Origin of the sequence: Alistipes sp. An54 (genome assembly GCF_002159375.1) — a bacterium.
In the GTDB taxonomy this organism is placed as follows: Bacteria; Bacteroidota; Bacteroidia; order Bacteroidales; family Rikenellaceae; genus Alistipes; species Alistipes megaguti.
This window is the reverse complement of the sequence record NZ_NFIA01000001.1, coordinates 1-57,671: the sequence shown is the minus strand read 5'-3', so window position 1 is coordinate 57,671 and position 57,671 is coordinate 1. Positions and strand designations below refer to the sequence as shown.

General features: G+C 62.5%; 40 protein-coding genes and 1 tRNA gene (1 of these 41 running past the window's edge). 33 read left to right on the top strand and 8 right to left on the bottom strand.

Features of this window, described 5'->3' with window-relative positions; genetic code table 11:
• The 3 genes from B5G09_RS00200 to B5G09_RS00190 form a co-directional block, all read left to right on the top strand.
• Positions 1-967, top strand: partial view of an MATE family efflux transporter gene (locus tag B5G09_RS00200; protein ID WP_087403548.1) — the 3' portion only. It extends 452 nt beyond the left edge of the window; 967 of the gene's 1,419 nt are visible here — the last part of the coding sequence; its start codon lies off the left edge, out of view; it ends in the stop codon at positions 965-967.
• 115 nt (positions 968-1,082) lie between these two features.
• On the top strand, positions 1,083-1,967 hold the full coding sequence (locus B5G09_RS00195; protein WP_087403547.1) for a DUF3737 family protein: 885 nt from the start codon (positions 1,083-1,085) through the stop codon (positions 1,965-1,967).
• Positions 1,964-3,139 carry a MalY/PatB family protein gene (locus B5G09_RS00190; RefSeq protein ID WP_087403546.1) on the top strand — a complete coding sequence of 392 codons (1,176 nt, stop codon included), beginning with the start codon at positions 1,964-1,966 and terminating at the stop codon, positions 3,137-3,139. The genes B5G09_RS00195 and B5G09_RS00190 overlap by 4 nt, the downstream gene beginning before the upstream one ends.
• Positions 3,140-3,216: 77 nt before the next feature.
• Here the strand turns inward: B5G09_RS00190 and B5G09_RS00185 are convergent.
• A tRNA-Ser gene (locus B5G09_RS00185) sits at positions 3,217-3,308 on the bottom strand.
• A gap of 129 nt (positions 3,309-3,437) precedes the next feature.
• On the opposite strand from B5G09_RS00185, the gene B5G09_RS00180 reads away from it, so the two are divergent.
• The 19 genes from B5G09_RS00180 to B5G09_RS00090 all read left to right on the top strand — a co-directional run bounded on the left by B5G09_RS00180 (position 3,438) and on the right by B5G09_RS00090 (position 38,230).
• On the top strand, positions 3,438-4,820 hold the full coding sequence (locus B5G09_RS00180) for a hypothetical protein (RefSeq protein ID WP_087403545.1): 1,383 nt from the start codon (positions 3,438-3,440) through the stop codon (positions 4,818-4,820).
• A gap of 18 nt (positions 4,821-4,838) precedes the next feature.
• On the top strand, positions 4,839-6,014 hold the full coding sequence (locus tag B5G09_RS00175; RefSeq protein ID WP_087403544.1) for a DUF4861 family protein: 1,176 nt from the start codon (positions 4,839-4,841) through the stop codon (positions 6,012-6,014).
• A gap of 139 nt (positions 6,015-6,153) precedes the next feature.
• Positions 6,154-7,836 carry a glycoside hydrolase family 28 protein gene (locus tag B5G09_RS00170; protein ID WP_087403543.1) on the top strand — a complete coding sequence of 561 codons (1,683 nt, stop codon included), beginning with the start codon at positions 6,154-6,156 and terminating at the stop codon, positions 7,834-7,836.
• A 28-nt stretch (positions 7,837-7,864) separates the two neighbouring features.
• Positions 7,865-9,790 (top strand): pectate lyase, encoded by a 1,926-nt coding sequence (locus B5G09_RS00165; RefSeq protein ID WP_241147510.1) that lies wholly within the window; start codon positions 7,865-7,867, stop codon positions 9,788-9,790.
• A gap of 85 nt (positions 9,791-9,875) precedes the next feature.
• The gene (locus B5G09_RS00160) at positions 9,876-11,495 is read left to right on the top strand and encodes a pectinesterase family protein (protein WP_087403542.1); all 1,620 of its coding nucleotides are present in this window, start codon (positions 9,876-9,878) and stop codon (positions 11,493-11,495) included.
• Positions 11,496-11,621: 126 nt separating this feature from the next.
• Positions 11,622-16,040, top strand: a complete 4,419-nt coding sequence (locus tag B5G09_RS00155) for a two-component regulator propeller domain-containing protein (protein ID WP_087403541.1) — start codon at positions 11,622-11,624, stop codon at positions 16,038-16,040.
• On the top strand, positions 16,037-17,248 hold the full coding sequence (locus tag B5G09_RS00150; RefSeq protein ID WP_087403540.1) for a glycoside hydrolase family 88 protein: 1,212 nt from the start codon (positions 16,037-16,039) through the stop codon (positions 17,246-17,248). Before B5G09_RS00155 ends, B5G09_RS00150 begins: the two co-directional genes overlap by 4 nt.
• 299 nt (positions 17,249-17,547) lie before the next feature.
• Positions 17,548-20,784 (top strand): TonB-dependent receptor, encoded by a 3,237-nt coding sequence (locus B5G09_RS00145; protein WP_087403539.1) that lies wholly within the window; start codon positions 17,548-17,550, stop codon positions 20,782-20,784.
• A 31-nt stretch (positions 20,785-20,815) separates the two neighbouring features.
• Positions 20,816-22,735, top strand: a complete 1,920-nt coding sequence (locus tag B5G09_RS00140; protein ID WP_087403538.1) for a RagB/SusD family nutrient uptake outer membrane protein — start codon at positions 20,816-20,818, stop codon at positions 22,733-22,735.
• Positions 22,736-22,768: 33 nt separating this feature from the next.
• Entirely contained in the window at positions 22,769-26,164 is a 3,396-nt protein-coding gene (locus B5G09_RS00135) for a DUF4957 domain-containing protein (RefSeq protein WP_087403537.1), read from the top strand.
• A gap of 150 nt (positions 26,165-26,314) precedes the next feature.
• Entirely contained in the window at positions 26,315-27,760 is a 1,446-nt protein-coding gene (sufB, locus tag B5G09_RS00130; protein ID WP_087311343.1) for a Fe-S cluster assembly protein SufB, read from the top strand.
• A 47-nt stretch (positions 27,761-27,807) separates the two neighbouring features.
• The gene (gene sufC, locus B5G09_RS00125) at positions 27,808-28,560 is read left to right on the top strand and encodes a Fe-S cluster assembly ATPase SufC (RefSeq protein ID WP_087311341.1); all 753 of its coding nucleotides are present in this window, start codon (positions 27,808-27,810) and stop codon (positions 28,558-28,560) included.
• A complete protein-coding gene (locus B5G09_RS00120) occupies positions 28,560-29,378 on the top strand; it encodes a SufD family Fe-S cluster assembly protein (protein ID WP_087403536.1) in 819 nt (272 codons plus the stop codon). The genes sufC and B5G09_RS00120 overlap by 1 nt, the downstream gene beginning before the upstream one ends.
• A 70-nt stretch (positions 29,379-29,448) precedes the next feature.
• Positions 29,449-30,684: a SufS family cysteine desulfurase gene (locus tag B5G09_RS00115; RefSeq protein WP_087403535.1), complete on the top strand. Its 1,236-nt coding sequence runs from the start codon at positions 29,449-29,451 to the stop codon at positions 30,682-30,684.
• Between the two features lie 254 nt (positions 30,685-30,938).
• Complete coding sequence (locus B5G09_RS00110) at positions 30,939-31,625, top strand: thymidylate kinase (RefSeq protein ID WP_087403534.1); 687 nt, start codon at positions 30,939-30,941, stop codon at positions 31,623-31,625.
• Positions 31,622-32,731, top strand: a complete 1,110-nt coding sequence (locus B5G09_RS00105) for a BT_3928 family protein (protein ID WP_087403533.1) — start codon at positions 31,622-31,624, stop codon at positions 32,729-32,731. Before B5G09_RS00110 ends, B5G09_RS00105 begins: the two co-directional genes overlap by 4 nt.
• 183 nt (positions 32,732-32,914) lie before the next feature.
• A complete protein-coding gene (locus B5G09_RS00100; RefSeq protein WP_087403532.1) occupies positions 32,915-33,949 on the top strand; it encodes an efflux RND transporter periplasmic adaptor subunit in 1,035 nt (344 codons plus the stop codon).
• A 7-nt stretch (positions 33,950-33,956) separates the two neighbouring features.
• Complete coding sequence (locus B5G09_RS00095) at positions 33,957-36,983, top strand: efflux RND transporter permease subunit (protein WP_087403531.1); 3,027 nt, start codon at positions 33,957-33,959, stop codon at positions 36,981-36,983.
• A 14-nt stretch (positions 36,984-36,997) separates the two neighbouring features.
• On the top strand, positions 36,998-38,230 hold the full coding sequence (locus B5G09_RS00090; protein ID WP_241147509.1) for a TolC family protein: 1,233 nt from the start codon (positions 36,998-37,000) through the stop codon (positions 38,228-38,230).
• Positions 38,231-38,336: 106 nt separating this feature from the next.
• Here B5G09_RS00090 and B5G09_RS00085 read toward each other — a convergent pair whose 3' ends face one another.
• Entirely contained in the window at positions 38,337-38,744 is a 408-nt protein-coding gene (locus B5G09_RS00085; protein WP_087403530.1) for an OsmC family protein, read from the bottom strand.
• Positions 38,745-38,887: 143 nt separating this feature from the next.
• Between B5G09_RS00085 and B5G09_RS00080 the strand changes: the two genes are divergently transcribed.
• The 3 genes from B5G09_RS00080 (at position 38,888) to rd (ending at position 44,725) form a co-directional block, all read left to right on the top strand.
• Positions 38,888-41,866, top strand: a complete 2,979-nt coding sequence (locus B5G09_RS00080) for a tetratricopeptide repeat protein (protein WP_087403529.1) — start codon at positions 38,888-38,890, stop codon at positions 41,864-41,866.
• Between the two features lie 2 nt (positions 41,867-41,868).
• Positions 41,869-43,707 carry a TonB-dependent receptor gene (locus tag B5G09_RS00075; RefSeq protein ID WP_087403850.1) on the top strand — a complete coding sequence of 613 codons (1,839 nt, stop codon included), beginning with the start codon at positions 41,869-41,871 and terminating at the stop codon, positions 43,705-43,707.
• A gap of 280 nt (positions 43,708-43,987) precedes the next feature.
• A complete protein-coding gene (gene rd / locus B5G09_RS00070) occupies positions 43,988-44,725 on the top strand; it encodes a rubredoxin (RefSeq protein ID WP_087403528.1) in 738 nt (245 codons plus the stop codon).
• A 202-nt stretch (positions 44,726-44,927) separates the two neighbouring features.
• Here the strand turns inward: rd and B5G09_RS00065 are convergent, their stop codons facing one another.
• On the bottom strand, positions 44,928-45,203 hold the full coding sequence (locus B5G09_RS00065) for a putative quinol monooxygenase (RefSeq protein ID WP_087311330.1): 276 nt from the start codon (positions 45,201-45,203) through the stop codon (positions 44,928-44,930).
• 208 nt (positions 45,204-45,411) lie between these two features.
• On the opposite strand from B5G09_RS00065, the gene B5G09_RS00060 reads away from it, so the two are divergent.
• Complete coding sequence (locus B5G09_RS00060; protein WP_087403527.1) at positions 45,412-46,479, top strand: choloylglycine hydrolase family protein; 1,068 nt, start codon at positions 45,412-45,414, stop codon at positions 46,477-46,479.
• A 33-nt stretch (positions 46,480-46,512) separates the two neighbouring features.
• On the opposite strand, the gene B5G09_RS00055 is transcribed toward B5G09_RS00060, so the two are convergent.
• The 3 genes from B5G09_RS00055 to B5G09_RS00045 all read right to left on the bottom strand — a co-directional run bounded on the left by B5G09_RS00055 (position 46,513) and on the right by B5G09_RS00045 (position 48,383).
• Complete coding sequence (locus B5G09_RS00055) at positions 46,513-46,878, bottom strand: DMT family protein (RefSeq protein ID WP_087311329.1); 366 nt, start codon at positions 46,876-46,878, stop codon at positions 46,513-46,515.
• Between the two features lie 204 nt (positions 46,879-47,082).
• Entirely contained in the window at positions 47,083-47,742 is a 660-nt protein-coding gene (locus B5G09_RS00050; protein WP_087403526.1) for an HAD family phosphatase, read from the bottom strand.
• On the bottom strand, positions 47,739-48,383 hold the full coding sequence (locus B5G09_RS00045; protein WP_143256440.1) for a carboxypeptidase-like regulatory domain-containing protein: 645 nt from the start codon (positions 48,381-48,383) through the stop codon (positions 47,739-47,741). Before B5G09_RS00045 ends, B5G09_RS00050 begins: the two co-directional genes overlap by 4 nt.
• 95 nt (positions 48,384-48,478) lie before the next feature.
• Between B5G09_RS00045 and ybaK the strand changes: the two genes are divergently transcribed.
• Positions 48,479-48,973, top strand: coding sequence for a Cys-tRNA(Pro) deacylase (gene ybaK, locus B5G09_RS00040; protein ID WP_087403525.1), 495 nt, complete (start codon positions 48,479-48,481; stop codon positions 48,971-48,973).
• 268 nt (positions 48,974-49,241) lie between these two features.
• Here ybaK and cdaA read toward each other — a convergent pair whose 3' ends face one another.
• Both cdaA and B5G09_RS00030 read right to left on the bottom strand, forming a co-directional pair.
• The gene (cdaA, locus tag B5G09_RS00035; protein ID WP_087403524.1) at positions 49,242-50,045 is read right to left on the bottom strand and encodes a diadenylate cyclase CdaA; all 804 of its coding nucleotides are present in this window, start codon (positions 50,043-50,045) and stop codon (positions 49,242-49,244) included.
• A 105-nt stretch (positions 50,046-50,150) separates the two neighbouring features.
• Complete coding sequence (locus tag B5G09_RS00030) at positions 50,151-50,738, bottom strand: OmpH family outer membrane protein (protein WP_087403523.1); 588 nt, start codon at positions 50,736-50,738, stop codon at positions 50,151-50,153.
• A gap of 244 nt (positions 50,739-50,982) precedes the next feature.
• On the opposite strand from B5G09_RS00030, the gene ruvA reads away from it, so the two are divergent.
• The 6 genes from ruvA (at position 50,983) to dnaK (ending at position 57,515) form a co-directional block, all read left to right on the top strand.
• Positions 50,983-51,570, top strand: coding sequence for a Holliday junction branch migration protein RuvA (gene ruvA, locus B5G09_RS00025; RefSeq protein ID WP_087403522.1), 588 nt, complete (start codon positions 50,983-50,985; stop codon positions 51,568-51,570).
• A gap of 321 nt (positions 51,571-51,891) precedes the next feature.
• Positions 51,892-52,050 carry a hypothetical protein gene (locus B5G09_RS14140; protein WP_162992919.1) on the top strand — a complete coding sequence of 53 codons (159 nt, stop codon included), beginning with the start codon at positions 51,892-51,894 and terminating at the stop codon, positions 52,048-52,050.
• 109 nt (positions 52,051-52,159) lie between these two features.
• Positions 52,160-52,759 carry a hypothetical protein gene (locus tag B5G09_RS00020; protein ID WP_087403849.1) on the top strand — a complete coding sequence of 200 codons (600 nt, stop codon included), beginning with the start codon at positions 52,160-52,162 and terminating at the stop codon, positions 52,757-52,759.
• Between the two features lie 32 nt (positions 52,760-52,791).
• Positions 52,792-54,381, top strand: coding sequence for a hypothetical protein (locus B5G09_RS00015; RefSeq protein WP_087403521.1), 1,590 nt, complete (start codon positions 52,792-52,794; stop codon positions 54,379-54,381).
• A gap of 257 nt (positions 54,382-54,638) precedes the next feature.
• A complete protein-coding gene (locus tag B5G09_RS00010) occupies positions 54,639-54,884 on the top strand; it encodes a DNA-binding protein (protein ID WP_087311322.1) in 246 nt (81 codons plus the stop codon).
• A gap of 711 nt (positions 54,885-55,595) precedes the next feature.
• The gene (dnaK, locus tag B5G09_RS00005; protein ID WP_087311321.1) at positions 55,596-57,515 is read left to right on the top strand and encodes a molecular chaperone DnaK; all 1,920 of its coding nucleotides are present in this window, start codon (positions 55,596-55,598) and stop codon (positions 57,513-57,515) included.
• The last annotated feature ends 156 nt before the right edge of the window (positions 57,516-57,671 follow it).

Genomic DNA, 57,671 nt, shown 5'->3' with positions numbered 1-57,671 from the left:
CTTTTCGCTCTTCCTGCCGGCCCTGCAGATGAACTTTCTGGCGGGCGGCATGCTGCGTTGCAGCGGCAACATGCACATCCCGAGCATCATGGGGGTGGCGATGTGTGCGCTGGACGTCGTCTTCAACTTCTTCCTGATCTTCCCCACGCGCGAATGGGACCTGGCGGGGCTGACGCTGACCGTGCCGGGAGCCGGACTGGGCGTATGCGGCGCCGCATTGGGAACGGCGGCCGCCGAGGTGGTGGCTGCGGCTGCGCTGCTCCGCTATCTGTGGACCCGCTCCGAGACGTTGCGGCTGAGCGGCGAGCGGGGCAGTTTCCGCCCGCGGCCCGAAACGTTGAAGCGGGCCTTCCGCATCGGTTTCCCGATGTGCATGGAGCATGCGGTCATCTGTGGCGCGCAGATCATGACCACGGTCATCGTGGCGCCGCTGGGGGTCTTCTCCATTGCGGCCAACTCGTTTGCCGTGACGGCCGAGAGCCTCTGCTACATGCCCGGTTACGGCATTGCCGAGGCGGCTACCACGCTCGTCGGGCAGAGCATCGGGGCCGGACGGCTGAAACTCACGCGCAGCTTTGCCCGGATCACCGTTCTGACGGGCATGGGGATCATGGGGGTGATGGGTGTGCTGATGTATCTGTTCGCCCCGCAGATCATCGGTCTGATGACGCCCGTGGAGGAGATCCGCCGGCTGGGCGTCATGGCCCTGCGCATCGAGGCCTTTGCCGAACCGATGTTTGCGGCCTCGATCGTCGCCTACGGCGTCTTTGTCGGGGCGGCCGACACGATGGTGCCGTGTCTGATGAACTTCTTCAGCATCTGGGCCGTGCGGCTTTCGCTGGCGGCGTGGCTGGCCCCGACGCTGGGGCTCAAGGGCGTGTGGATCGCCATGTGTGTCGAGTTGTGTTTCCGGGGGGTGATCTTCCTGGTCCGGCTGGCGGGCAAACGGTGGCTCAAGCGGCGATGAGCGGCTTCAGTAATCGTGGTTATATTATCCGTAATTCGTCTACAGCGATTCGGCGCAATCTCCCGTAACTTTGCGGAAGCAAGGACGTAAAACCGACAAATTCAAATCAAGAGATATGGAAGTGATTAAAAATCGGGAGTTCGGGGGCGAGCGACCCCTGTTCGGTTCCCAAGACCTGCGCTTGGAGCAGGTGATTGTCCGGGCCGGGGAGTCGGCCATCAAGGAGTGCCGCAACATCGAGGCGGTCGATTGCCGTTTCGAGGGCAACTACCCCTTCTGGCACGTGCACGGCTTCCGGATCGACCGTTGCTATTTCGACGTCGGAGGGCGTTCGGCGCTGTGGTATTCCGACCATCTGAAGATGACCGATACGGTGATCGACGCCCCGAAGATGTTCCGCGAAATGCAGGAGATCGACCTTGAGGACGTCACGATGAACGATGCCGACGAGGTCTTCTGGCACTGCCGGGGCATCCGCGCCCGCAACCTGAAGCTGCACGAGGGGACCTATCCCTTCATGTTCAGCCGGGATATCTACGTCGACGGGCTGGAGAGCGACAGCCGGTATGTCTTCCAGTATGTGAAGGACGCCGAGATCCACCACGCGCGGATCACGACCAAGGATGCCTTCTGGGAGGTGGAGAACGTGACGATCTACGACTCGGAGCTCAACGGCGAGTACCTGGGCTGGCACTCGCGGAACCTGCGGCTGGTGAACTGCCACATCACGGGCGAGCAGCCGCTCTGCTATGCGGAGAATCTGGTGCTGGAGAACTGCACGTTCGGCGAGGATTGCGACCGGGCCTTCGAGTACAGCACGCTGCAGGCCGATATCCGCGGCGCGATCACCAACATCAAGAACCCGACGTCGGGGCGGATCGTGGCCGACGCGATCGGTTCGGTGACGATCGACCGGAACATCCTGCCTCCGGCCGATTGTGAGATCCGCCTGCGCGACGGCGGTACGTATGAGATCACCGATAAAACCCTCCTTCGATGAAATACGATTTCGATACGCCGGTCTTGCGACGCGGTACCGACTCCTATAAATGGGACAGTGCCGACCGAGACGACGTGCTGCCCATGTGGGTGGCCGATATGGATTTCCGGACGGCTCCGGCGATTGTCGAGGCGCTGCGGCGACGGGTCGAACACGGGATTTTCGGCTATACGCGGGTTCCGGAGAGTTATTACGAGGCCGTTACGGGGTGGTTCGCCCGGCGTCACGGCTGGACGTTCGACCGCCGGTGGATGATCTACACGTCGGGGGTGGTGCCGGCCCTCTCGGCGATCATCAAGGCCGCGACGCGTCCGGGCGACAAGGTGTTGGTGCAGACGCCGGTCTACAACTGCTTCTTCTCGTCGATCCGCAACAACGGCTGCGAGACGGTCACGTCGCCGCTGCGGCCCGTTGGCGATACCTATGAGATGGACTTCGGGGATCTGGAGTGCAGGGCGGCCGATCCGCAGGTGAAGGTGATGCTGTTGTGCAATCCGCACAATCCGGTCGGGCGGGTCTGGCGGCGCGACGAACTGCAGCGCCTGGGCGAGATCTGCCTCCGTCACGGAGTGCTGGTCGTCGCCGATGAGATCCATTGCGAACTGGTCTATGAGGGGCATCGCTATACGCCTTTTGCCTCGATGTCGGAGGAGTTCCTGCGCCACAGCGTGACGTGTGTCTCTCCGAGCAAGGGGTTCAATATCGCCGGGCTGCAGATTGCGAACATCGTCTGTGCGGATGACCGGCAGCGTGCACGGATCGACCGGGCCATCAACGACAACGAGGTTTGCGACGTCAATCCGTTCGGGGTCATTGCCACGCGTGCGGCCTACAACGAGGGTGGGGAGTGGCTCGACGAACTGGTCGGCTATCTTCATGCGAATTACCGGTACATGCGGGCTTTCTGCCGGGAGCAGCTGCCCGACTTCCCGATTGCGGAGCTCGAAGGGACCTATCTGGTCTGGATGGATTGCCGGGTGCTGGGACTTGCATCGGAGGAGCTCGAACGGCGGTTGGTCGACGAGGCCGGGCTGTGGCTGAATGCCGGAACGATGTACGGAGCCGAAGGGGAGGGTTTCATGCGCTGGAACATCGCCTGCCCGCGGACGCGACTCGACGAGGGTCTGCAGCGTTTCGCGGCGTTTGTCCGCTCGACCGGTCGTAGACGGTGAACCGGGGCGGAAGATATGAAAAAAACGCTGCAAATCACCTGATTTGCAGCGTTTTTTGTCTGGTCGATCCGCGGACCTGGCGGAGAGAACGAGATTCGAACTCGTGGTACGGGTTGCCCCGTACGTCGGTTTAGCAAACCGGTGGTTTCAGCCACTCACCCATCTCTCCGGGCAACGCTCACGGAGCTTTTGCTCCGAAAGGGTGTGCAAATATAGAATCTTTTTGTGGAAATACAAAATAAAGTGGGCGAAAATTCCTAATTTTGCCTTGCAACCAACCCCGAAACCCATTCTTCCGATGCTGCGAATCCTCCTTTTTTGTCTGTGCATGACGTTCGCTGTACCGGCCGTGCAGGCCTCCGAACCCGATCCGTTCGCACCGCAGCCGCTCACACAACTGCTTCCGATGCTCGAATCCCGCTTCGGAGCCCGTATCTCCTGCAAACGCTTCGATCCCGATACGGTGCGGATTTCGTATGCGGCATTCCGCTGTCGCCCCTATTCGTTGGACGAAAGTCTGGACAATCTGTTCCGCGCGACCGATCTGGTGTGGCGCCGTGCCGAGCCGGACGACGCCTCGCCCCGCATCACGATCCAACCCTACGAATACTACCGCCGTACGCTTGCCGACGGCGAGAAGCTGCTCGCCTGGCTTTCATCGCTCTGCGACGACCGCGCATCGTGGGAGCGGCGCCGCGGACAGCTGCTGACCGAGGCCCGCGCGGCGCTCGGACTCGAACCTTTCCGGCGGGCGCTGACGGCCGATCCCGACATCCGCCTCGGGCGCCGCATCCGCCACGACGGCTACGCGACGCGCAACTACGCCCTCGAGACGCTGCCGGGGCTCTACGTCTGCGGCACGATCTACGAGCCCCTCACCGGGGGACGCCACCCGCTCATCGTCTCGCCGGCCGGCCACTGGGAGGGCGGCCGCTACCGCCGCGACCAGCAGATGCGCATGGCCACCTTTGCCCGCATGGGAGCCGTAGCCGTCGACATGGACATCTTTGGCTGGGGCGATTCCGAACGGCAGGTGGGGCGCGAGGCCCACACGGCAGACTATGCCATGCAGATCCAGGTGCTGTGGTCGGTGGCGGTCACCGAGTGGATGATCGCTTCGCGCCGCGATATCGACACGACGCGCCTGGCCTCGACGGGCGGTTCGGGCGGGGCGACCCACGCGCTGCTGCTGGCGCTGTGCGACGGCCGCTTTGTGGTGCTGGCGCCGGTTGTGCACCTGGTGTCGCACTTCGACGGCGGCTGTCCGTGCGAGAGCCGTCGCCCGGTGACGCTGGCCGGCGGTGGGAGTTGTATGCCCGAACTGCTGGCTGCGGTGATGGCTCCGCGCCCGACGCTTGTGGTGAGCGACGGCGGCGACTGGACGGCGACCTATCCCCGGCTCGAATATCCCTTCCTGCAGCGCATCTGGAGCTTCTACGGTGCGGAGGCGAAGATCCGCAACGTCCATCTTCCCGACGAGCGGCACGACTACGGCGTCAACAAACGCCGGGCGGTCTACGCCTTTCTGGCCGAGACGCTGGGGCTTGACCTCACGGCCGTGGACGAGAGCCGCGTGGAGCTGCTCCCCGAGCGGGCGCTGCAGCGTTTTGCCGACGGACTTCCCGCGGGAGCGCTGCGCAGTCGCGGGGAGCTGGAACGGCTGCTCAAAACCTTGGAATAATCCGAAAACTGAAATGATATGAGACGAATTCTGCTGTTGATGCTTCTGCTGGGCTGCGTGTCCGGCCCCCTGACCGCCCGAACGCTGAAAGCCCACTATCGGGTGACGACCTCCGACCAGCGGCGCGACTGTCCGGTGGTCATCCGCGACATCCCGGACTGGGCCGTGAGCGCCACGGTCACCTCCGACGGGGAGACCATCCCCGTGCAGCTGGACCGGCCGCTGGGCGAACTGGCCTTCGTGGCGGATATCTCCGGCAGCCGGGAGTTCCGCGTGACCTATTCGTCGCGACCCGCGCGGCACGGCTACCCGAGCCGTATCCACGCCCAGATGTGGTTGAAGCAGCCCGACAAGACGCTGCAGGCCGCCGATACGGTCAGCTCGGCGCGTGACGACATGTATCACAAGCTGCACCACCACGGCCCGGCCTTTGAGTCGGAGTATGCCGCCTACCGCATCTACTTCGACAAGAAGCAGACGATCGACACCTATGGCAAGAAACACCCGCGGCTCGAACTGGCCGAGACGATGTGGTATCCGACTGCGGAGCAGATGGCCGCCGGATCGGGTTACGACAATCTGCGGGTCTTCGGCTCGGTGGGGGTCGGGACGCTCAAGGGGTGGGACGCCTCGAAGCGGAAGATGATCCACATTACGGATTTCGCCCGGCGCGAGGCGCGGATCCTGGCCCGGGGCCCCGTGCGCACGGTCGTGGAGATGCGCGTCGAGGGGTGGCGCTACTGCGGCCGCGAGATCGCCATGACGTCGCGCTATATCCTCTATGCGGGCCACGGTGAGGTGCAGGTCGAGAACCGCATCGAGGGCGACTTCAGGGGGCTGCTCTTCACGACAGGCGTGATGAAGATGGCCGAGCACCGTGTCGAGCGCGGCGAGGATTGGGTGGCCGCCTGGGGATGCGACTTCCCGGAGAACGACACGCTCAAGTGGGAGCGTGAGAGCGTCGGGCTGGCCGTGGCGTTGCCGGCCGCGCAGATTGTCTCGCGGCAGGACGACCGGACGAGCTGCCTCTTCCAGCTGACGCCCGACGCGCAGGGGCGGATCGACTATGCCATGGGGATGTGCTGGCGGCGGAGCGAGTGGTTCGACGGGCTGAGCGACGAGGAGTGCCTCCGCCGGCTGGAGTCCTCGGTTGCCGAGGCGCGCAAACCCGTCGCGGTGGAACGTGTGCGGTGATTTTGCCGCAGATTTGAATAAAAGTACATCGTTTACGTCAAAAATTCCCGGTTCGATCGGCGGTGTATGTGTACTTTTGTATACCTGAAAAGGATTGATTTGCAAATTTTCAAGTATACGGAATAAAACTACCTGCTTTATGAACTTCAAGGATGTAACGATCTGTCTGCTCGCCGCGGCGATGTCGGCGGGTGCGGGATGCTCGTCGCCACGGGCGTCGGCCGAGAGTCCGGAGGCGCTGCCCTTCGAGATGCCGGCAGTCCCCCGGCCGCAGATTCCGGCGCGTGCGGTCAGTATCGTTGATTTCGGGGCGGTGGGCGACGGCCACACCCTCAACACGACGGCCTTTGCCGCGGCCATCGATTCGCTGGCGGCGCAGGGCGGCGGCCGCGTAACGGTCCCCGAGGGGGTCTGGTACACGGGCCCCATCGTCCTGAAGGATCATATCGAACTGCATCTCGAACGGAATGCCCTGATCGTCTTCGACAACGATCCCGCGCACTATCCGCTCGTGGAGACCACCTTCGAGGGGCTCAATACGCTGCGGTGCCAGTCGCCGCTCTCGGCGTGCGGGGCGAAGGATGTCGCCATCACGGGCCGCGGGGTGATCGACGGCAACGGCGATGCCTGGCGGGCCGTCAAGCGCGACAAGCTCACCGACCGCGAATGGAAGGCCAAACTGGCCTCGGGAGGCGTTCTCTCCGACGACGGCAGGACGTGGTATCCCTCCGAGAGTTACAAGTTCGGCGCCACGTCGGGGGCCGACCAGAACGTCTCGACGTGGGCCACCACGCGCGAGGATTTCGAGCGGATGCACGACTTCCTGCGTCCGGTGATGGTCTCGCTGCACCACTGCGAAAACGTGCTGCTTGAGGGGGTTACGTTCCAGAACTCCCCCTGCTGGAACATCCATCCGGCCATGTGCACCAACCTGACGGTCCACAATATCACGGTTCGCTGCCCGGACTACGCGCAGAACAGCGACGGCATCGACATCGAGTCGTGCCGCAACGTTGTGGTGACCTCCTCGCGTTTCGACGTGGGTGACGACGGTATCTGCATCAAGAGCGGCAAGGACGAGGCGGGACGTCGGCGCGGCATTCCGTGCGAGAACATCCTGGTCTCGGACTGCATTGTCTTCCACGGCCACGGCGGCTTTGTCGTCGGGAGCGAGATGTCGGGCGGCGTGCGTAACGTGCTGGTTTCCGACTGCATCTTCTCGGGTACGGATGTCGGATTGCGCTTCAAGTCGACGCGCGGCCGCGGCGGGGTGGTCGAGAACATCTGGATCGAGGATATCACGATGAACAACATCTTGCAGGAGCCGCTGCTGTTCGACCTCTTCTACGGGGGCAAGTCGGCCTCGGAGGCTTTAGCCGAGGGCGGATCGGCCGCAGCCGCGGATCTCGAGCCGAAACCCGTCGACGAGACGACGCCGGCCTTCCGCAACATCCACATCCGGAACGTCTGGTGCCGCGGGGCGCGCCGTGCGATGTACTTCAACGGCCTTCCGGAGATGAACGTCGAACACGTGACGGTCGAGAATACGCATATCTACGCCCGGACGGGCGCCCGGATCAACGAGTCGACGGACGTTGTGCTGCGCGACGTGCAGATCATCCCCGAGGAGGGCCCGGCGCTGATGCTCAACAACGTGAAGAGCCTCCGCGTCGAGAATTTCACCTGCCCCGATGATCTTCCGACGGCGCTGCAGGTCACGGGCAGCCGCAACCGCGACGTGGAGATCCGTTCGCCGCACATTACGGCGTCCAACGCCTCCCTTTCGGAGACTTCCGCCGGGCAGGTGGCCATTAACCGATAAAACGTAAAACAAAACCGATAATCGAACTATGAATCGTTTCTTTTCCTATTTGGGACTGAGTGTCCTGTTCTGCGTGGGGGCCTGCAGCAGCAACTCCGCCGAAGAGACGCTCGATGGCGGGGGCCGGGTATTGCCGGTCCCGACGGTGAGCGTAACGGTGAAGGAGCTGACGGCCAACGTGCAGTGGAGCCTCTCCGAGCAGGTCAACAACGTGCGCTATACCTACGAATTCTACCGCGGCGAGGCGGCGTCGCCTGCAGAGACGGCCACGACGCGTTACACGTCGCATGATTTCGAACTGACCGAGGGCGAAAGCTACCGGGTGCGTGTGCGGGCGACATCGCCCGTCGGGACCAGCGAGTGGCAGGATTCGCCCTTCTCGGAGTTCGTCTCCTTCACGAGTGAGGGACTGGAGCCCGATCCCGACGAACCGGACGATCCGCAGCCGGGCGACGGTTCGATGTTCGGCCTTCCGCTGGCCAACGAGAACGACGGTGTGGTGCGCGCCTTCCCGGGAGCCGAGGGAGGCGGCATGTACGCGACGGGCGGCCGCGGCGGCGAGGTCTACCACGTGACGAACCTCAACGACAGCGGTGCGGGGTCGTTCCGCGACGCGGTGAGCAAGTCGAACCGCACGATCGTCTTCGACGTGGCCGGCACCATCGCCCTGAACTCGAAGCTCAAGATCACGAGCAGTAATCTGACCATCGCCGGGCAGACGGCCCCGGGCGACGGCATCTGCATCCGCAACTATACGGTCGAACTGCAGGGCGACAACATCATCATCCGCTACCTGCGCTTCCGCATGGGCGATACGACCAAGACCGAGGACGATGCGCTGGGCGGCCGCTACCACGCCAACATCGTGATCGACCACTGCTCGATGTCGTGGTGCACGGACGAGTGTGCGTCGCTCTACGCCAACCGCAACTTCACGATGCAGTGGTGCATCATCTCCGAAAGCCTCTGCAACTCGGTTCACGCGAAGGGCGAACATGGCTACGGCGGCATCTGGGGCGGCAAGGACGCCTCGTTCCACCACAATCTGCTGGCCCACCACGTGAGCCGCAACCCGCGTTTCGACCACCCGTACGTCTACGACAAGAACAACGCCTCGATCCTCGAGCAGTACCACGGTCACGTCGACTTCCGCAACAACGCAATCTACAACTGGGGCCAGAACGAGAACTGCTACGGCGGCGAGCTGTGCTGGCTCAACATGGTGAACAACTACTACAAGGAGGGTCCCGCGTCGAAGAGCAACAAGTACTTCTTCGTGGCCTACGGCAACAGCTGCAGCAGCTGCGCTTCGTACGGCTACAGCTACGAGGAGATCATGCCGCGGATCTACGCCGACGGCAACCTCTACCTGAAGCGTGACGGTTCGCAGGCCGCCTTCTCGACGGACAACTACACGGGCATCTACGACAAGGACAAGAAGTCGTTTGACACCTACGCAAAGGATGCCACCGGGACGTTCCGCCAGCCGGCTGCACTTTCCATTACGTCGGACGGCCGCTCCTGCTATACGACCACGCACAGTGCCCGGGAAGCGTTCGATGCCATTCTCTCCTACGGCGGCGCTTCGCTGAGCCGCGATGCGGTGGATCAGCGTGCGGTGAACGATGCGCGGTCGGGCGGTGCGACGATCAACGACGGCGGCAACGGCTCGACGGGCGGTATCATCGACACGCAGTCGGCCGTGGACGGATGGCCCGAGCTGACGGCTACCGACGAGCAGATCGCCCGTGCCGCCACGGACAGCGACGGCGACGGCATCCCCGACTACTACGAGGAGCTCTTCGGTCTGGACAAGAACAACGCTGCGGACGGCAAGGCGAAGACGCTCGATCCGCAGGGACTCTATACCAATCTGGAGGTCTATCTCCACTACCTGGTGCGCGACATCACCAAGGCCCAGGTCGAGGGTGGCAGCTATACGGTGCTCAATTGATTGGATACGATGACGGTCGTACGGGATTCGGGTGCGGAGGTCCGCACCCGAATCTTGTCCCCCGGGACCGAAAACGGACGAACGGATGAAACGACTTTTGATGTTGATAGGGGTGCTGGCGGCTTTGACGACGTCGGCGGCGCCGTTGCGCATCCACCTGATCGGCGACTCGACCTGTGCGACGAAGGATCTCGCCGGGGAGAATCCCGAACGGGGCTGGGGGCAGATGTTCGAGCCGCTCTTCGACGAGGGGGTCGAGGTGCTGAACCATGCGCTGAACGGCCGCTCGACCAAGTCGTTTCGCGATGAGGGACACTGGACCGAGGTGCTGTCCGATCTGCGCGAGGGGGACTACCTCTTCATCCAGTTCGGCCACAACGATCAGAAACTGAACGACTCGACCCGTTATGCCCTGCCCGAGGCGTATGCGGAGAATCTGCGGCGCTACATTCGCGAGGCGCGCGAACGGGGAGCCCGGCCGGTGGTGCTGACCTCGGTGGTGCGGCGCCACTTCACCGACGGACGGCTCGACGATACGCACGGCGCCTACCTCGATGCCGCACGCCGCACAGCGGCCGAAGAGCACACGCCGCTGATCGACGCCGAGCGGCTGACCCGCACGTGGATCGAGGGGCTGGGCGACGCGGCTTCGCGGAACTTTTTCGTGTGGGTCGAGGCGGGCACCTGTCCGCGGTGGCCCGACGGTCGTGAGGACAATACGCATCTCAACATCCGCGGGGCGCGGACCGTGGCGCGGCTGATTGCCGCACAGCTGCCCGCCACGCTTCCGGAGCTGGGCCGGCACCTTGTCGGGTCGGATTTTACGGTGGCCCGGGATGGTTCGGGGGACTTTTTCACCCTGACGGAGGCCGTGGCCGCCGTTCCGGACTTCGGCCGCGACACGACGCGTATCGTCGTCTGTGAAGGGGTCTATCGGGAGAAGATCTCCATTCCGGCCACCAAACGATTGGTGGCCCTTACGGGACGCGGCGCCGTGACGGTCTCGTGGGACGACCATGCCTCCGAAACGGGCCCGACGGGCCATCGGCTCGGGACGTCGGGCTCCTCGACCGTCTACTTTGGCGGTGAGGGGTGGACGGTGCGCCACATGACCTTCGAGAACACGGCCGGACGCGTCGGGCAGGCCGTGGCGGTGCAGTGCCTGGCCACGAACCTCCGCTTCATCGACTGCCGGTTCCTGGGCAATCAGGATACGCTCTACCTCTACGGCGTGGGTAACCGCGACGGCAAACGCGTGGCGGAGAATGCCCGCATCCGCTTCGAGGGGTGCTACATCGAGGGGACGACCGACTTCATCTTCGGCTCGGCGGCGGCGCTGTTCCGGCGGTGCGAGATCCGTTCGAAGGCCGACTCCTACGTGACGGCCGCCTCGACCTGCCGCGGGCAGCGTTGCGGGATGATCTTCGAGGAGTGCCGCCTGACGGCCGACGAGGGGGTGACCTCCTGCTGGCTGGGGCGTCCGTGGCGCGACTATGCGCAGACGCTCTTCCTCCGATGCTGGCTCGGCGGGCACATCCGCCCCGAAGGGTGGCACGACTGGGACAAACCCCGCGCCCGCCGTACGGTCCGTTACGGCGAGTATGCCTGCGAGGGGCCCGGTGCCGCCCCGAAGGCGCGCGTCGGATGGTCGCGGCAGCTCTCCGCACGCGAAGCCCGGCAGGCCATCGCCGATTTTGACCGCTGAGGTTGGAAAAGACCGGATTTTTTTGTACATTTAGCTTCGGATTCGCGGGCAAAGTGGCCCGTGAACCCTCTGAAACCGATATTCCCGACCGGGGCGACACCTCCCCGAAGGGGCTGACTACCGACCATGAAACGACTTCTTGTTACTCTGTTGCTGGCGGTTGCCGCTGCCATCCCGTCTCTTTTTGCGGCGGCGCCACCGCAGAGTCTTTTCCGTACCTACTCGACGCTTGACGGCATGACCCACGACCGCATCGCCGACATCTATACCGATTCGCGGGGCTTCGTATGGATCTGCACGTGGTACGGCGTGAGCCGTTTCGACGGTTATACGTTCAAGAACTTCAGCACCACGCCGGGCGACTTCTCGCCGCTGGCCCACCATCGCTTCATTTCGGTGAGCGAGGATGCGAACGGCCACCTCTGGTTCACGACCTACAACCTGCACGTCTACCGCCTGAACCGCTATACGGAGCAGTTCGAGGATGTGGTGTCGCTGATCGACGGCCTCGATTCGAACCACTACCGGACGCTCTTCTGCCGTCACGACCGGCGGGGCGGCACGTGGGTGGCCGTGGCCGGCGTCGGGGCGATCCGCTTCGAGGATGCGGCCGACGAGTCGCCGGTTCGCGTGACGGCCTTCCATACGTGCGACGAGCTGGGCGGCGACGTCACGGCACTCTATCTCGATGCCCGGGGCGGTACGTGGCTGGCCTCTTCCGGGGGCGGGCTGCATTATCTCCCAGCCGATGCGGATACGCTGCGGCTCCTCTGCCAGTCCGAGACTCCGGGATTCGACTTTGCGGCCGATTCGACGCACGTCTACTGCCTGATGCCCTCGGAGATCGTCCGCTGCGGGATCGACGGTACGGGGATCGAACGTCTCGGCGGCGGCAGTTCGCCGCTGACGGCCATCACGGCCGACACGGTGCGCCAGCGCATCTACGCCGGCAGCCGCACGGGTGAACTCTACCGCGTGGGCGGCGACCGTCTCGAGCGGCTCGATCCGAAGGGCCATCGCCCGCGACGGATCCGGGCCCTGGCCACCGATTCGCACGGTATCGTCTGGGTGACCACCCCCGAGACGGGCATCACGCGCTACAACCCCGCATCGGACGACTACAAACACTTCGAGCAGAAGCCCTATACGGTCTCCTACTACCTGGATACGATTCCGAAGATCGCCGAGAGCGGCGGCCGGCTGTGGATCAAGATGAACAATTGGGGCTTCGGCTACTACGACCGCAAGAACGACCGCATCGAACCCTTCTACAACGATCCGGAGCAGCCCGACTGCCGGATGACCAATGCCGTGGTGCGTTTCGACGTGCACGACAACGTGCTGTGGCTGTCGACCTACAACGAACGGGGGCTTCGCAAGGCGGTGCTGCTGCAGCAGCCGGCCGATGTACTGACGCTCGACGCCAAGTCGTCGAATCCGTTGTCGGGGGAGATCCGCGCGCTGATGACCGACCGCCGGGGACGGATGTGGGTCGGGACGCGCGACGGCGAACTGACGGCCTTCGACGCCTCGAACCGCCCGGTTTACACGCTGCCGCAGCAGGGAGCCGGCACGGGCATGATCTATGCGCTCCGGGAGGATGCCGAAGGGCGTATCTGGGTGGGTACCAAGGGCGAAGGCCTCTACCGGCTGACGCCGAAGGGAACGGATGACTATGCGGTGACGCACTTCACCCACTCCGACGCGGAGGCCTATTCGCTGAGCGATGACCAGATCTACTGCGTCGAGATCGATACGCGGGGGCGGATCTGGGTGGCCACCTACGGCGGCGGCATCAACCTGCTGGAGGATCCTGCCGGGAGCCGCTTCATCCACGCCGGGAACCAGCTGTCGCACTATCCGCTCGACGAGGCGGGGCGCGTGCGGTGGCTGCTGTGCGACGGTGCGGAGCGGATGTTCGCCGCGACGGTCGACGGACTGCTGCTCTTCGATCCGAGTCTGCCGCCGCGCGAGATGCGCTTCCGCCTGATGCAGAAGATCCCGGGCGACACGACCTCGCTGGGCAACAACGACATCATCCACATGCTCAAGGATTCGAAGGGGCGGATCTGGCTGGCGACCTTCGGCGGCGGACTGAACCTCATCACGGGTTACGACAGCGTGGGGCTTCCGCACTTCCACTGCTACGACCGTTCGTACGGTCTGGCCAGCAACATCTGCATGGCGCTGACCGAGGACCGGCGGGGTGACATCTGGGTCTCGACCCACAACGCCGTCTCGCGCTTCGACCCCTCGCGCCACCTCTTCTCGAACTACTACGTCTACGACGAACACCGCAACGAGATCTTCAGCGAGGCTACGGCGCTCACCTCGCCGCTGGGCGACGTCTACTTCGCCGGCGGGCGTCAGCTCTACCGCTTCAGCCCCGGGGAGATGCTCTCCGAGAAGATCGACTACCGGCTGCGCTTCACGGGTTTCGACGTGCGCAACAAACCGGCGCGGGTCGGCAAGGACGCTCCGCTCGAAGTGGCCGTCCCGGAGGCTGGCCGGGTGGTTTTGCCCTACAACTTCTCGAATTTCCGCGTGGAGTTCGCCACGCTGAACTTCTCGATCCAGCACGAGGTGGGCTACATGTACCGCCTCGAGGGGTACGACCAGGACTGGAACATCTCGGGAACGATCAACCGTGCGTCGTACTCCAACGTGCCGATCGGCAAATACCGTTTCCATGTCAAGGCCTTCGTCGGCAACGCCGATACGGCCGACGAGGGGATCTCGATCGAGATCGAGGTGCTGCCTCCGTTGTGGCTGACGTGGTGGGCCAAGACGCTCTACGTGCTGGCGGTGCTGGCGGTGCTGGTCATCGCCTTCCGCATCGCCGCCTCCGTGATGCGGATCCGCCGCGAGGCGAGCGTCGAACAGAACATGACGGATCTGAAGCTGCGCTTCTTCACGAACATCTCGCACGAGCTGCGCACGCCGCTGACGCTCATTCTGGGCGGCATCGAGGATGTGCGCAAGCACGACCAGCTCTCGCCGCGCGGCGAGACGAGCCTCACGCTGGCCCACCGCAACGCCAAACGCATGCTGACGCTGATCAACCAGCTGCTGGATTTCCGCAAGATCGTCAAGAACAAGATGGAGTTGAAGATCTCGCGCGTGGATCTGGTGCCGCTCGTGGAGGATGCGCTGGACGACTTCCGCGAGATGGCCTCCGAGCGGCGGATCGAGCTGCTGTTCACGGTCTCGAGCCGCTCGGTGCTGGTGTGGGTCGACCCGGAACGCATGGAGAGCGTCGTCTACAACCTGCTGTCCAACGCCATGAAGTTCACGCCCGACGGCGGTCGCATCGAGGTGATTCTCTCGCTGCGCGAGGCCGAGGAGCGGGTGCTGCTGACCGTGCGCGACACGGGCATCGGCATCCCGAAGGACAAGCAGGAGCAGATCTTCGAACGCTTTGCGCAGGCATCGCGGGCCGTCGACCGATCGATGAAGGGGTCGGGCATCGGCCTGTCGCTGTGCCGCGACATCGTCGAACTGCACCACGGCGAGATCTCGGTGGAGAGCCGTCCGGGCGAAGGTGCGGCCTTCACCGTGCGGCTGCGGCTGGGCAACGCCCACTTCGGTATGGAGCAGATCGACTTCTCGCAGGCGGGCAGCGAGGCCGACGGCCACGGACACAGCCATCGCAACAATTACATGGTGAGCGACTACACGTCGGCCGACAGCCAGCGCCGTACGGACGTACGGCCGCCGAAGGATGCACAGAAGATCCTGCTCGTGGAGGACAACCGCGAGCTGCGGATCTTCATGTACAACAGCCTGATCGACACGTACCACGTCGTGGAGGCCGACGACGGCGTCGAGGCGCTCGAGAAGATCCGCAGCGAACAGCCCGACATCATCGTCACGGACCTGATGATGCCCCGCATGGACGGCATCGAACTGATCGACAAGGTGCGCCACGACTTCACGATGAGCCACCTGCCGATCATCATGCTCACGGCGCGCCACTCGCCCGACGACCGGGTGAAGGCCATGGAGTTCGGCGCCGACGGCTACATCACCAAGCCGTTCAGCATCGAGCTGCTGCTGGCACGCATCGACAACCTGCTCACGCAGCGGCGGACGCTGTTCGAACGCTTCTCGACGCAGTCGGCCCGCAACAAGGTGGTCGAGCTGGCGGTTGAGGATGTGGTCGTTACGGACCGCGACGAGGAGTTCCTGCGGGAGGTGATGTCGTGGCTCGGGGAGAACATCGAGAATTCCGAACTGACGATCGACCAGCTGGCCTCGCACCTGGGCGTGGGGCGCACGACGATGTACAACAAGCTGAAGAGCCTCACGGGCAAGTCGCCCGTCGAACTGATCAAGGAGTACCGCATCACCAAGGCACAGATGCTGCTGCGCACGGGGCAGTTCTCCGTATCGGAGGTGGCCTACAAGGTGGGCTTCTCGGATCCGGGCTACTTCAGCCGCTGCTTCCGCGAACAGTACCACATGTCGCCGGCCGAGTTCCTCAAGACGAACCATTTGAAGCAGAATCAGGATAAAGAGACCAAAAAAGAGACCAGAAAATCATGAAACGACTGTTGATTGCCGTGGCTGTCCTGGGGATGGCCGCCTGCTCCTCGGGATCGGGAGCGCTGTACGATTCGCCGATGTCGCTGGCCGTCCGGATGGCCGAGAGCGAGATTGCGCGCAACCCTTCGCCCGCGATGCTCGACGGCATTCCGGCCGGCAAGGTGAAGTGGAACTATACGACGGGGCTCGAACTGCTGGCCATCCGCGATGCGGGCGAGGCGTGGAACCGTCCGGACTTCATCGCCTATGCCGACCGCTACTACGACACGATCGTGCAGGCCGACGGCAGCGTGCTGACCTACAGCCGTGCGAAGTACAATCTCGACCACATCTGCCCGGGCCGTGCGCTGTTCAGTCTCTACAACCGCACCGGAGAGCAGCGTTACGCGCAGGTGCTCGACACGCTCTACGCCCAGCTGCGCGCGCAACCGCGCAATTTCGACGGCGGCTTCTGGCACAAGGCGGTCTATCCGCACCAGATGTGGCTCGACGGCCTCTACATGGCCGAACCCTTCTATGCCGAGTATGCGATGACGCACCTGACCGGTGCGGCGCTCGACGATGCCGTGGCCGACATCGTGAACCAGTTCGTCACGGTGGGCAAGCACACGTGGGACCCCGCGACGGGGCTCTACCGCCACGCCTACGACGATTCGCGCGAGATGTTCTGGTGCGATTCGATTTCGGGGCAGTCGGCCCACGCCTGGTGCCGGGCCATGGGGTGGTATGCCATGGCGATCGTCGAGACGATGCAGTATCTGGGCAAGAGCGATGCCACGCGTCCGATGCAGGCCATCCTGGAGCGGATCTACGATGTGCTGCCGAAGTATGCCGACCCCCGGACGGGGATGTGGTACCAGGTGCTGGACCAGCCGGGGCGCGAGGGCAACTACCTCGAGTCGACCGGATCGGTGATGTTCGTCTATGCGCAGCTGAAGGCCGTGCGTTTGGGCTACCTGCCCGAGGAGATGCGCGAGGAAGCGCTGCACCGCTACGAACAGTTCGTCGACCGCTTCATCCGTGAGAATGCCGACGGCACGATCTCGATGACGGACTGCTGTGCGGTGGCCGGACTGGGCGGCAAGCAGCGGCGCAGCGGCACGTTCGAATACTACATCTCGGAGCCGGTCATCGAGAACGACTGCAAGGGCGTGGGGCCCTTCATCTGGGCCTCGCTCGAGTACGACCGTGCCAAGGGGCGGCTGTAGCTCCGGACCGGAGGTGTGAGGGGTGGTCGTGAGGTCGGATCTCCGGCGAAAATCCTTTGTGGAATCCCGTCACCGAATACGGAAAATCCTCCCTGCGGGGAGGATTTTTTGTTCGGAGAGGTGCTTCCGGGGCCATTTGGAGGCCGATCGGGACTATTTGATAAAATCTCCATGAGAAGTGATAAATTTTACCATTTGAATCTGGGTATGGATTCTATTTTTGTATAGGGAAAAGCGGGTAATTCCATAAAAAAATTAAAAAAAGAATAGGAACCTAATTATTAACCAAAACCTTTTTTATGAAAAACTTTACGCTAAAGTTTGCCCTGACGCTCCTGTTGGGACTGGGGATGGCTGCCGCGGCCATGGCCCAGAAGATCGGAGGAGTGGTCAAGGATTCGGCAGGCAATCCGGTAATCGGAGCCTCGGTGGTCGTAGAAGGCACGACTTTGGGAGCAAGTTCGGGAGTCGACGGTTCGTGGACCCTGCAGGTCCCCGACGCGTCGAAGAAGACACTGGTGGTCTCCTATATAGGAATGAAGACGCAGCGCGTGGCCATCGGCACGAAGACGCAGATCGACGTGACGCTCGAGGTCGAGTCGACGGCGCTGGACGATGTGGTGGTCGTGGGTTATGCGGCCGTCAAGCGTCGTGACGTGGTCGGATCGGTGGCCTCGGTGAGTGCCGACGCACTGACGCAGATGCCGGTCAACTCGGTGACCGAGGCGCTGTCGGGCCGCATGGCCGGTGTGACGGTGACGGCTACCGAAGGTGATCCCGATGCGGAGATCAAGATCCGCGTGCGCGGCGGCGGTTCGATCACGCAGGACAACTCGCCGCTCTACATCGTCGACGGCTTCCCGGTGGAGAGCATCTCGGACATCCCGGCTTCGGAGATCGCCTCGATCGACGTGCTGAAGGATGCCTTCTCGACGGCCATCTACGGTGCGCGAGGCGCCAACGGCGTTGTGATCGTGACGACCAAGAGCGGTGAATCGGGCCGCATCACGGTCAACTACAACGCCTACTACGGCATCAAGAAGTTTGCCAACCAGGATGCGCTGACGCCGATGACGCCCTACGAGTTCGTGCAGTACCAGTACGAGGCGGCCATGGTGGAGGGCAAGCTCGCCACCAACTACGAGCCCTATTTCGGCGGATTTGCCGACATGGACCTCTACAGGAACCTGCAGGGCATCGACTGGCTCGACCAGACCTTCGGCCGTACGGGTACGACCTTCAACCACAACCTTTCGATCTCGGGCGGCGGCGACAAGTTCAAGTGGACGGCCGGCTATGCCCACATCGACGAGCGGGCCATCATGGTGGGGTCGACCTTCAAGCGCAACAACCTCAACTTCAAGGCCAGCTACAAGCCGACGAAGAAGGTTTCGTTCGACTTTTCGATCCGTTATTCGGATACGAACGTGCGCGGAGCGGGTTCGAACTCCTACAACGATTCGGGTTCGACGTCGGGCAACGGCCGTGTGAAGCACGCCATCCAGTACCGACCGTTCCCCTTCACGACGGCCGTGTCGGGTGACGAAGATGAGACGTCGGCCGGCGACAACGTCAACCCGCTGATCGCCACGGCCGACAACGACAGCCGTTACGAGCGCAAGAACTGGAACGGCAATGCGGCCTTCCAGTGGGAGATCGTCGACAATCTGAAGCTGCGCGTCGAGGCGGGTCTGGATACCTACGACCAGACGAAGGACCGCTTCTACGGCATGACGACCTATCTGATCTACAACTCGAACCGTCCGGGTCCCGCCACGCAGTATACCGACTATACGCGCAACAAGATCCGCAGCACCAATACGCTGAGCTACGATTTCAAGAACGTGATCGGCAACAAGGACCACTCGCTCAACCTGCTGCTGGGTCAGGAGTACATCGTGACACGTTCGAACACGCTGACGGCCTGGGCCTATGATTTCCCGGAGTTTTACGACTCGATGATGGCCTGGCAGATGATGAGCTCGGCCACGGGAACGCGTTCGGTGAACAACTTCTACGATCCGGACGACCGTCTCTTCTCGTTCTTCGGTCGTCTGAACTACGACTACAAGGGCAAGTACATGTTCTCGGCGACGATGCGGGCCGACGGTTCGTCGAAGTTCGCCAAGGGCAACCAGTGGGGCTATTTCCCGTCGGCGGCCGTGTCGTGGCGTCTGTCGGGCGAGGAGTGGATGAAGGACATCACCTGGATCGACAACCTGAAGCTGCGTTACAGCTACGGTACGGCCGGTAACAACAACATCCCCTCGGGCCTGATGCTGCAGGAGTATGCCGGAAACGACAATGCCAGCAACTGGTATCTGTACGACAACTGGTGGGGCGTGGCCAAGGACGACGACGCCAAGATCGTCATGGCCAATCCCGATCTGACGTGGGAGACGACCTACTCGCACAACCTGGGTCTGGACTTCAGCTTCCTGCGCGGCCGGATCAACGGTTCGGTGGACGTCTACCAGAACAACACGAAGGACCTGCTGATCAAATACCCGTTGACGGGCAGCGGCTACGAGTATCAGTACCGCAACCTGGGCGAGACGCGCAACCGCGGTGTCGAGCTTGCTGCGACGTTCGTGCTGTTGGAGAAGCCGGACTACGGTCTGACCTTCACGGCCAACGCCAGCTACAACGAGAATACGGTGATGGATCTGGGCGGTCTGGACTTCCTCGATGGCCTGCAGTCGGGCTGGGTATCGGCCAATGAGGTCGGTACGGACTACCGCGTGACGGTAGGCAGCGCCCTGGGCCAGATGTACGGCTACGTTTCGGACGGCCGCTACGAGGTCGACGACTTCAACTACGTCGACGGCAAGTGGGTGCTCAAGGAGGGTGTCGTGGACTGCTCGGCCGTGATCGGTACGGCCTATCTGCGTCCGGGAGCCATGAAGCTCAGGAATGTCGACGGCAGCGCGGACAACAAGGTGACGACGGCCGACCGTACGATCATCGGCAATGCACAGCCCAAGTGGACCGGAGGTTTCTCGCTGACGGGCTATGCCTACGGCTTCGACTTTGCAGCCAACTTCAACTGGGTCTACGGCAACCAGATCTACAATGCCAACAAGATCGAGTTCACCACGGAGCGCGGTACGAATAACAAATTCCGCAACCTGATCGACATGATGGCCACGCAGAACCGCTGGACGAACATCGACTGGTCGACGGGCGAGCTGATCACCGATCCGACGCAGCTGGCCGAGGCGAATGCCGGGACGACGATGTGGTCGCCGCTGATGTCGACGGCCGTCTTCTCGGACTGGGCCGTCGAGGACGGGTCGTTCCTGCGTCTGTCGTCCGTGACGCTGGGCTACACGCTTCCCGATCGGTGGATGCAGAAACTGCACATCAAGAAGTTCCGCCTCTACGTGACGGGCGCCAATCTCTTCTGCTGGACGGGGTATTCGGGCTACGATCCCGAGGTGGATACCCGCCGTGCCACGCCGCTGACTCCGGGAGTCGACTATTCGGCCTACCCGCGCAGCCGTTCGGTTGTCTTCGGTGCGAATCTGACCTTCTAAAGACCTTCAAAAGCAAATTTTCCAAACGAGTATGAAAACACTGATCAAATATATGTTCGTATTGTCGGGAGCGGGTGCACTGACGGCCTGCGCCGACCTGTTGGAGACGGAGACCAAATCGTCGTTCGATACCGAGACCGTCTTCTCGAACTACGAGTTGGCCGAAGGTTGCAACTTCGGTATCACGCAGGCCTTGCTGGAGAAGGCGAACCACCGCGGACGTTACCATCCCTACGTGGGTCTGAACTCCGACATCGAGTGGGCCAACAACTGGAGCAACGATACCGAGAAGGTGACCAACGACAACCGTCAGGCCATCTACGGCTACAACCTGCTGCCGACCAACGGCGAGATGAACACTTCGGGCTCGAGTGCCGACGCCTATTCGCCCTACTATACGGCCATCGAGCGGGCGAACCTCAACATCAAGAACCTGCGCCAGTACGGCGACGTGGCCAACAACCCCGACATGGCCTACCTGCTGGGTGAGGCGCTGACGCTGCGTGCGGTGATGTACTACGACCTGATCCGTGCGTGGGGCGACGTTCCCTTCCGTACGGAGCCCATCAGCGACGACATCTACATTCCGAAGACGAGCCGCGACGTGATCTTCAAGCAGATCCTGGGCGACCTGCAGGAGGCGTGGGACTACCTGCCGTGGCCGGGTCAGGGCCATGCCACGACGACCGACCGTGTAAGCCGGGCCTTTGCCAAGGGACTCTACGCGCGTCTGGCGCTGATGGCTTCGGGCTATGCGCTTCGTCCGGCCGACGGAGCCGTCGGAACGGGTGATCCGGGTTCGATCCGCCTCTCGTCGGATCCCGAACTGCAGAAGGAGGTCCTCTACCCGAAGGCGCTGGCCGCCTGCGTGGATGTGATCCGCAACAGCGGCATGTCGCTCTATCCGAACTACGAGCAGCTGTGGCGCGACCTGAACAACTTCGACCGCACGTCGGCCGGTACGGGCCGCGAGGTGCTGTGGATCTTCCCCTACGGCAACAACCGCGGACGCTGGAACTACTCGTTCGCCATTCCGCACCCGGGTACGGACCAGTATCTCGGAGCATCGGCCGGAATGTCGAGCCGTGGCGGCAATGTCGGTCCGGTACCCACCTTCTGGTTCGAGTATGAGAAGCAGGATACGCGCCGCGACGTGAGCTGCGTGAACTTCGAGTGGGAGTACGTCTCGGGGTCGACCGCCGCGCCGCAGCTGGCCGGCATCGACCAGTGGTTCTTCGGCAAGTACCGCTACGAGTGGATGGAGAACTATCCCTACAGCGGCGGTAACGACGACGGCTTCAAACCGCCCTACATGCGTCTTTCGGACGTCTATCTGATGGCGGCCGAGTGTGCGATCCACGAGTCGTGCTCGGATGTCGACGGCGGCGGTCTGAACAACGCGAAGAATTACCTGCTGGAGGTCCGCAAGCGTGCCTATGCCGGCAACGAGCAGATGGCCCAGGTGTATGTCAATGCGATCGGCTCGGCCGACGCGATGTTCGAAGCCCTTGTCAGGGAGCGTGCGCTGGAGTTCGTGGGCGAGATGCTGCGCAAGACGGACCTGATCCGCTGGAACCTGCTCAAGACGAAGATGGACGAGACGAAGCAGAAGATCAGCGACCTGAACAACTGGTCGGGTGATTTCAGCTACCTCTCGCAGGGTGACGGCTATATCTACTACAAGGTGGACGGCACGAAGCTGGAGATGTACGGCCTGCTGCCCGACGAGCAGACGGCGCCGACCGACAACACGTGGATTCCCTACACCGATTCGAAGGGTGCCGTAGCGCGCTACATGCCGTGTGCCTCGAAGACCGACAGTCCGAAGTTTACGCAGGCGGAGATCGACCGCCTCTACGACCGGGATCCCAATACGCGTCAGTACTGGCCCATCTTCCAGAGTGTGGTCGACAACTCGCAGGGTCAGATCCGCAACGACTACGGATATTAACAGGTTGACCGCATCAAAACAGAACAAACGATTATGAAAAGCATATTTCGCAAATGGATGTCCGGCCTGCTGCTGATCGCCACGGCAGGACTGGGCGGCTGTTCGGACGATCCGGACGGCATTAATGACGAACTGGTGCTCGATCGGGCGCTGATGCCGTTGAATGTCATGGGATCGGTCCTGACGACGGGCAACCAGATCCGTCTGACGTGGGATGTCCGCACGACGGACACCTACGAGGTAGTGGTCTATTCGGACGAAGGACTGACGCAGAAGGTCACGACGCGGAGTGATATCCAGCCGACGGATCTTCCGGTGACGCTCGATCTGGAGGTCGAGAAGGAATACTACGCAACGGTCCAGGCCTTCAGTTCGAACGAGCGCACGGCGCCGTCAAAGGTGGCCATCGTGGGCCCGATGACGACCTACGCCATCATGTCGCCGCTGAATCCGGTGGTTACGGCGCGCACCTCCGAGTCGGTGACGCTGACGTGGGATCAGGACGACTTCGTGTCGCACCTGCTGGCTACGCCGGTAGCCGCGACGGCCGAGGAGCCTGTCCGGCTGGATCTGTCGGAGGATCAGATCGCACAGGCCGAGGCGACGATCTCGGGGCTGAAACCCTCGACGGAGTACTTCATTACGGTTTGCTACAACAGTGCGGTTCGCGGCGGACAGGATGTCTGGACGCGTCCCGATACGGAGGGCGCCTCCGAGGCTGCAACGGCCGAGGAGCTGCTGCGTCTGGTAACCGACGGCGCCACCCGGATCCTGCTGACCGACACGGAAACCCCCTACGACGTGACGCCTCCGAGCGAGCCGGCCGGTTCGACCAATGCCCTGAGCACGGCGCTCACGCAGGATCTGGCCATCTACGGTCAGACCTCCACCGAGGGTAAGAAGCCGACCGTAATCGGCCTTGCCGCCAAACTGGGAGTCGGCACGGCGGCCTATTCGTTCCACCTGGAGGATCTCGTGCTCAACGGCAACGGCGGCGGATCGGTTGTTGCGATCGAGTCGGCCAATGTCAAGATCGAGAACCTGACGGTCAAGAACTGCGAGGTATATAACTACACGAAGGGTGTGATTGCCGAGACGCTCGATCAGGCGGACAACGGCATCGATGTCCAGAAGATGACCTTCGACGGACTCTACATGCACGACATTGCGGGAGACGGCGGTGATGCGATCGACTTCCGGTTCGGTACCTACCATGAGGTTTCGGTTGTCAATTCGACGTTCTACAACGGCGGCCGCGGCTTCCTCTTCATGCAGCGCGGTACGATCCTGGGCAAGGTGACCGTCAGCAACAACACGATTTCGAACTTCTCGCTGGCGACCAACCGCAAGGGTCTGATCTGCCTGCGTGCCACGGGGCTGACCACGGAGAACTTCACGGTTTCGAACAACCTGATCCTGAATGAATATCTGGCCTCCAAGGATTTCTCGTTCATTTCGAACTATTCGGATGCCGTCGTTCCGACCCTGTCGGCAAACTACTTCTTCAACTACTACGACAATGCGGATAAGAAGGAGGGCTTCTTCTATGCGTCGAATCTGGACCTGACTCCGGAGTTGATCCTGGTCAACGGCAGCAAGGTGCTTTCGGAGGATCCGTGCGAGGCTTCGGAGCGGGGCAAGTTCTATCTGGTGAACGGCGAGATCGCGTCGGTACGCGTGGGAGACCCGCGCTGGTGGAATGCCGTGGCGCCGGTCATCCCGGAGCAGACGGAGCTCAACGCCATCACCGAGGCTACGGTCTGGAACTTCGCCGATCCGGAGACCTTCGAGGCACAGACGATCGACCGCAACCGGATTCTGGGCAACCTGCAGTTCCTGGTCAACGACGCGGAGGCTCCGATGGCCATTACGGGGAACGGAACGATTTCGTTCTCGGCCGCCTCGACCTTCTCGCCCGTGGACGAGCCGACGAACAATGCGCTGGCCTTCAAGGTGAGCGTACCGGGGTCGGTGCTCATCACGCCGTCGGATGCCGGCTACAACAAACACATGGAGCTGATCGTCAACGGTTCGCGCTATGCGCTTCCGGCCGACGGTTCGCAGAGCAAGTTCGGCTTCGGCGACATCCAGGGCGAGACGATGATCTACATCTGCAGCTGCTCGCCCGTTGAGCTCGAGGCGCTGGAGTGGTCGCTCGAGGTGGTATCGGGCGGCGAGCCGAAGGTGCTCGAGACGCCGGTCTTCACGACCACGGAGCTTCCTTCGCTGGATCAGGGCACGTCGCAGGTCGTGACCGTCAGCTGGAATGCCGTCCCGAATGCCGCCGCCTATGAGGTGACCTTCAACGGCAAGACGCAGACCGTAGAGACGCCGACGTATGAGATTTCGGCCTCGACGGTAGCGGCTCTGAAGGCGGGCAACTATACGGTGACGGTGGTAGCCAAGGCGGCCGAGGGCTCGCTCAATTGGACGGATTCGGAGGCAGCCAGCCTGACGATGCGTATCAACGAGGTGCTGACGACCATCACGACGGCCCATACGTGGGACTTCTCCGATGCTGCGACCTTCCCGGCCGGTGTGCTTTCGGAATCGGTAGTCTACGGCAATCTGCAGTTCCTGGCCCGCTCCGGAAAGGAGATGGAGATCGAGCATTCCGTGGATGGAGAGGGCAAAAAGACCGACCGTATCAAGTTCAATGGCGGCAGCGATCCTAAGGGTCCGACTCCGACGGCCCGTGCCGTGGCTCTGCGTGTGAACGGCAACGGTGTGCTGACGCTGAAGGCCATTTCGAGCAGCAGTTCGGATGCCACGCGTGAGGTAGGTGTGAGCGCCAACGGCACAGAGTATCTGCGCGAGGCCTGTCCGACGTCATCATCGGGCGAGTCCAAGAAGGTGACCTTCACGGATCTGACGGGCGAGACGATGATCTATATCTATGCCTACGCCAACATCAACCTCTACGCGCTTTCGTGGGAGCCGGATCCCTCGACGGTACCCTCCACGAAGGAGTATACGATGACCCTTACGGGTACGGCCGGCGTGCTGTCGACAAATATCTCGGGGCTGCCGACGAGCTGGAAGGAGGAGGATTCGACCTGGACGGCCACCGACGATTCGGGCGCCTCGACGATCACCTTCACGGGCAACGTCTATTACAGCACCGATGCCGCGAAGAACATTGTCTGGTACTTCAACAAGGGCAAGGCCGAGACGCACGTGGCCGGTTCGGGCATGGGCAAGATCAAGTCGATCACGGTTTATCCCAATTCGACGCGCGATCCGGCGATGCTGAAGTGTACATACGACGGAACGACGCTGGCCGCCGTTGAGCCTGCCGGCGAGAAGTCGAAGACGATCACGTTCGATTTCGCTGCGGCGGGAGTGGCGACCGACAACTTCCGCATCGACTTCACCGACAAATCGACCAACGTCGAGGTAGGCAAGGTGGTGATTGTTTACGAGAAATAGCCGATCCCTGCCGGGAGAACGGGGCGTGGAGCAATCCACGCCCCTTTTTTGTGCCCGGGCGGGCCGGACGGGGGCTGCGGCACCGGTTTTGAAGGCAGTATTATGAAATTCGGATTAGAATTTGTATCTTTGCACGATATTTTGCAAGCAATGGCAGAGAACGAAAAAGAGATACTGGAAAACCTCGGAGAACAGGAATACAAGTACGGCTTTACCTCGGCGATCGAGACCGAAACCATCGGCAAGGGACTCTCGGAAGAGGTCGTGCGGCTGATCTCCGCCAAGAAGGGCGAACCGGAGTGGATGACCGAGCGCCGTGTGGCGGCCTACCGCCACTGGCTGACGCTGGAGCCCCCGACGTGGGCACATCTGCGGATCCCGGAGATCGACTTTCAGGATATCATCTACTACGCGGCGCCGAAGGCCCGCAAGAAGCTGGGTTCGATGGACGAAGTCGACCCCGAATTGAAACGCACGTTCGACAAGCTGGGCATTCCGCTCGAGGAGCAGATGGCGCTGTCGGGGGTGGCCGTCGATGCGGTGATGGACTCCGTGTCGGTGAAGACCACCTTCAAGGAGACGCTGGCCGAGAAGGGGATCATCTTCTGCTCGATTTCGGAGGCACTGCGCGACCACCCCGATCTGGTGCGGAAGTACCTCGGAAGCGTCGTCCCCTACACGGACAACTTCTACGCCGCGCTGAACGCCGCGGTCTTCTCCGACGGCTCGTTCTGCTACATCCCGAAGGGGGTGCGGTGCCCGATGGAGCTGTCGACCTACTTCCGCATCAATGCCGCCGGGACGGGGCAGTTCGAGCGGACGCTGATCGTGGCCGACGAGGGTGCCTACGTGAGCTACCTCGAAGGGTGCACGGCGCCGCAGCGTGACGAAAACCAGCTGCATGCCGCCGTGGTGGAGATCGTCGTCGAGCGCGACGCCGAGGTGAAGTACTCGACCGTGCAGAACTGGTACCCGGGCGACCGGGAGGGGCGCGGCGGCGTCTACAACTTCGTGACCAAGCGCGGTCTGTGCCGCGAGAATGCACGGCTGTCGTGGACGCAGGTCGAAACGGGTTCGGCCATCACGTGGAAATATCCGAGCTGCATTCTGGCCGGTGACAACTCGGTCGGGGAGTTCTACTCGGTGGCGATGACCAACAACTGCCAGCAGGCCGATACCGGCACGAAGATGATCCACATCGGCCGCAACACGCGCAGCCGGATCGTCTCGAAGGGCATCTCGGCCGGACAGAGCGAGAACTCCTACCGCGGGCTGGTGCGCGTGGCCAGGGGGGCGGAGCATGCGCGGAACTACTCGCAGTGCGATTCGTTGCTGATCGGTGACCGTTGCGGTGCCCACACCTTCCCGGTGATCGACAGCCGCAACCGCACGGCGGTGGTCGAACACGAGGCCACGACGTCGAAGATTTCGGACGACCAGCTTTTCTACTGCAACCAGCGCGGGCTGTCGACCGAGGATGCCGTGGGACTGATCGTCAACGGCTACGCGCGGGAGGTGCTGGCGAAGCTGCCGATGGAGTTTGCCGTCGAGGCGCAGAAACTGCTGGCCCTGCAGCTGGAGGGCACGGTCGGTTAGCGACGCGGCAAAACGAATGGAAAGGAGAAAAAATAATGGAAACCAATATGTTAAGTGTCAAGAATCTGCATGCCACGGTTGATGGCAAGGAGATCCTGCGGGGCATCAACCTCGAGGTGAAGGCCGGTGAGGTGCACGCCATCATGGGCCCGAACGGTTCGGGCAAGTCGACGCTGGCCTCGGTGCTGGCCGGCAACGAGAAGTTTACGGTCACCGAGGGCTCCGTGGAGTTTCTGGGTCACGACCTGCTCGCGATGTCGATCGAGGATCGGGCGCGGCTGGGGTTGTTCCTCGGCTTCCAGTATCCGGTGGAGATCCCCGGGGTGACGATGGCCAACTTCATGAAGATGGCCGTCAACGAGCAGCGCAAGTACCGCGGTGAGGAGCCGCTGTCAGCCGCGGAGTTCCTGCACCTGATGAAGGAGAAGAGCGCCGTGGTCGAGCTGTCGTCGAAACTCACGTCGCGGGCCGTGAACGAGGGTTTCTCGGGCGGTGAGAAGAAGAAGAACGAGATCTTCCAGATGGCGATGCTCGATCCGAAGCTGGCCATCCTGGACGAGACCGACTCGGGACTGGATATCGACGCGCTGCGGATCGTCGCCACGGGCGTTACGAAGCTCCATACGGCGGAGAATGCCACGGTGGTCATCACGCACTACCAGCGGCTGCTGGATTACATCGTGCCCGACGTGGTGCACGTGCTCTACAAGGGGCGGATTATCTATACGGGAGACAAGACGCTGGCGCTGAAACTCGAACGGGAGGGCTACGACTGGCTGATCAACCAATACGACAAGTGATGGAGCGGATTCTGGAGATTATCGGCGGGTTGCGCAAGGCGGGTCCGGAACTTTTCCGGGTCGAGACGCCGATACCGCAGGCCTATGCGGCGGCGGATCCCGACCACCTGCGGGTGGAGCTCACGGCCGGGGCTGCGGCGCAACTGGTGGTGCTCCATACGAAGGCGGGCGTTGCGCGGCTTGACGTCGAACTGGCCGAAGGGGCGCAACTGGACCTGACGGAGATTTTTCTGGGAGAGACTTTTGCTGAAATAGCCCTTCGGCAGGGAGAGCGGAGCTGCTGCCGCGTGACGACGGTCGAACTGTCGAGCGCCAACGCCTCGTACCGCATCGACCTGAACGGCCGCGGAGCCTCGAACGAGCTCAACGGCGTCTTCCTCGCTACGGAGAAGGAGCATTGCGTGGTACGGCTCCACACGGCGCACAACGTCCCCGACTGCACGAGCGTCTCGTGCATCAAGGGAGTGGCCGATGACGAGGCGGTGGGCGAGTTCTCGGGCCTGGTCTACGTGGCGCCCGACGCCCAGCGGACGGATGCGCGGCAGCAGAGCCGCAACGTGCTGCTGAGCGAGAAGGCCCGTATCGAGACGATGCCGCAGCTGGAGATCTATGCCGACGACGTGAAGTGTTCGCACGGTGCGACGGTCGGGCAGATGGATTCGGAAGCGATCCTCTACATGCGGCAGCGCGGCCTGAGCGAAGCGCAGGCCCGGGCCCTTCAGATCGAGGGCTTCGTGGGAGACATCGTGCGTCGGTGCGGTGTCGAGCCGCTGGGTGAGGCGCTCATGCGGCTGGCCGCTGCGAAGCTGGAGCGGTAGCGGGCCTCCGGAGAGGAGGGGTCGGCCCGGCAAAGAAAAGAATAACGAAGCGAACAAGCAGACAAGTGACATGGGGACAAAGGAGAGATTCGATGTCGAAAAGATACGCGGGGAGTTTCCGATCCTTGGGGAGAAGGTCTACGGCAAGCCGTTGATCTACCTCGACAGCGGCGCTACGGCCCAGAAGCCGCAGCAGGTGCTGGAGCGGATCGACTGGCTCAACCGCCACCTGAATGCCAACATCCATCGGGGCGTTCATCTGCTTTCGGAGCAGGCCACGGAGCTCTACGAAGAGGCGCGTCGGCGCATTGCCGACTTCATCGGTGCGGCCGAGAAGGAGGAGGTGGTCTTTACGGCCGGCGCCACGGCGTCGCTCAATACGGTGGCCTACGCCTGGGGCGATACGTTCGTCGGGGCGGGGGACAACATCGTGGTGAGCGAGATGGAGCACCATTCGAATCTGGTGCCGTGGCAGCTGGTGGCCCAGCGGCGGGGTGCCGAGTTGCGGATGCTCCCGATCGACGACCGGGGGGCGCTGCGCACGGATCTGCTCCCGACGCTCATCGACGAGCGCACGCGCGTGGTGGCCGTTACGCAGGCATCGAATACGCTGGGCACGCGGCCCGACCTGCGGCCCGTCATCGAGGCGGCCCACGCCGTGGGTGCCGTTGCGGTGGTCGACGGCTGTCAGGGGGTGGTCCACGGCGGCGTCGACGTACGGGCGCTGGATTGCGACTTTTACGCCTTCTCGGGCCACAAACTCTACGGCCCGACGGGCATCGGCGTCCTGTACGGCAAACGGGAACTGCTCGAACGGATGCCGCCCTTCTTCGGCGGAGGTGACATGGTCGACCGGGTGACCTTTGCCCGTACGACCTACGCTCCGGTTCCGCTGAAGTTCGAGGCCGGTACGGCCAATTTCATCGGGGCCATCGGGCTGGGCGAGGCCATCCGGTTCCTTTCGCGGTTTGACGCCGCGGAGATCGAGGCCCACGAGACGATGCTGCGGCAGCGGGCCGAGGAGCGCCTTTCGGCCATCCCGGGGCTGCGCATCTACGGAGAGACGGCGGACAAGTGCGGCATCGTGTCGTTCAACATCGAGGGGGCCCACCATTACGACGTGGGGATGATCCTCGACAAGCTGGGTATCGCCGTCCGGACGGGGCACCACTGTGCCGAACCGGTCATGGACCACTTCGGCATCACGGGCATGTGCCGCGTGTCGCTGGCGTTGTACAATACGGCGTCGGAGATCGACGCATTGGTCGCCGGCGTCGAGCGTGCCGTCCGCATGCTGCGCAACTGACCCTCCGACGGGGCGGCCGGGAGGAGACAAGAGACCCGGCGGGGCAAGCTGGAGTTCCGGCCGGGAGGAGACAAGTGACCCGGCGGGGGCAGGCAAGAGTCCCGACCGGAGAGGGCAGAACCGGGGCCCGGACCAAAGGAACCCGACATGGGGGCCCGGAACAGAAAGGTCCCGATGGGGGAGACCCGACGGCAAGGGTTCCGAACCCGGAAAAACTCGGAAGCAACAACAAACGAAATAAACGGTAGAAGCCTATGTTCATCGTACTCGAAGGTCTGGACGGGGCCGGCAAGTCGACCCAGATCGGGATGCTGCGCCAACTCTTTGCGGAGCGTGGCGTGGAGAGCGAATACGTCCATTTCCCGCGTTTCGATGCGCCGGTCTACGGCGATCTGATCGCTCGTTTTCTCAGGGGTGAGTTCGGGGGTGTGGACGAGGTGAACCCCTATCTGGTGGCGCTGCTCTACGCCGGCGACCGGGCCGAGGCCGCCGGGATGATCCGCGGCTGGCTGGCTGCGGGCCGGGCTGTGATTCTCGACCGTTACGTCTGGTCGAACGTCGGTTACCAGTGTGCGAAACTTCCGGCCGGAGAGGAGCGTGACCGTCTGGCGCGGTGGATCCTCGACCTGGAGTTCGGCCACAATGCACTGCCGCGTCCCGACGTGTCGCTCTTCCTCGATGTTCCCTTCGCCTTCACCGAGCGCAAACTCGCCGAGACGCGCGAGGGTGCCGACCGCGACTACCTCCACGGCGGGCGCGACATCCACGAGGATGCCCTCGATCTGCAGCGCCGCGTGCGCGAGGTCTACCTCTCGATGGCGGCGCGCGATGCGAAACTGCGCGTCGTGGAGTGCGGCGATTCGAGCGGGGCGATGGAGAGCCCGGAACGTATCTTTGAAAAAATCCGCGGGGTGCTGGCCCCGATAATCGACGCACGATGAGAGGGACGCGAACATTCAAGATTGTGGCGAACATCTGCCGGCTCATTCTGGCCTGCACGTTTATCCTGTCGGGTTTCACGAAGGTGATCGACCCGTGGGGCACGGCACTCAAGGTGAGCGAATACCTCTCGATCTACGGCATGGAGTGGCTCGATCCGGCGGCCATGACCTTCTCGATCTGGTTGTGCGGCGCCGAACTGATGATGGGCTGCATGCTGTTGTTCAAGGTGCGCATCCGGCTGATTTCGATCTTTGCGGTGCTGTCGATGACCTTCTTTACGGTGCTGACGCTGCTGAGCGCCACGGTGCTTCCGGTCGAGGATTGCGGCTGCTTCGGCGATGCACTGCGGCTGACGCCATGGGAGACCTTTGCCAAGAATGTCGTGCTGCTGCCCATGGCGCTGGTGGTGTGGTGGCGTTACCGCCCGGACAAGGTCTTTGCCTTCAAACCCACGGAGATCGTGCTGACCTGCACGTTCTTCTGCCTGTCGATGTATCTGGGCTACTACTGTTACATTCATCTGCCGCTGATCGACTTCCTGCCCTACAAGGTGGGGGTGAACATCCACGAGGCGATGCAGGCTCCGGACGAGGCTCCGGGCGAATCGGAGACGGTGCTCGTCTACCGCAACCGGGCGACGGGCGAGGAGCGGGAGTTCTCGCTGGAGGATCCCGAGTGGCAGGACGATACGAAGTGGGAGTGGGTCGATACGCGCACGACGAGCGATGCACCGTCCGTCCGTCCGCTGGTGAGTGAGTTTGCGCTGCGCGATGCCGCAGGTCGCGACGCCACGCTGGAGGTGATCACCCGCCCGGGGAGGGTCTACATGCTCTGCGTGACGGATTTCGAGCGGCAGTCGAAGCGTTGTGCCCGCCGGATGGCCGAACTGGTCGAGCGGGCCCGCAGCGAAGGTGCGTGGGTGGTCTGCCTGACCCCCGATCTGCTCCACGGGGCGATGACGCACGATTTCGGTACGGGCGGGGTGCCCTGCTACAACATCGACGCCTCGACGATGAAGACCATGCTGCGGGCCGAATGCGGACTGGTGACGCTCGACGACGGCACCATCACGGCTAAGCAGAACTGTCGCGATATTCGTCCGTAGAGGCGCGCGAGGGGGCCCGGCGGGGCTTGTGGTATGAAAGTTGACCTTCCGACGGGAGGTCGACTTTTCTTTTTGAGGGGCCTTCCGTTTGCGGGGGATCTCCGCACGGTGGAGCCGCGGTCGGAATCCCGGCATCGGAGCCCGGACGGGGGAGAGGTCGATCCATGAAATCGAACTCATCCCATGCGCCACATTCTCTGTTATCTGCTTTTGCCGCTGCTGGCCGGCGGGTGTTCACGCCGCGGAGCGTCGGTAGCGACGGCTCCGCGGCCGGTGAAGATCACCACGGCGGCTGCGGCCCACACCCTGGAAAAGGATTTTGCCGGTCTTGCCACGCCGGACGATGCCGTCACGCTGGCCTTCAAACTCTCGGGCCAGGTGCTGCGCGTGGCCGTATCGAAGGGCGAACGGGTCGAACGGGGGGCGTTGCTGGCCGAACTCGATCCGCGGGATGTCGAACTGCAGGTCACGGCGACGCGTTCGGCCTACGAGGAGGCGCGTTCGGTGCGTGAGCGCATGCAGCGGCTGCTGTCGCACGAAGCCGTTTCGCGGCAGGAGGCCGAGGCGGCCGACACACGCTACGCCCAGGCGCGGTCGACCTACGAGAATACGCTCGACCTGCTGGACGAAACCCGTCTGAAGGCCCCCTTCGCCGGGGTGATCGAGCGTACGTACGTCGACAATTTCGAGCGGGTGCAGGCCGGACAGTCGATCGTGCGGCTGGTCAATCCCGTGACGACGACCGTGCAGTTCACCCTGCCCGAGAGTGCGCTGGATGCGCTGCGCGACACGACGACGCGCTTCGTGGTGCGTTTCGACAACTACCGCGGGGTGACGATCCCCGCCCGGCTGAAGGATTACGCCCAGACCTCGTCCGACGCCTCGGGATTTCCGGTGTCGCTGCGGCTGGAGAATCCCGATCCGTCGCGGTGGCGCATCTCGCCCGGCATGTCGTGCACGATTACGATGCAGAGTGCCGATCCGGTGGCGGATGCCGTGTCGCTGCCGCTGACGGCGGTCTGCGCCCCGGCCGAGGGCGGGACCTACGTCTGGATCGTGGGTGCGGACGACCGGGTGACGCGGCGGGCAGTGACTCTGGGCGAGCTTTTCGGTCGCGACCGTGTGGTGATCGACCGCGGCGTGCAGCCCGGCGAGCGGGTCGTCACGGCGGGGGTCTACCGCCTGACGGAGGGCGAAGAGGTACGGATTCTCAACTGATCGGGCCATGAATCTCACTACCTATTCGCTGCGCAACGGCCGCGTTGTCGGTTTCTTTCTCGCCCTGCTTCTGGTCGGGGGCGTGGCGGGCTTTCTGCGCCTGGGAAAGAAGGAGGATTCGACCTTTGTCATCAAGAGTGCCCTGCTGATGTGCTCCTATGCGGGGGCGACGCCGCAGGAGGTCGAGGAGCTCGTCACCGAACCCATCGAACGCGAGGTGCAGTCGATGCGCCGCATCCACAAGATCACCTCCGAATCACACTACGGACGTTCGCGGATCCTGGTCGAACTCGACCCGGGCACCCCGTCGCGCGAGATCCCGCAGCTGTGGGACGAACTGCGCCGCAAGGCGCTCGACATCCAGCCGCAGCTGCCTTCGGGGGCCTCGGCCATTGCGGTGGCCGACGACTTCGGCGACGTCTACGGCATCTACTACGGCCTCTCGGCCGACGAGGGCTTCACGCTGACCGAGCTGCGCGACTGGGCCCAGCGGCTGAAACGCGAGCTGGTGACGCTCGACGGGGTGCAGAAGGTGACCCTCTTCGGCGAGCAGAGCCCCGTGGTGAACGTCTACGTGAGCCTCTCGGCGCTGGCCAACTTTGCGATCCGCCCCGAGACGATTGTCGCGACGATCGGCCAGCAGAACGCCCTGGTCGACAGCGGCGAGAAGCAGGCCGGCGAGCTGCAGATCCGCATCCTGGAGGACGGCACCTACCATTCGCTCGACGATCTGGAGAATCAGCTGCTGATCTCCTCCTCGGGCCGGCAGTACCGTCTGGGCGACCTGGCCCGCATCGAACGCGGCTATGCCGATCCGCCGCAGACGCTGATGCGCGTCGACGGACGCCGGGCGGTGGGAATCGGCATCTCGACCGAATCGGGGAGCGACGTGGTGCGTGTCGGTGAGCGGATCGACGCCCGATTGGCCGAACTGCGCGGCGAAATGCCCCTCGGCATGGAGCTCACGGTGCTCTACCCCGAGAACCGCATCGCCCGCGAGGCGACGCGCACCTTCCTGTGGAATTTGGTCGAGTCGGTGGCCATCGTCGTGGCGGTCATCATGCTGGTGATGGGGCTGCGCCCGGGGGTGCTCATCGGCACGTCGCTGCTCTTTTCGATTGGCGGCACGCTGCTGCTGATGCAGTTTGCGGGCGAGGGGCTGAACCGCACCTCGCTGGCGGGCTTCATCATCGCCATGGGCATGCTGGTCGACAACGCCATCGTCGTCACGGATAACGCGCGTCAGGCGATGCGGCGCGGCGCGGCGTGCCGCGAGGCCTTCATCACCGGGGCCACGGCCCCGCGCTGGAGCCTGCTGGGGGCTACGCTGATTGCCATCTTCTCGTTTCTTCCGCTCTATCTGGCCCCGTCGTCTGTGGCCGAGATCGTGCGGCCGCTCTTCGTTGTGGTGGCCTTCTCGCTGCTGCTGAGCTGGGTGCTGGCCCTGACCCAGACGCCGCTCTTCGGCGTGCGGCTGCTGCAGGTCGCCCCGGCCCGGCGCGATCCCTACGATACGCGCTTCTACCGGGCCTTCGATCGCCTGCTCGATGCGTTGCTGCGCCACCGCTGGGTGACCGTTGCCGCGGTGGCCGCACTCTTTGTCGTGTCGCTGGCCGTCATGGGCCGCATGCCGCAGAATTTCTTCCCGGCGCTCGACAAACCCTACTTCCGGGCCGACGTGCTGCTGCCCGAGGGGTACAACATCCACGATACGGAGCAACAGCTCGAACGGATGGAGGCGTGGCTGCACGAACAGCCCGAGGTGAAGTGCGTCTCGTGGACGGCCGGTGCTACGCCGCCGCGCTACTACCTGGCCAGCGGCACCTCGTCGCAGCGGCCCAATTTCGGCAACCTGCTCGTCGAGCTCCACGACAGCCGTCAGACGGCCGCCGTCGAGGAGCGTTTCGACGGCTGGGTCACCGCTACGTTCCCCGACGTGTGGCTGCGCTCGTCGTTGTTCAAGCTCTCACCCGTGCCGGATGCGGCGATCGAGTTCGGCTTCATCGGCGGGAACATCGACACACTGCGGCGCCTGACGGCGCGGGCCGAGGCTGTCATGCACCGTACGCCCGGCGCTACGAACATCCGCAACAGCTGGGGCAACCGCATCCCGACCTGGCAGCCGCTCTACTCGCAGATGAAGGGGCAGCGCATCGGCATCACGCGCAGCCAGCTGGCCCGCGGCATCACCATCGCCACGCAGGGCTATCCGCTCGGACAGTACCGCGAGGGGGATCTCACGCTGCCCATCCTGCTCAAGGACGAGAATATCGCCGCCTATAACCTGACCAACCTCCAGTCGTTGCCGATCTTCAACCCTTCGGGGCGGGTCTTCTCGATCGAGCAGGCGACCGACGGCGTGCGCTTCGACTTCCGCCCGGGGGTGATCCGCCGTTTTGACCGCCAGCGGGTGATGAAGGCGCAGTGCGACCCGGTGCGCGGGGTCAACACCATGCAGCTCTTCGCGGCACTGAAGGACTCCCTCCGCCGTGCCGTCGACCTTCCCGTGGGCTATACGATGCGCGTCTTCGGCGAGCAGGAGAGCCAGCAGGAGTCCAACGCCGCACTGGGCCGCTACCTGCCGCTGACGCTGGTGCTGATCTTCATCACGCTGCTGCTGCTCTTCCGCAACTACCGCGAGCCGATGGTCATTCTGCTGATGATCCCGCTGATCTTCATCGGCGTGGTTTTCGGACTGGCTGTGACGGGCCGGATCTTCAACTTCTTCTCGCTGCTGGGGTTGCTGGGGCTCGTCGGGATGAACATCAAGAACGCCGTGGTGCTGGTCGAGCAGATCAACACGCTGCGGGCTGCGGGCCGTACGCCGCGCGAGGCGCTCGTCGAGGCGACGCGCAGCCGCATCGTCCCCGTGGTGATGGCTTCGGGGACCACCATCCTCGGCATGCTGCCGCTGCTTTTCGATGCGATGTTCGGCGCGATGGCCGCCACGATCATGGGCGGACTGCTCGTGGCCACGCTGCTGACGATCTGCGTCCTGCCCGTAGTCTATGCCCTCTTTTACCGGATCCGATGACCATGAAAACCTGCTTGTTCCCACTCATTCTGCTGCTCACCGGGCCTGTTGCCGCCTTCGGGCAGACGTCGCTCGAAGAGTACCGCACGGAGGTCGCCTCCTACAGCCGGACGCTGAAAATCGCCCGGGCCGGGAGCCGGGCCGCCGAGGCCGAGGCCGCCGCCGCGCGTACGGGCTACCTGCCGCAGTTGTCGCTGGCCGGGAACTTCTCGTGGGCGTTCCGCTGCCGCGAGGGCGCCGAACAGTGGACCTTCGGTGTGCTGCCGCAGCTGGTGCAGACGCTCTACGGCGGCGGAGCCGTGCGTGCGGCGGCCCGGCAGACGGCCCTGGGGAGCGACATTGCCCTCTGCGAGGAGGCGTTTTCGCGCCTTGAGGTGCGCTACGCGGCCGAATACGCCTACTGGAGCCTCTCGGCCGTGGAACTCTACGCCGCGGCGATGCGTGAATACGTCTCGCTGATCCGTTCGCTGAAGGAGGTCGTCGACCGCCGCTTTGCCGAGGGCTATATCGCAAAGGGCGACGTGCTGATGATCGACGCGCGGCTGAGCGAGGCGGAGTATTCGCTGGTCAGCGTCGAGCAGAACCGCGAGGTGGCCCTGCACAACTTCAACATCCTGCGCGGCACCGATCCGGCCGAGTCCGTGTCGTTGCGCGAGAGCATCCGCGACACGCTGCCGCTGCCGCGCCGCATTCCGGCCGGGGAGGCCGTGGCGCGACGTCCCGACCATACGGCCGCGTTGCTGCGCACGGAGCAGGCCGACGAAGGGGTGCGGGCGGCCCGGGCCCCGTACAATCCGCAGGTGAGCGTCGGGGTGGGGGGCTCGTGGCAGCCGGCGACGCCCAACCGCGACGGCCGCACGCAGATCGACGGTTCGGCCTTCGTGCAGCTGTCCGTTCCGATCTTCCATTGGGGCGAGCGGCGTCGCACGGTGGCCGCGGCCCGGGCCGCCCGTGAACAGCAGGCTTGGGCGACCGAACAGCGTTACGACGAAATCGTCCGCGAGGAGATGAACGGCTGGACGGCGCTGGTGCAGAGCCGGGCGCAGGTCGATGCCTCGGAGGCGAGCCTGCGCATCGCGGGCGAGAACCTGCAGATCAGCACTTACTCCTACGGCGAGGGGCTGGCGACGATCCTCGACGTGATGCAGGCGCAGCTGAGCTGGATCCAGCTCTATACCAACGCCATCCGGGCCCACTTCAACTACGCCACAGCCCTGTCGGATTACCGCCGCATCACGGCGCAGTGACCTCCCTTCCCGATACCTGACGGGCGAAGATTCCCGACGCTTTTCCTCAATCGGAAGAGTCGTGGAAGTCTTCGCCCGCTGCCTTTTCTGGATTGGCGCGAGGGGCTCAGGCCTTGACCGGCGCGGTGTTCACGACGGCGATCTCACGCGAGACGGGGGCGATGCGCGCGAGCATCTGCACCAGCCCGCAATACTTGTCGTGGGTGAGTTCGAGGGCGTGGCTGGCCTTTGCACAGTCCTCTTCGCTTGCGCACGCGACGTTGTAGACGACATGAAAGCAGGTGAAGGTGCTCTCGGCGCGGAGCGTTTCGGTCGAGAGGTCGCCCGAGACGCTGATTTCGAAATTGCAGGGCTTCATGCGTTCGCGTTGCATGATGGCGGCGGCGGTCTGCCCGGCACACTGCGCCGCGGCATAGAGCAGCAGCTCCTTGGGGTTCATCGAGGCCGTATCGGCCCCTCCGCGCGGTTCGAAACGCCCGGCGCGGTTCATCTGAACGTTCACTTTCTCAGTCATGGTATTCGGTTTTTGGTTTGAACAATACGCCGCGGGCAAATTCCGTTCCTTTAAGGGTGTGGCGTCGGATAAATTTTCTTATCTTTGTCCGATTCTCCATCCGCCCCGGCCGCCCGGAGCGCGGAGATGAACTTGAATTGACTATGCGAAGATTCCGAATATTGCTGCCGTTGATGGCGCTGGCACTCTGTGCGCCCGGTGTACGGGCCGCGGAGAGCGATCCCGAAACCCTGATGCGGCGGGCCCGCGATCTGTTCGGCTACGGCCGTTGGAGCGATGCCCGCCACGAACTGCTGCGGGCCCGCGAGGCGATGGCCCCGGACGACCGTTCCCTGCAGCAGGAGATTGATTACTACCTGGCGGCGTGTGCCGTCGAACTGGGCAGCGCCGATGCCGAGGCGTCCCTGCGCCGTTTCGAGGAGCGTTATCCGCAGTCGGTCTATGCCAACGACGTGCGCTTCTCGCTCGGATCGTTCTACTGCGCGGCGGGGAACATGGCTCGGGCGCGCGAAGCCTTTGAACGTACGAATTACAAGGCCCTGAGTCCGCAGCGCCGCGAACAGTACGACATCCGCATGGGCTACGTCGAGTTCACGGACGGCCGTTACAAGGAGGCCGGCGGGCACTTTTCGCGCATCGGCGACCGCAGCGAGTATGCCGACCATGCGCACTACTACCTGGCCTACATCGATTATGCCGAGGGCCGCTATGCCCGGGCCAAACAGGGCTTCCTCCGGCTGCGGAAGAGCGACGCCTACGGGGCGCTGGTTCCCTACTACCTGCTTCAGATCGAGTTCCGCGAGGGCAACTACCGCTACGTGGTCGAACATGGCGATGCGCTGGCCCGGCAGGCCGTGCCGGAACGCCGTGCCGAGCTGGAGCGTGTGATTGCCGAGTCGTGGTTCCGGCTCGAGGATTTCAACCGCACGCTCGAACATCTGGCCGCCTACCGCACTTCGGGCGGCGAGATGGACCGCGACGCCTGCTACCTGGAGGGCTTCTCGCTCTACCGCACGGCGCGTTATGCCGAGGCTGCGGAGTGGCTGCGCAAGGCGTGCGGCGCGGAGGATGCCCTGACGCAGAACGCCTCCTACCACCTGGCCGACTGCTACCTGCGGGCCGGCGACAAGGAGCGTGCGATGCAGGCCTTTGCCATGGCCACGGACGAGTCGCTCGATGCCGCGATCGCCGAGGATGCGCTGTTCAACTACGCCAAACTGCAGTACGAACTGGGCGGCGGGGCCTTCAACGGGGCGATCAACCTGCTGACGCGCTATATCGAACGTTACCCCTCGACGCCGCGGACCGCCGAGGCGCGGACGCTGCTGATTGCCGCCTACTACAATTCGCGCGACTACGAAGCCGCCTACCGGGCCATCAAGGCGATGCCGTCGGGCGATGCGGAGATCCGTGCCGCGCAGCAGAAGATCGCCTACTACCGCGGACTGGAGGCCTACCGCACGGGTGATATCCGCACGGCTCGGACGTGCCTGGCCGAGGCGCAGTCGATCAACGTCAGTCCCAAGTATACGGCGCTGAGCACCTTCTGGCAGGGTGAGATTGCCTTCCGGGAGGGTGACTACGCCGTGGCTGCGGCCAAGTACAACGCCTATCTGAAACGGGCGCCGCGTACGGAACGCGAGTATGCCCTGGCGTGGTACAACCTCGGTTACTGCGCCTTCGACCGCAGCGACTGGGCACAGGCCGGCGATTCGTTCCGCCGTTTCCTCGCGGCCCATGCGCCGAAAGACCGCTACCGGGCCGATGCACTGAACCGGCTGGGCGACGTGGCCTACTCGGATCGCCGTTTCGAAGAGGCGGTCGGGGAGTACGACCGGGCCATTGCGCTGGCCACCCCCGAGGCGGAGTACGCCCGCTACAAACGGGCCGTGACGCTCGGCATTCTGGGCCGCACGGAGCAGAAACAGCAGGCCCTGCGGCAGATCGAGGCGGCGGGCGGCGAATATGCCGACGAGGCCTCCTACGAACTGGGCCGCAGCTACATCGCCCAGCAGAAGTATGCCGAGGGTGCCGCCCAGCTGGAGCGTTTCGTGGCCCGCTACCCCTCGTCGCCGCGGGTGACGGCCGCCTGGTCGGACCTGGGTCTGGCCTATCTGAATCTGGGCAACCGGCAGAAGTCGCTGGACTGCTACGACCGCGTGGTGACTGCGGCTCCGCAATCCTCCGAGGCGCGGGGTGCGATGCAGAGCATCCGCGAGATCTACGTCTCGGAGGGTGATGCCGATGCCTACTTCGACTATGCGGCCCGGGCGGGCATTGAGAGCGACCTGACGGCCCTGTCGCGTGACTCGCTCTCGTTTGCCGCGGCGCAGAAACTCTACCTCGACGGCGACCGCGCGGCGGCCACGCGCGCCCTGAACAGTTATATCGAGACCTATCCGAAGGGCTCCTACCGCACCGATGCCCTCTACTACCTGAGCGACTGCTATCTGGTGGCCGACAACCGCGAGCGGGCCATCGAGACCCTCACGGCGCTGGCCGATCAGGGCAAGACCCCCTATACGGTTCCGGTGCTGGAGAAGCTTTCGGAGCTGACCTGCGCCGAGAAGCGTTGGGACGAGGCCGCCGCGGCCTACCGGCGGCTCTACGATGCGGCGCCGTCGCGCACGGTGCGTGAGGATGCCGCGACGGGCTACGTGCGGGCGAGAGTGGCCGGCGGTGACGCCGCGAAGATTGCCGCGGCGGCCCGCGAGGTGATTGCGCTTCCGGATGCCGGTCAGACGGCCACGCGAGAGGCGAAGTATGCGCTGGCCACGCAGCTGCGCGAAGGGGGCGATGCGGCAGAGGCCGCGAAGCTCTACCGCGACCTGGCTGCGGAGGTCCGCACGAAGGAGGGTTCCGAGGCGGCCTACCGCCTGATCGAGGCGACCTTTGCGTCGGGCGATCTGGACCGTACCGAGAAGGAGGTCTTCGCCCTCTCGGACCGCAACCCGCAGCCTTACTGGCTGGCCCGAGCCTACCTGCTGCTGGGCGAGGTATACGTGCGCCGGGGCGATACGTTCCAGGCGCGGGCCACGTGGCAGAGCGTGGCCGACGGATATTCGCCCGCCGATGACGGCATTGTCGAGGAGGCCCGGGCGCGAATCGCTAAACTCAACTGATGATGAAACGATTGTGGATGATAGCCGCCTGTGCGGCGATGGTGGTGCCGCAGTGGGTTGCGGCCCAGGTGGAGAAGCAGGTCGAGGTGACGAAGGCCTACGTTCCGCGGGTGGAGAGCGCCGCGAAGCTGGCGATAGAACCCGACATGAACGATACGACGCGGATGCGTCCCGAGATCGGTTATACGGTGACGCCGCTGTCGCTGCGCACGACGCTCACGACGCGTCCGATCCGTCCGGCGACGGTCACCTACTGGGAGTTCAACCGTCCGCAGCCCTTCTACTTGAAGGTCGGGGCGGGCTATCCGTTGAACTCCGTGCTGGATTTCTACGCCACGACGCAGAATCCCTCGACGGGCTACGCCATGGCCTATGTGAACCATGCGGGATATTATGCGAAGATCGCCAATCCGTTCGGCGGGAAGCACAACTCCACGCGGATGTACAACCGGGCGGGCATTACGGCCGGCAAATACATCGGACGCCATACGCTCGAGGGCGAACTCTCCTACGACAACCGCATGTATCACCGTTACGGGGTCTTACCCTCCGTTCCGGAGCTCGCATTCGGTGCCGGGGCGATGACCGACTATGGCGATGCACGGCTGCAGCTGCGTTTCGGCGACGATTTCCAGGACCTGAGCCGGCTGAATTTCGAGGTGGGGCTCCACGGCGGGCTCTTCTTCGACCACTCCGATCTGCCCGTTCCGGACATGTCGGGACGTGAAAGCTCGATCGGGGCCGACGGCCGGATTGCCTGGGCCTGGGGCCGCAGCCGCTTCGGCGTGTCGATAGCCTACGATTACCTGGGCGGCCACAAGTATCTGGAGGGCAGCAACCAGCAGCTGATCCGTGCCGGAGTGCGCTACGGCTTCGACGGCGGGGTGGTTCGGCTCGACGCGGGGGCCGACTACTACCGTGACCGTGTCGGCACGACAGCCCTTGCGGACTACGAGCGCGGCAACTACCTCATTCCCTACCTGCGGCTGAATTTCAACCTCGGCACGCCCGGACTGCAGCCCTTCGTCGAGGCCGACGGCGGGGTGCATCCGAACGACCTGCGCTCGCTCACGGAGCAGAACCCCTACGTGCGTTCGTCGCAGTGGCCGTCGGACGCCTTCCTCACCACGTCGGACCAGCCGCAGGGCAAGAGCCTCTTCCCGATCTACGACGAAAGTTCGCTGTGGCTTGCAAAGAGTTCCGTAGACTACAACTTCCGCCTCGGTCTGGGGGGCAGCCTCTGGCATTCGATCGTTGCCTATCGCCTCTATGCGGGCTTTTCGATCCACGACAACCACCTCTTCTGGACGGGATGGCAGGTGGCAAGACCCGACACGGGGTGTGACGTGCTGTTCCTGCCGGTCCAGGCGCGCCAGACCGTGACGTCGCTCAACGGCGAGATCGAAATCCGTCCGTTGAGTTCGCTGAAGATCGACCTCGGGGCTCACGGCCGTCTCTACAACGACGAAACCGATCTGAAGAACGGCGATCCGGCCTTTGCGGGGAATGCCGGCATCGTCTATGAGGGGCGCAGGATCGCCTTCGGTGTCGAGGCCCTGTTCGAGAGTGCGCGCAGTTGGTCGGTCTATCGGTATACGCTGCAGTCTGCCGGCGTGGACGGCTCGACGTGGGAGACGAGCGGCACGTTGGAGAAGGAGACGCTGGATCCCTTCCGGACACCGTTCGGAGTTGATCTGCGAGCCCATTTCGACTGGCATGTTTCGGGTCGCGTGACCTTGTTTGCCGAGGGCCGCAACCTGCTCAACCGGAAACTCTACAACGAGGCCTGGTTCCCCGAACCGGGCGCGCGGTTTACCGTCGGCATCAAGGCCAACTTCTGATCCGGCGAACCGGCCTGGTCCGCACGCGGCGCGGCGGAATCGGGTCGGTCCCGGGCCGGAATCGGGCTGGCTGGTCTTGGGTTTTGATAGGGTCGGTCCCGGGCCGGTCGCAAATCGGACCCGGGTCAGTCTCGGGTCGGTCCCGGGGGGGGGTGTAAGGGCCGAAACATGATTTTTTCGGTCGTCATGATACCAACGTGCGGGATTTTTGCTATCTTCAGGACGTGTTGCGGAGAGTTCTGCGACACGTCTTGTTCATTCAATCAAAAAACGAACTGCCATGAAACATGCAATGCCTGCGCTTCCGTATGCACCGGAGGCCCTTGCTCCGAAGATGAGCCGCGAAACACTCGACTATCACTACGGCAAACACCTGCAGACCTACGTCGACAATCTCAACGCCCTGATTCCCGGCACTCCCTACGAGGAGATGCCTCTCGAGGAGATCATCCGCAAGGCCGACGGGGCGATCTTCAACAACGCCGCCCAGACCTGGAACCATACCTTCTTCTTCCGCCAGCTGACCCCCGAACAGGGTCCCGTACCCGCGAAACTGGCTGCCAAACTCACGGCCGAATTCGGTTCGGTCGAGGCCTTCCGCGAGCAGTTCACCCGGGCGGCTCTGGGGCTGTTCGGCTCGGGCTGGGTGTGGCTGGCGGCCGACCGTGCGGGACACCTCTCGATCGTGGCGATGTCGAATGCCGGCAATCCGCTGCGTGACGGGCTGCGCCCGGTGATGACGGTCGACGTCTGGGAGCACGCCTACTACATCGACTGGCGCAACCGACGGGCCGACTTTCTGAAGGCCTTCTGGGAACTGATCGACTGGAAGCAGGTGGCCGACCGGGCCGTACCTCGCCGTTATCGCTGCACGGCGTGCGACTACGTCTACGATCCCACGAAGGGTGATCCCGAGACGGGCATCGCCCCCGGTACGCCGTTCGAGGAGATTCCCGACGACTGGACCTGCCCCGTGTGCGGACTCTACAAGGAGGCATTCCGTCCCGTCGAGGAGTAACGGACGTCTGCCGGTTCCGCTCCGGAACCGGGAGTTCCGGAGCGAATCTGAGCGTGCCGGGAACCGCCTTTTCCCGCGGACTCCGGGCGGGCCGGAAACCCTCCGGGGCGTCCCGGGAGATCCGGAAAACCCGAAGCCACGAAAAAGCCCGTCCGGGCATTGGCTCGGACGGGCATCTCGGCGGCGCAGAGTCTGCCGGCGATCAGAAGACGAACTTTTCGAGCTTCAGTTCACCGAGTTGCTCCATGCGCGGAACGAGGGTCGTGAAGTGTGACGAACGTTCGTGGGCCGACAGCGCCTTGGCGTCGCTCCACGTCTCGCAGATCATCAACACATCGCGGCGCGTCGCGCTTTCGAAGAGGTCGTATGCGACGCATCCTTCATCCTTGAGCGAAGCGGTGACCAGTTCGCGGGCCGTGCGGACCAGTTCGTCACGGTTGCTCTCCGTCGTGCGGATAAAAACATTCAAACGGATCATATCGTATCGTTTTATGGAGATCGGAGCCGGGCTCCGTATCTCCGGGTTATGCTTGACGAGGCGAATTTAGTAAAAATTTCGGGAAACGATTCGGCCGTGAGGTTCTTTTCGCGGTTCGGTTTTTGCAGCCGGGCTTCGGGATCCGGCCCGGGGCGTATCCGACCCGTGGAAGGTTCACCCGATCAAGCACATCAAAATCGGAAAAGAGATGAAAGCAAAACATCTGTTATTGGCCCTTGCGGCCATTGGCGGCGCCTTCGAGGCGTTGGCCTGTACGGGAATCTCGCTCACGGCGGCCGACGGCAGCTACATCCAGTCGCGGACGATTGAGTGGGGCAACAGCGCCCTGGAGAGCATGTATGTCGTCATTCCGCGCGGCGAACGGCTGCAGTCGCTCACGCCCGACGGCCAGACGGGGCTCTCCTTCAAGGCACGCTACGGGGTTGTGGGGCTGGCCGTTGTCGAGAAGCAGTTCATCGCCGAGGGGATCAACGAGGCGGGACTTTCGGCCGGGCTCTTCTTCTTCCCGCAGTACGGCAGTTACGAGACCTATCAACCGGCACAGAGCGCCCGCACGCTGGTTGATCTGGAGGTGGCGCAGTGGATTCTGACGCAGTTTTCGACCATCGACGAGGTGAAGGCCGCGATCGGCGGGGTGCGCATCGTGGGGCTCGAGGCCAATGCCGTCGTGCACTGGCGCATCGGCGAGCCGTCGGGCCGCCAGGTGGTGCTGGAGATCGTCGGCGGCGTGCCGCACTTCTACGAGAATGAGGTGGGGGTGCTGACCAACGCCCCGGGCTTCGAGTGGCAGGTGACCAATCTGAACAACTACGTCAATCTGCGTCCGGGCGATGTCGAACCCTGCAAGATCGGTGAGAAGACGCTTCGGGCCTTCGGGGCCACGGCCGGATTTCTGGGGCTTCCGGGTGACGATACGCCGCCGTCGCGTTTCGTACGTGCGGCCTTTCTCCGTGCCACGGCCCCCGTGCGCGCCACGGCCTTCGCCACGGTGCAGGAGTGTTTCCACCTGCTGAACAACTTTGACGTGCCGATCGGTCTGGAGCACCCGGCCGGCAAGTGTCCCGACATTCCGAGCGCCACGCAGTGGACCTCGGCCATCGACCTGACCCACCGTGTGGTCTACTACAAGACGGCCTACAACAATACGATCCGCTGCATCGACCTCTCGCAGATCGACTTTGCGCGGGTGAGCTACCAGGTCCACCCGTTGGACCGCACACAGACGCAGCCCGTCGAACGGATCACGATTCGGTAGGGGGGGGGTCGGCCGTCCGGCCCCTCCCGACGACTATTTGCGGAAGATGAAGTAAACGGCCAGAATGATGCAGAGGAACCCGGCCAGATGGTTCCAGCGCAGCGTGTCGGACTTCATGAAGACCAGCGCGAAGATGGTGAAGACCGAGAGCGAGACGACCTCCTGAATGACCTTCAGTTCCCAGATCGAGAAGGGTCCTCCGAATTCGGCCGAGCCGATGCGGTTGGCCGGCACCTGGAAACAGTATTCGAAGAGGGCGACGCCCCAGCTCATGAGGATGACCAGCATGAGACTGAAGCGTTCGAGACGTGATTTGAAGGCGATCTGCCCGTACCAGGCCAGCGTCATGAAGGCGTTGGAGATGACGAGCAACGCGACGGTGGCAAGTCCACGGAACATAAGCATTTGTTTTTAAAAGCGGCGCAAAATTAGCGAATTTTTCGCAAATGTGACTCTTTTGCAGGCGAAAACGCACATTCCTGTCGGGAAATGTGCGTTTTTCGCTCTTCGGCAGGGAGGTGTCGGTGAGGCTTTGAGCCCGGAGAAGGGCCCGGTCAGCGGGCCGCCATAAGCACCGGATCCACAGAACGACCCGGGGACGGATCAGGCCAGCAGCGCGTCGAGGTCGGTCAGATCGGCGAAGGTGTCGATCACCAGATCGGCGCTGGTTTCACGCTCGAGCACCTCGCGCGGCAGGGTGGTGGCCAGCGCCACGATGCGCCCGGCGCCGGCCCGGCGGGCCGACTCGATGCCGGCCTTGGCATCCTCGAAGACCACACAGTCGGCCGGATCGCACCCGACGGCCGCCGCAGCCTTGAGATAGATTTCCGGATCGGGTTTGCAATGCGTCACCGCGTCGCCCGAGATGCGGGCCTCGAACCATTGTCCGATCCGGCACTTTTCGAGCACGAAGTCGACGTTGGCGCGGCAGCCCGACGACCCGACGGCGCAGCGGATGCCGGCCCCGTTGAGTCGTTCGAGCAGTTGACGCAACCCCTCGACGGGGTGGATCTCCGGGGCGTAGATCTCACGGTAGATGGCCTCCTTCTCGTCTCCGAGGGCCTTGACGCCCTTCTGGCGGATCAGCTCCTCGGGCAGGATCAGACGCATGATGTCGTCGTTTCCCATGCCGTAGGCCTGGCTGAGGCGCTGCTGCCAGCCCTCGACGCCGTAGCGGGCGCAAAAGACCTCGAAGGCGCGGACATGAGCCAGTGTGTTGTCCACCAGCGTGCCGTCCATATCGAATAAAGCGGCTTTTTTCATGATTGCAGTTCGTTTTCGGAGGGCAAAGATACGAAAAGACGGGCGGGAAAACACGCCGACCGGGAATTTTTTGTCTCCGTGCGGCGCTCTCCTGTCGCGAATCCGATGCTGCGGCCGCTGGCCGAAAGCGGGCTGGCGAAGCGGGCGTTGAAGAGCACGATGTAGTTGTCGACGCCCGAGACGCGGCTGGCGCGGATCACCTCGCGTTTGAACTCCGGCGAACGGCTGCGGTAGAGGTCGGCCGTCGATTCGGAGATCATGGCCGGGAGATAGGCCTGACCGGTCAGGGCCGAGGTGTCCATGTAGTTGAAGATGAATCCGAAGTTGCGCTGCATGCGTCGGTTGCGGAACCCGGGCCGGATATTCGTCAGATCGAGCTCCATTTTCGTGTGGGTCCGGCAGTGATACGTATCGTGGCGGTCGGGGTCGTTGCGCGCGCGGTTTCGGGTGACCGGGTCGCGCGTCTCGAGCGAATAGAAGCCCTGTTCATCGGTCGTAATCCCGACGGTCGTACCGGGGAATACCACACTCACAAAAGCCAACGGCTCGCCGTTGGAGTCTGTCACACGTCCGCGTACCCGGATCATTTGGGCATGGGCGCCGGCAGTTCCGAGCAGGGCGGACAGCAACCCGAAAATCATTCTCCGTACATATGCGGGCAAATGTAAGAAAAAAGTTCAGAATCGCAGAAAATAAACTACCTTTGCGGCAAAACGGTTGAAAATGATGACAGCTTATGGCACACGGCAAAATTGAAAAGACGAATGCGGCACGGCTGCTCGACCGCGCGAAGATAGCCTACGAGTTGGTTCCCTACGAGGTTGACGAGACGGATCTGGCCGCCACGCACGTGGCTGCACAGTTGGGCGAGGATATTTCGACGGTCTTCAAGACGCTGGTTTTGAAGGGTGACCGTACGGGTTATTTTGTCTGTGTGGTTCCGGGCGACCACGAGGTGGACCTGAAGGCCGCCGCGCGGGTTTCGGGCAATAAGAAGGTGGATCTGATTCCGATGAAGGAGCTGCTTCCGGTGACGGGTTATATCCGGGGCGGATGTTCGCCGATCGGGATGAAGAAGGCCTTCCCGACCTACATCCATACGTCGGCCGAGACGCTTCCGTTTATTTATGTCAGTGCGGGGGTCCGGGGGCTTCAACTGCGTGTGGCGCCGAAGGAGTTGGCGGCGTACGTGCATGCGACATTCGCCGAGATCAGCCGGCTTCCGGAGTGATTGTCGGAGGTTTGTGACCGGGGGTGAGAAGAGGCCTGGCCGCCTCTGAAACCGGTCTCTTAGACCGGGAGCGGTGATTTGTTACTGAGTCGTAGAGGGGTATGGCCGCCCCTGAAACCGGTCTCTTAGACCGGGAGCGGTGATTTGTTACTGAGTCGTAGAGGGGTATGGTCGCCCCTGAAACCGGTCTCTTAGACCGGGAGCGGTGATTTGTTACTGAGCCGTAGAGGGGTATGGCCGCCCCTAAAACCGGTCTCTTAGACCGGGGTTATTCGGCAACTTCGTTGTTTTTGGAACGCTTGCGGGAGTTGATGTTCAGATAGCGCTGCAGGGTCTGCTGCAGACGGGTCGGATCGAGATGCTGACGGATCTCACCGCCCTGGGCGATGGCTATCTCGCCGCTCTCCTCGGAGACGACAATGATGATGGCATCCGAGATTTCGCTCATGCCGATAGCGGCACGGTGGCGTGTTCCGAACTCCTTCGGAACGTCGCTCTGCGTGACGGGGAGAATGCACTTGGCCGCCACGATGCGGTCGCCTTCGATCAGCACGGCGCCGTCGTGCAGCGGGGCGTTCTTGAAGAAGATGTTTTTCAGCAGCGGAGTGGAAACTTTGGCATCGAGGGCGATTCCGCCTTCGGCGATGAGCCGCAGGTCGCTCTGCTGTCCGATGACGATCAGGGCTCCGGTTTTGGTCTGTGCCATTTCGCGGCACGCCGTGACGATAGGCGCGATGTTCGTCTGTACGGGGTCTTCGCCCGAGGAGAAGATGCGTGTGATGAAGTTAAAGTGTTTCTGCCGCATGCCGATCATCTGCAGGAAGCGTCGCAATTCGGGCTGGAAGACGATGATCAGGGCGATGGCGCCCACGGAGATCAGTTGTCCGAGGATCGTGGAGAGAAGCTCCATGTTGAGGGTGCGGACGACGACCCAGAGCAGATAGACGGCGATGATGCCCGAGAGGATATAGGGGGCATTGGTGCCTTTGGTCATGCGGTAGATCCAGTACATGATCAGGGCCACCAGAACGATGTCTATCAGATCAATGAAGGTGAACGGAACGAATCCCATTGCAATCGGACTTTAATCAGGTTTCGGAGTTGACAGCGCAAATGTAGGAAAAAAAAACGACTTCCACTCGTTGTGGAAGCCGGTTTTTTGTTCCGCACGGACGGGCTATTTTTTTGCGTCCTTCTGATCGGCGGCGTAGAGCTCGTTGACCTTGGCCAGAATGGCGGGGGTGATGTCGAGCGTCGAGTCGGCGTCGATCAGTGCCGAAGCGTTGATAATGAGTTTGTACTTGCCGTCGGCGTTGATCTCCTTCACGGCGCGGTGGAGCAGGTCCTGGGCGCGGTTCGTGAATACGAAGTTCTCCTCGTCGAGCGACTGGGCCTCTTTCTGGGCGTTGGCCTGATAGGAAGCGACCTTTTTCTGGATGCTCTCCTGCTGGGCCTGTGCGTCGCGGGTGGTGATCAGCCCCTTGTCGAACTTCTCCTGCAGCTGAGCGGCTTCGGCCTGGAGGCTCTGCTCGCGCTGGGCCCAGCTTTTCTGGGCCTTCTGGGTCTTCTCCTGCAGGGCGACACCCTCCTTCTGATAGAGGTCGCACTGGGCCAGGACGGCTTCAACCTGTATGTAGGCGATGTCGCTGGAGACGACCTCCTGAGCAACCGTTGCGCTTGCAGACTCAGCCTTTTCCGCGGTTTTCGTACCGCAGGCCGCGAGGACAAGAGCCGCAGCCAATGCCGGGAATAGCGTTTTTTTCATCTTGTTACGTAGTGTTTGGTTAAATATTCTTCATTTGAAACACAAAGGTAAAAAAAAATCTTTACTTTTGCCTACCGGAAGACAATTTTATCGCACCCCGGGCGGGCGTTGTTGCCGGATGCGGCTCTGCGCAGGGATGAGGACTCGTCGAAGCGGCGGCAGGGACCGTCTTGCGGACGCGCCCCGACTTTGGCCCGGATGTCCGTAAGTCGCGGATTGCGTGCGGAATTTATAGCAGACGATCATGTACGAATATATCCAGGGAACGGTAGCCGAGGTTGCTCCGGCCTATGCCGTGATCGACGTGGGCGGAGTGGGCTACTACCTGCACATTTCGCTCGAAACCTACACGGCCATCGAGCATGCCGCACAGGCGAAGCTTTTTGTTCATTATGTCGTGCGCGAGGATGCGCAGTTGCTCTACGGTTTCTCGACGAAGGTCGAGCGTGAGTTGTTCCGGCTGCTGATCAGCGTTTCGGGTGTGGGGGGCAATACGGCGCGGATGATCCTGTCGACCTACTCGCCGCGCGAACTGCAGGGGATCATCTCGTCGGGGAACGCCGTCCTGCTGAAGAATGTCAAGGGACTGGGGCTCAAGACGGCGCAGAAGATCATCGTCGAGTTGAGCGGCAAGCTCATGACACTGGGTTTCGACGACAACGGCCCACAGCCGGCGACTCCCGACGGAGGGGTTGTCGACGAGGCGCTGGAGGCATTGGTCATGCTGGGCTTTGCGCGCGGGGTGGCCGAGAAGGTCGTGCGGGCCGTGGTGCGCGAATCGCCCTCGGCACCGGTCGAGGAGGTGGTGCGCATGGCCCTCAAACGGCTCTGAGACGGCCGGCTGAAGGCCCGAGGCGGCCGGGACGATTCCCATGCGGCTCTGAGACGGCCGGCGGACGATCCACATGCGGTTCCAGGGCGGCTGCATGAGGTCGATCTTCCTGCGGTTCCAGGGCGGCTGTGGAGTGTTCCGACTCCGGGAACGGGATTTCTGAATACTCCCGGTTTGAACGGCCTGCCGCAAATCCTGTAAAACGTTGTATTTGTGTCCCAAAAGGCCTGAAAGTTGCACGAAAGGCCCAAGGTTGGGGATTCTGTTTTTTTCTGGCAGGAGATTTGCCTTATCTTTGTCGAACTGTAAATGCAATGACCCATGGGTGAATTTCCGATCGGATTCCTGCTTTTGATGCTCGGCCTTGCGGTCGGAGCCTTCGTGGTGCTGCTGATTGCCTACGTGTGGCGGCAACGCCGGCTTCACCGGCTGATGGACCCACGCCGGGATTATGCCTACCATTCCGAGGAACGAGGATAGCTGCGGCTCTCCTCTTTTTTTTGTCCGTTCGGACGCTACGGGGCGAATTTTTACGTTTCATATTCATGGATATCGGATTGTTTTTGTACATTTGCACAATTATATGCCGATGAAACGACCTTTTGCCATCCTGTTTTGTGCTGCGGCGCTGCTTCTGGGCGGGTGCTCGCAGGAGGAGGATACGCTCTCCGGACAGCGGGAGAAACTCGTCTCCTACCTGGAGCGGACCCACTCCCCGTCGCTGATCCCCGATACTTCGGTCGAGGAGGGGAGCCAGCTGCCCTTTTATACGGTCGCGGGGAATTCGGTCTATCGGTACATCCAGAATGTCTACGACCCCGACCGGGCGAACCGGCCCGAAGTGGGCGAGAACTCCACGGTGGCGATCACCTTCCGGGCCTATGTGTTCGAGTTTTCGAACATTACCGACTCGACCTTCCCCTTCTGGTCGAACGATCCGCTGCTGGAGAGCGCCTATCAGGAGCTGGGGCTGAGTGTCGGCGAGGGCGGATGGACCTTCGAGCCGCTGCACGTGTCGATGAACGGCAACATACTAAACGGACTGCGTCTTGCGTTATTGGGATGTCGCGAGGGCGACGACGTCGAGGCCTACATGACCTACAACATGGCCTACGGCGACAGTTCGTTCAGCACCATTCCGAGCGAAAGCCCGATTGCGTGGTTCTTTACGGTGGATGCCGTAGAATGATAAAATGTGGATTTAGAATCGGAAAACGAAATATGAAGTTGATTACCCGTTTGCTGTATCTTCCGCTGGCCGGTGTATTGCTGCTGGCCTCGTGTGCCAAGGAGGAGAGCGAATCCTACGACAAGTTCGAAGACCAGGCCCTGGAGGCGTGGATGACCCAGAACCGACCGGAGTTGGTGGGCAACCTGCAGAGCGACGGAGGCTATTACGTCGAGGTGCTGGAGGCTGGGGAGGATCTCTCCACGGTCAAGCCGATCCGCGATACGGCATGCTGGGTGCGGTTCGACTTTTCGGGGCGCGATCTGAGCGGCAATATCGTACTGACGCGCCGCGCGGCCGAGGCCAAGCTGGTCAATACGTTCACCAAATATACCCACTACGTTCCCTATTACCGTTATTGCGGAACGGTCAATACGAGCCTGATGGAGGGGACGTATCTGGCCATGCGCAACGTGCTGCACCTGAGTGCGGAATATGCGGCAGACCACGGTTTGAGCGAGGATTTCGAGTTGCGCAAGGGTTCGAAGGTGCGGCTCTACCTGCCGTCGCGCATCGTCAGCTCGAGCGGCGTGGAGGGGCAGGGCGGTTACGAAGGCCAGTATTCGCTCAGTTCGCAGCGGCCGTTCATCATCGAGATGGAGATCCGCGAGATCGTGAAGAATCCGCTGGAGAGCGAAGGTTCGGAGGTGGATTCGTTCTGCGCGGCCAACGGTAGCCAGTGGCTCTATACGACGGAGGGCGACGAAGAGGGATCGTCGAAAATCCCGACGGGATACGATGACGAGAACCACCCTTACAAACTGCGGGAGAAGGGCTACCGGTGGGTGAGTGCCTGCGACTCGGTGGCCCAGGTCTATGTCGACGTGTGCTACGATCCGACGAAGGCCTCCGACTACCTGAATTTCAACTTCCCGGTTCGCAGCGAGAAGAACGAGCTGCTGTGGGACAACAAGGCGTATGATGTGGGCTTCGAGCCGTATAACGGGTCGGATCTCGAGGCTCGGATCTCCGAGGCACTCAAGAAGCGTTTCCATGCCGACGAGGATTACAAGCATCCGGGACTCGAAAGCCGGGATGCGGATTCGGTTGGGATGGACGGCGAGGCCAGGATCTGGTATATCGCGCGGATGCTCGACGGATTCATCTACGATACGAACATCGACGAGGTGAAGGAGATTATCTACGGGGAGGCCGACTCGGAGGGTTCGGCTCTGACCTATACGCCCGACGAAGATCAGAGCAGTCAGATCTCGGCCTACTATTACGTGGTTCCGAATCTGTGCTACGGACAGTGGGCGGAGTTCGTCACGGTTTCGACCCGGGGTTACGGCGCTACGGGACGTACGGGCAGTACGACGACGAGCGGCGGATCGACGGGCTATTCGTCGAGCTACCTCGATTACCTGAACTATTACAACTACTACAACAGCTACTACGGCAACAGCTACTACGGCAGCTACTACAATAACTATTATTATAATTATCTGAACAGCTACTATTATAACTACGGTTACGGCTACGGCGACACCACGACGGAGACGACGACAACCATTTCGACGGAGATTCCGCCCTATACGCCGCTGGTTTATCAGATCTACATCGAGCCGGCCGAAGGGGAATAGACATTGCCGCGAGTGCCGTCATTACGAGGATCAAACGATCGGGAGAAGATTCTTCCGGTCGTTTTTTTGTGTTGCGAAGTCGGTCGGCCGGAGATTTGCATCCATGCCGGAACGGGCTTTCGGATAGGGTGGAGTTTGTTGCGTTTTGATGACAAAGGGGTTACATTTTTTTGCGGTTTTTGATCTGGAAATTTTGTAAATCCATAAAATTATATTAATTTAGTGTTCGAGAACCATCAACCATAAAATCTACGGATATGATAATCACATTTAACGAGTTGCGCCGTATCAAGGATCGGCTGCCCAGCGGCAGTTCGCAGCGCATTGCAGATGAGTTAGGAATCGATGTCGAGACGGTCCGCAACTACTTCGGAGGGAGTCACGAAGCGAAGGAGTGCGTCGGGGTTCACTTCGAACCGGGACCGGACGGCGGGGTTGTCACGTTGGACGACACGACGATTCTTGATGTTGCGATGCGTATCCTTAGCGAGCAACAGCAATAATAGTATAAAGGATCTGTCCGGAGAGAGCCGGAACGAAGCCTGCGGAGACGCAGGCTTTTTTTTGCCCCTTAAGAAGGGGCTTCTGGAGGCAACTGAACGTTGTCCGGTTTCTGGGGGCGCAACTGCCTCGGCCCCTTAAGACGGGGCTTTTAGGGGCAACCGGACGTCGTCAGGTTTCGGAGGGCCGCGACTGCTTCTATCTTTTCCGCTGTCTTGTTCGGGAGCGGATATGGCCTCGGGCAACCCCGTAAAGGTCCGGCCGCTCCTAGAACCCCGAAGTCTAGTATTGGGAGCGGACGTGACGTTGGGAAAAAACGTAAAGGTCCGGCCGCCCCTAGAACCCCGAAGTCTAGTATTGGGAGCGGACGTGACGTTGGGAAAAAACGTAAAGGTCCGGCCGCCCCTAGAGCCCCGAAAAAAGTATTGGGAGCGGACGAGACATTAGGAAACCCCACAAAGCCCCGGCCGCCCCCTAAAACCCCTTTCTTAAAGGGGTGACAAAATGCCGGGTGGAAGGGGGTGTTGGCGGGGATTTCTGCCAAAATGCTGACAAATTGGCAGAGGTGCCCGATTGGTACGGCGTTTGTGAGAATTCCGGGCGTAACCGACGGCCACGGACCGAAGGGGACCCGGAGACGGGAACCCGGAAGAGAAAGGACCGGAGGGGACGATGAAGACGAAAATTATAAACAATTAAAAACAGATACGATTATGGCAAAGATTATTGGTATTGACTTGGGAACCACGAACTCCTGCGTAGCAGTGATGGAGGGCAATGAGCCCGTAGTGATTCCGAACTCGGAGGGACACCGTACGACCCCGTCGGTTGTAGCCTTCACGTCGGAAGGCGAGCGTAAGGTAGGTGACCCTGCAAAGCGTCAGGCCATCACGAACCCGAAGCGGACGGTCTTCTCGATCAAGCGTTTCATGGGCGAGACCTATGACAAGGTAACGGCTGATATTGCGCGTGCCCCGTATACGATCGTTCGTGGCGACAACAACACGCCGCGTGTCGACATTGACGGACGTCAGTACACGCCTCAGGAGATTTCGGCCATTATTCTTCAGAAGATGAAGAAGACGGCCGAGGACTACCTGGGTCAGGAGGTGACGGAGGCCGTGATCACGGTACCTGCCTACTTCTCCGACTCGCAGCGTCAGGCCACGAAGGAGGCCGGTGAGATTGCCGGTCTGAAGGTTCGCCGAATCATCAACGAGCCTACGGCCGCCGCGCTGGCCTACGGTCTGGACAAGAAGTCGAACGACATGAAGATCGCCGTCTATGACTTGGGTGGCGGTACGTTCGATATCTCGATTCTGGAGCTTGGTGACGGTGTCTTCGAGGTTAAGTCGACGAACGGTGATACGCACCTGGGAGGTGATGACTTCGACCACGTGCTGATCGACTACATGGCCGAGTCGTTCAAGGCTGAACACGGAATCGACCTGCGTGAGGACCCGATGGCGCTTCAGCGTCTGAAGGAGGCCGCCGAGAAGGCAAAGATCGAGCTTTCGTCGTCGACCACGACGGAGATCAACCTTCCGTACATCATGCCTGTGAACGGCATTCCGCAGCACCTGGTCATGACGCTGACGCGTGCCAAGTTCGAGCAGCTGTGCGACCATCTGATCCGCAAGACGATCGAGCCGTGCAAGCTGGCCCTGCGCGACGCAGGTCTGACCGCCTCGCAGATCGACGAGGTGATCCTCGTAGGTGGTTCGACGCGTATTCCTGCGATCCAGAAGATCGTCGAGGACTTCTTCGGCAAGACGCCCAACAAGTCGGTCAACCCGGACGAGGTCGTAGCCATCGGTGCAGCCATCCAGGGTGGTGTGCTGACGGGCGAAGTGAAGGACGTGCTGCTGCTTGACGTGACGCCGCTGTCGCTGGGTATCGAGACCTTGGGCGGTGTGATGACCAAGCTGATCGATGCCAACACGACGATCCCGACGCGCAAGTCGGAGGTCTTCTCGACGGCAGCCGACAACCAGCCTTCGGTAGAGATCAACGTATGCCAGGGTGAGCGTCCGCTGGCCCGCGACAACAAGTCGATCGGTCGGTTCCACCTCGACGGGATTCCGGCAGCACCGCGTGGTGTGCCGCAGATCGAGGTAACGTTCGATATCGATGCCAACGGTATTCTGAACGTATCGGCCAAGGACAAGGGTACGGGCAAGGAGCAGAAGATCCGTATCGAGGCATCGTCGGGTCTGACCGAGCAGGAGATCCAGCGGATGCGTGACGAGGCCAAGGCCAACGAGGAGAAGGACAAGGCCGAGAAGGAGCGTATCGACAAGATCAACGCCGCCGACTCGAACATCTTCACCACGGAGAAGCAGCTGAAGGAGTACGGTGACAAACTGCCCGCCGATAAGAAGGCCGCCATCGAAGGCGCTTTGGCCAAACTGAAGGAGGCCCACAAGAACGCCGACGTTGCCGCCATTGACACGGCGATGAACGAGCTGAATGCCGCATGGCAGGCCGCTTCGCAGGACATCTACTCGGCCCAGCAGGCTCAGAGCCAGCAGCAGAGTTCGCAGTCCAATGCCGGACAGCAGTCGAACGCCGGCAGCCAGCAGGGTGGCAACAACGGCCAGCCTGAGGATGTCGAGTTCGAAGAGGTGAAATAATGCCGTCCGACTCCACCGAGGAGCCGGCCTGAAAACGAAGGAGACATTCCCGCAAGGGGATGCCTCCTTTTTTTGTGCCTGCCCGACACCTGCCCGACACCTGCCCGGCTTCCCGCCCGACACCTGTCCGGCTTCCCGCCGGCCCTCCTCCGGCCC

What these genes read in the sequence shown, in the direction of transcription:
- ruvA (WP_087403522.1), top strand. Translation starts at nt 50,983, where the DNA reads ATGTACGAATATATCCAGGGAACGGTAGCCGAGGTTGCTCCGGCCTAT.
- B5G09_RS00095 (WP_087403531.1), top strand. Translation starts at nt 33,957, where the DNA reads ATGAATCTCACTACCTATTCGCTGCGCAACGGCCGCGTTGTCGGTTTC.
- B5G09_RS00060 (WP_087403527.1), top strand. Translation starts at nt 45,412, where the DNA reads ATGAAAGCAAAACATCTGTTATTGGCCCTTGCGGCCATTGGCGGCGCC.
- B5G09_RS00055 (WP_087311329.1), bottom strand. Translation starts at nt 46,878, where the DNA reads ATGTTCCGTGGACTTGCCACCGTCGCGTTGCTCGTCATCTCCAACGCC.
- cdaA (WP_087403524.1), bottom strand. Translation starts at nt 50,045, where the DNA reads ATGGGATTCGTTCCGTTCACCTTCATTGATCTGATAGACATCGTTCTG.
- B5G09_RS00150 (WP_087403540.1), top strand. Translation starts at nt 16,037, where the DNA reads ATGAAACGACTGTTGATTGCCGTGGCTGTCCTGGGGATGGCCGCCTGC.
- rd (WP_087403528.1), top strand. Translation starts at nt 43,988, where the DNA reads ATGAAACATGCAATGCCTGCGCTTCCGTATGCACCGGAGGCCCTTGCT.
- B5G09_RS00160 (WP_087403542.1), top strand. Translation starts at nt 9,876, where the DNA reads ATGAAACGACTTTTGATGTTGATAGGGGTGCTGGCGGCTTTGACGACG.
- B5G09_RS00080 (WP_087403529.1), top strand. Translation starts at nt 38,888, where the DNA reads ATGCGAAGATTCCGAATATTGCTGCCGTTGATGGCGCTGGCACTCTGT.
- B5G09_RS00155 (WP_087403541.1), top strand. Translation starts at nt 11,622, where the DNA reads ATGAAACGACTTCTTGTTACTCTGTTGCTGGCGGTTGCCGCTGCCATC.
- B5G09_RS00180 (WP_087403545.1), top strand. Translation starts at nt 3,438, where the DNA reads ATGCTGCGAATCCTCCTTTTTTGTCTGTGCATGACGTTCGCTGTACCG.
- B5G09_RS00120 (WP_087403536.1), top strand. Translation starts at nt 28,560, where the DNA reads ATGGAGCGGATTCTGGAGATTATCGGCGGGTTGCGCAAGGCGGGTCCG.
- B5G09_RS00190 (WP_087403546.1), top strand. Translation starts at nt 1,964, where the DNA reads ATGAAATACGATTTCGATACGCCGGTCTTGCGACGCGGTACCGACTCC.
- B5G09_RS00110 (WP_087403534.1), top strand. Translation starts at nt 30,939, where the DNA reads ATGTTCATCGTACTCGAAGGTCTGGACGGGGCCGGCAAGTCGACCCAG.
- B5G09_RS00030 (WP_087403523.1), bottom strand. Translation starts at nt 50,738, where the DNA reads ATGAAAAAAACGCTATTCCCGGCATTGGCTGCGGCTCTTGTCCTCGCG.
- B5G09_RS00175 (WP_087403544.1), top strand. Translation starts at nt 4,839, where the DNA reads ATGAGACGAATTCTGCTGTTGATGCTTCTGCTGGGCTGCGTGTCCGGC.
- B5G09_RS14140 (WP_162992919.1), top strand. Translation starts at nt 51,892, where the DNA reads ATGGGTGAATTTCCGATCGGATTCCTGCTTTTGATGCTCGGCCTTGCG.
- B5G09_RS00140 (WP_087403538.1), top strand. Translation starts at nt 20,816, where the DNA reads ATGAAAACACTGATCAAATATATGTTCGTATTGTCGGGAGCGGGTGCA.
- B5G09_RS00020 (WP_087403849.1), top strand. Translation starts at nt 52,160, where the DNA reads ATGAAACGACCTTTTGCCATCCTGTTTTGTGCTGCGGCGCTGCTTCTG.
- B5G09_RS00050 (WP_087403526.1), bottom strand. Translation starts at nt 47,742, where the DNA reads ATGAAAAAAGCCGCTTTATTCGATATGGACGGCACGCTGGTGGACAAC.
- B5G09_RS00195 (WP_087403547.1), top strand. Translation starts at nt 1,083, where the DNA reads ATGGAAGTGATTAAAAATCGGGAGTTCGGGGGCGAGCGACCCCTGTTC.
- B5G09_RS00135 (WP_087403537.1), top strand. Translation starts at nt 22,769, where the DNA reads ATGAAAAGCATATTTCGCAAATGGATGTCCGGCCTGCTGCTGATCGCC.
- B5G09_RS00170 (WP_087403543.1), top strand. Translation starts at nt 6,154, where the DNA reads ATGAACTTCAAGGATGTAACGATCTGTCTGCTCGCCGCGGCGATGTCG.
- B5G09_RS00075 (WP_087403850.1), top strand. Translation starts at nt 41,869, where the DNA reads ATGAAACGATTGTGGATGATAGCCGCCTGTGCGGCGATGGTGGTGCCG.
- B5G09_RS00045 (WP_143256440.1), bottom strand. Translation starts at nt 48,383, where the DNA reads ATGATTTTCGGGTTGCTGTCCGCCCTGCTCGGAACTGCCGGCGCCCAT.
- B5G09_RS00165 (WP_241147510.1), top strand. Translation starts at nt 7,865, where the DNA reads ATGAATCGTTTCTTTTCCTATTTGGGACTGAGTGTCCTGTTCTGCGTG.
- sufB (WP_087311343.1), top strand. Translation starts at nt 26,315, where the DNA reads ATGGCAGAGAACGAAAAAGAGATACTGGAAAACCTCGGAGAACAGGAA.
- B5G09_RS00100 (WP_087403532.1), top strand. Translation starts at nt 32,915, where the DNA reads ATGCGCCACATTCTCTGTTATCTGCTTTTGCCGCTGCTGGCCGGCGGG.
- B5G09_RS00085 (WP_087403530.1), bottom strand. Translation starts at nt 38,744, where the DNA reads ATGACTGAGAAAGTGAACGTTCAGATGAACCGCGCCGGGCGTTTCGAA.
- B5G09_RS00145 (WP_087403539.1), top strand. Translation starts at nt 17,548, where the DNA reads ATGAAAAACTTTACGCTAAAGTTTGCCCTGACGCTCCTGTTGGGACTG.
- ybaK (WP_087403525.1), top strand. Translation starts at nt 48,479, where the DNA reads ATGGCACACGGCAAAATTGAAAAGACGAATGCGGCACGGCTGCTCGAC.
- B5G09_RS00105 (WP_087403533.1), top strand. Translation starts at nt 31,622, where the DNA reads ATGAGAGGGACGCGAACATTCAAGATTGTGGCGAACATCTGCCGGCTC.
- B5G09_RS00115 (WP_087403535.1), top strand. Translation starts at nt 29,449, where the DNA reads ATGGGGACAAAGGAGAGATTCGATGTCGAAAAGATACGCGGGGAGTTT.
- dnaK (WP_087311321.1), top strand. Translation starts at nt 55,596, where the DNA reads ATGGCAAAGATTATTGGTATTGACTTGGGAACCACGAACTCCTGCGTA.
- B5G09_RS00015 (WP_087403521.1), top strand. Translation starts at nt 52,792, where the DNA reads ATGAAGTTGATTACCCGTTTGCTGTATCTTCCGCTGGCCGGTGTATTG.
- sufC (WP_087311341.1), top strand. Translation starts at nt 27,808, where the DNA reads ATGTTAAGTGTCAAGAATCTGCATGCCACGGTTGATGGCAAGGAGATC.
- B5G09_RS00065 (WP_087311330.1), bottom strand. Translation starts at nt 45,203, where the DNA reads ATGATCCGTTTGAATGTTTTTATCCGCACGACGGAGAGCAACCGTGAC.
- B5G09_RS00010 (WP_087311322.1), top strand. Translation starts at nt 54,639, where the DNA reads ATGATAATCACATTTAACGAGTTGCGCCGTATCAAGGATCGGCTGCCC.